Raw genomic sequence first — 50,285 nt, forward strand, 5'->3', positions numbered from 1 at the left:
ACGGAGCAGTCGACGACCTTCGTGGCCTGCAGCGCGTTCAGGAATTCGCCGACCTGGCCGGGATTGGCCCCGGTGCCGCCGCCGCAATCGGTGGGTCCCGGCCAGAATCCCCACTCCGCACCGGCGTGGTAGACTCCGATTCCGGCTCCATAGAGCAACCCGAGCGCCGCGAGGCCGAGGGCGATCCGCGCCAGCCGCTCGGGCACGAGGAGCGCCAGGATCCCCAGCGGCACCGCCGCGTAGTAGGGCAGCCGTTCGGTCAGGCAGAGCTTGCACGGCGCGTAGCCGTATCCGTACTGCAGGACGAGGGCGGTTCCGACGGTGAGGGCGGAGGCGATCGCCAGCCAGAGGCCAGCGGTCTTGAGGCGCAGGGCAGCCGCCGTGTTCATGGCTACAGGATCACCTTGAAGAGCAGGAAGCCGAGGACGATGACGGCGACGGAAATCGCCGCCACCGCGTTGAGGTGACGGTCGAGCACGCCGCGGATCTGGACCCCGTAGCGCCCGAGCAGTCCCGCCAGGATGAAGAAGCGGGCGCCGCGGGTCACGATCGACAGGACCGTGAACCAGAACAGGCTGTAATGGGCGAAGCCCGACGTGATCGTGACGAGCTTGTAGGGGATCGGCGTCAGCCCCTTCAGCAGGATGATCCAATGGCCGTAACGGGCATAGGAGTCCTGAAACGTCGCGGCGGAATTCTGCAGGCCGTAGAGGCGGATCACCCATTCGCCGACGGAGTCGAACAGCAGCGCGCCGATGGCGTAGCCGACCAGGCCGCCGATGACCGAGGCGACGGTGGCGATCGCGGCGTAGAGCCAGACGCGGTCCGGGCGGCTGACCGCCATGGGCACCAGCATCACGTCCGGCGGGACTGGGAAGAACGAGCTTTCGGCGAAGGCCACGGCGCCGAGCGCGTAGGGCGCGGACGGCCTGCCGCTGAGGGCCAGGATCCACGCGTAGAGCCGGCGGAGCATTCAAGGTCCCGGATTGAGCGATCGGCTGCCCTTTGAGCATAGGCGCCCGGGCTTGGCCAGATCGGCGCCGTACGCAAAAACACTCTTGGCCCGGGCTGCCGACCTATGCGAAGAGCCCATGGCGCGCGGGTATGGCGGAACTGGTAGACGCGGGCGACTCAAAATCGCCAGCCGAAAGGCGTGGGGGTTCGATTCCCTCTACCCGCACCATCGTTATATTTCAGGCACTTATCCTGGGGAAAAGTCGGATTAACGACAGTCCTCAACGACAGTTTCAAGGGCGGTCCAGGGCAGGGGCAGCCGCCAAACGGGGCGAATCGGTCAAACTGATTCGCGAATCACCCACAGGGTTTAGAGCCGGCGCATCTTCATCTGGAACGCCTGCTCTGGCGTCGGCGACATGAAACCGCCCGGCCGCAGGTCGATGTCGTTTTCGTCGCACCAATTCGCGAACTCATCCTCGGCCACGTTCCCGATATCGAGCCGGCCGCCCGTTTGGATGCTGAGCAGCGCGAGTTTCTCGAGGCCGAAATTGCAGATGCTGGCGATCAGCCGCCGGTCCTCGTCGTCGTCCATTACACCCACCGAAGCTTGAAGTCCGTCTGAGGACGAGACGAAGATCGTGGGTTAAGGAGTCCTAGTGGTCTGAGTTAGAAGAGGCTTGACGGTTTTGTCGGGTGGGTAGAGCGTTGGGTGCTTCCTGATGGAGGTGTGCCATGTCGCGTGGCCCGAAGGCCGTCCCTCTCGATCTCAGCGAGCGGGAGCAGAGCGAGATCCAGCGCCTGCTGTGCCGGCACGGGGCCGGGCAGGCGCTGGTTTCGCGCCGGCGTATCATCCTGGCCTGTGCCGAACCGGGCGCGACCAACCTGAGGGTGGCGACGGCGCTGGGGGTCAGCCGCCAGACGGTGGCGCTGTGGCGGGGCCGCTTCGCCGCGCATCGGCTGCAGGGGCTGGTCGACGCGCCGCGCTCCGGAGCGCCCCGCAGCATCGATGACGAGGCCGTCGAGCGCCTGGTCGCTCTCACTCTGGAAGAGCCACCTGCCAACGCCACGCACTGGAGTACCCGCTCGATGGCGCGCCGTACGGGCATAAGCCAGAGTGCGGTGTCACGCATCTGGCGTGCCTTCGGTCTGCGGCCGCACCAAGCCGACACCTTCAAGCTCTCCGCCGATCCAGCGTTCGTGGAGAAGGTGCGCGACGGGTCCCCATCGAACCCGTTCGATGGGAGCCCTGGTCGTCGGCCTCTACCTCGCTCCACCCGATCGCGCGCTGGTGCTGTGCGTCGATGAGAAGCCGCAGATCCAGGCGGTGCAGGGTACGGCTGCAGCCTTTCCCCTCCGGCCCGGCCAAGCCGAGCGCGTGACGCACGACTATCGCCGGCATGGCACGCTCGACCTGTTTGCCGCCCTCGACGTGAAAGCCGGAACGGTGATCGGGAGCTGCAAGCCGCGTCATCGCAGCGTCGAGTTCCGCGCCTTCCTGGAGCAGGTCGAGAGCAGCGTCACACGCCATCTGGAAGTGCACCTGGTTCTCGACAACCTGAAGACGCACAAGACCAAGCTGATCCACGACTGGCTGCTGTAGCATCCCCGGTTCCACTTCCACGTCACGCCGACGAGCGCGTCGTGGCTCAACCTCGTGGAGTGCTGGTTTTCCGTTCTGAGCCGGCGTCGGCTGGAGCGCGGGGCGTTCACCAGCACAGAGGACTTGGAGGCTGCGATCCGAGACTACATCGCTGAGACCAACGCTCATCCCAAGCCATTCGTCTGGACCAAGTCAGCCGACGCAATCCTGGCCAGTGTCGGCCGCTTCTGCACACAAACTTCTAACTCGCAGCACTAAGTACAACCGCGGAAGTTATGTGTCATGCGCTCCGATGATGGAGCGGACGCCGCCTGGCTTGCGGTTGTAACGATCGAAGAAAGCCCGGGCGGCTTCGACCAGGGCGTCGATGCTGGCGAACAGCTCACAGTGGGTGACCTCGCGCCGGAACTGGCGCCAGAGCATCTCGATCGGGTTCAGCCAAGGGCTGTAGGTCGGCAGATACAGCAGAACGAGGCGCCCGGCCGCGCCGCGCAGCACCGCCTCGACCTCGTCGTCCTCGTGCGTGCTGGCATTGTCCCAGGCAACGTAGACGGTCTCGGTCGGATGTTTAGCCAGGATCGCTTCAAGCAGTTCGGCCACTTCGCGTCGCCGCTTATGAGGGCGGGTGAGGACCACCGTCTCGCCGCTATGCCAACTGACGGCACCAAGCCCGTAGCGCCGCGTCGGCTGCATGGGGGTTGGGATCATCACCTGCTGTCCCTTCGGCCCCCACATCGGCCGCAAAGTCGGGTGCCAACTGATGTTGAATTCGTCGGCGTAGTAGAAGACCGAGCCGGGCCTCAGGTCGTCGCGAGCGAGTTCGACCGCCTTTTTTTGACAGCATAATCCGGATCTGGGCTGCTGATCGTATGCTGGGGACGACCGAACCCCAGACCAGCCGCACGCAGTAGTCGATGGATGCTGGCCACGCTCATGCGCAGACCTGTCTCCTCCGCCAGGCGGTCGGCCAGCCGGGCGGCGGTCCACAGCGAGAACGGCAGATCGAGGGCGCGTGGGCGCCGCCGCACCAGTTCGACCAAACGCTCGCGATAGGCGGCCCCGGCTTTGGCCGGCTTGCCCGAGCGCGGCGCGTCAGCGAGGCCGTCGATGCCCTCGGCCTCGTAGCGATGGGCCCAGCGTCGGACCGTCTCGCCACTCTCGCGCACGATCGCGGCAACTTCGGAGACGGCGAGGGCCTGCTCGGCCAACAGCAGGATCATCTGCGCACGCGTGCGAACCCGGACATCGCGCGTCGTTCGGTAGAGTTCGTCAAGCTCGCGCAGCTGATCGACGTTCAGGCTGTCCAGATGAAGGGCGCGCATCGCCGCCTCCCGGCTTAGCGCTCTTGCATACCACAAAACTTATGAGGACGTACTTAGATCGGGGCCGGCGGACTTTATGGGGCCGCCTATAAGGCAGCGCCGTCGCCTTGGCCAATCCAGACCTGAGTTCCCCAGCCTAGTCTTGGCTGACCCTCACGGTCAATCGTTATTCCCAAACGATAGCGCCGCCCAGCCCTTCCGTCCATTCTACTGAATAGTATTCAGAAAGAATATAGTCCGAATTATTGCCAAGCATGCTTCCTTTCCATCCTTACGGATCGGTGTATCTTAAGTCGATTCCCCGGACAGCATTGATCAGCGCTCGGCCAGGACTTGGCCAGCGGTGGGCTTCCGGGTATGTCTCGGGATCGCCCGCAATCCCGCGGGCTGGAGACGCGATGCCGCCGTAGCGCACAAAGCAGACGCGAGAAGATCCCCCTCATCACCACAATGAGGGAAGGTCACTCGGTAGATTCAGGTGGTCGTCGCAACACCACCTTGCACGGCGGACAGCACAGCGTCGAGCGCCTCTGCCGGCGTCTTCCAGTTCAGCGTCTTGCGCGGTCGGCTGTTGAGGGCCGCGGCCACAGCAGCAAGATCGTTTGCGCTGTGGGCGCTCAGATCCGTTCCTTTCAAGAATTACTGCCGCAGTAATCCGTTCGTGTTCTCGTGCGTCCCCCGCTGCCAGGGTGAGCGCGGATCGCAGAAGTAGACCTGCAGACCCGCGTCAATCCTTAAGCGCACATGCTCGGCCATCTCCGCTCCCTGGTCCCAGGTCAACGAGCGCCGCAGTTGCACTGGCAAGCCCGCGATCGTGCCGGTGATCGCCTCGCGGACCGCCTCGGCGCCGTGCCCCGCCAGCGCCGGGCTGTTCTTGGCACGCGGTGTCACCACATGGCCGTCCATCGGCGGAAGATGCAACAGCATCGTGAACCGTGTCGTGCGCTCGACCAGGGTCCCGATTGCCGAACTCTTCAGTCCCAGGATCAGATCTCCTTCCCAGTGGCCCGGCACCGCGGGGTCCTCGACCTCGGGCGGACGCTCGCTGATGTGCACGTCGGGGGTGACGAACGACTTGCCTCGGCCCAGGCTGCGGGCCCGCGGCACCCGCAACACCCGTCCTGTGCGAAGACACGCGGTCAACTCACGCTTCAGCGCGCCCCGGCCCTGGACGTAGAGGGCCTGATAGATCGCCTCGTGACTGATGCGCATCGTCGTATCGCCCGGGAAGTCGAGCCTCAGGCGCTCGGCGATCTGTTGCGGGCTCCAGGATCGACCCCATCGCCGGCTCTGGCGTCGCCCGTGTCGCCGTCCCTTCCAGGCAACGCTCGGTCCAGGCAAGGCGCTCCCGCCCGGTGTTGCGACAGCATCGGCGAGCCGGTCCTGCACGTACGTCCGCAGCACCACGTTCCCCGCCAGCTTTGCTGGCTTGGGCCGGCGTGCCGCGCGTTCAGCGTGCCACTGCGCGGTCGTGGCGCAATAGTCCAGGCCGCCACTGCGGGTCGCCGCATCGCGCCGCAACTCTCGCGAGATGGTCGACGCCGCACGTCCCAGACGTCGAGCGACTTCCCGGACCCCGTGACCTTGCGCCTGGAGTATCGCGATCTCCTCCCGCTCCGCGAACGACAGGTAGCGCGCAGAAGGCGACTTAGATGATGGTGACAGGTGGGACGGTGCCATCCCGCCTGCCATCCGGAACCGCCGCGAGCCGACCGGTGGCGAGATCCCGACCTTCATCGCTGCGTCCTCCCTGGAGAGACCCAGGGCGATGAACGCCCAGAACCCCCGCCGCGTCTCGCGCAGACCGACCCCGGGACGACCCGGTGACCGAATCTTCTCGCGAAGAGACCCATCCGAACGTCGCCGACCCGCCATCACAACCGCCCTGCACCATGCCGTTTCGCCGATCGATTGAATCTACCATGTGCTGCCCGAACTGCACGGGCAGGTTGGCGTTCTGCGGCCCTGCGCCGTCGGCCTGCGCCATTGTGGGGCGGCACCAGCACAAAGCCGAGTCCACAAGTCGGATGCGATCTACACTGCAGCTATCTCTAGTTGCTCGAGCCTGTCTTCTGATCCAGGGCGTGGCCCGCTTTGCCGACATGATCCAGGCAGGATTTTTCGTTGTTCTTCATGTCTTCTTCCCGCGCAAGACGCAGTTCGGCGGACGCCATCTCGGCAGGGCCGGCGTTAACTTGAGACGGCATTCTCGTTTGCACCTTGTCGATCTCCGGTCCGCAACGGGAGGTACCGGCCCAAGCAGCCGTCTGGTCAAGCGGCGCACCCAGAAGAGCAATCACCACCGCAGAGGGCAGGAAGAGAGATTTCAGCACGCGATGCATGGAGCCTCCGACAATTTGCATGAGTGCTGAAAAAACGACTTCGCCACGGCGCTGTTCCCCCTTATGGGACAAATCATGATGTAATCGGTACGGACGCGTACCGGTTCTTGCAGGGATTGACCGTCTGGATCAGATTGAGAAGCGAAGATCTAAAAACAGGTCAGCGCCTCGCCGCCTCGCTCACAGTCAAGCCCGGCGCGACAAACGTCTCCTTGGCTCCGCTCTCCTCGTTCGCGCAACCACTGCGGATGATGCCTTCAAGGGCTCTCCACCACGGCGGCGAAGGGTTGCCGCACCAGCCTCACCCCGGCGCCCCGCAGGAGCTTAATGCAGGTCTCCGCGCCGTCGCGGAACACGCGTAGATCAACCGTCTGCTGCCCGACGCTGAAATCGACCAGGGTGAGTTCCGGCAGCCAGTCCGGCAAGTGCGGGTCGGCCAGGATCTCGCGGGATCTGGCGTCTACCCGAATACCGAGCAGGGCATGCAGCAGGCTGAACACTGAGCCCGCGGCCCAAGCCTGCGGGACGTTGGCCCCGAGATACTGCACCGGGAAAGGCGCGTCGGATCGGCTCGTCCCGGCGAACACCTCCGGCAGACGATGCAGCATGAAGCGGTCGGCCGCCGCGATCAGGCCGGCCGCGATGCGGGCCGCCTCAGCGCGGAAGCCGTACTGGGCCAGCCCGACCGCGACCAGGCCGTTGTCGTGGGGCCAGACCGCCCCGAGCTGGTAGTCGTGCGGGTTGTAGGCCGGATGATCTGCCGACAATGTGCGCACGCCCCAGCCGCTGAACATGTCCTCGGCCATCAGCCGCAGCGCGACGGCCCCGGCCCGCTCGGGCGGCACGATCCCCGACCACAGCAGGTGGCCGGGGTTCGAGCTGACGCTCATCACACGCCGCTTCTCCGGATCCAGGCACAGCGCATAGAACTGCGTGTCCTCGTCCCAGAACGCGGCGTTGAAGCGTCGGTAGAGATCGCGCGCCTTCTCCCTGAGCGCCTGCGCCCGATCCGGCCGGTCGAGTGCGTCGTAGACCTGGGCCATCCGGCGCCACGCATCGTAGACGTAGCCCTGCAACTCGCACAGGGCCTTCGGCGCGGGCACGTCGTCACCGCTCTCGTCCAGGACGGCGTTGCCCGCATCTTTCCAGCCCTGGTTCTCAGCCCCGTCCGGCGCGCGGCGCTGGTACTCTTGGAAGCCGTCTCCATCCAGGTCACCGTAATCATCAATCCAGGCGAGGCAGCGCTCTGCGGTGATGAGGTGGCGCTCGATCAGGCCGCGGTCGCCCGTGAACTGCCACGCGTGGTGCAGCAAGATGAGGTAGAGCGGGGTGGCATCGGCGGTGCCGTAGTAAGGCCAGTACGGGTTCAGGTGCAGGGTGGCCATCTCGCCGCGGCGCAGCTCGTGCGGGATCTTGCCCGGCTGCATGTCGCGCGCATCGTCGGTCTCGTCGGCCTGATAGCGGGCCAGCATCTCCAGCGCACCGCGGGCGAAGTCGGGGTAGATCGGCACGGTCTGGATCGCGGTGATCAGGCTGTCGCGCCCGAATAAGGCGGCGAACCACGGGATGCCGGCGGCCGGTACAAAGGTTTTGCTGTCCGTGCCCTCAAACGGCAGGCGCAGGGCGGCGAGGTCGTCGAAGGATTGATGGTAGAGCTGCTGCAAGCCCGTGTGCGGCGTGCGCAGGCGCGTGGCGCCATCGCGCCAGTCGCGCAGGCCGACAGCCGGCCTGGACCGCTCACGCTCGGCGAAGGCAACGTTCGGGGCGTCGAGCGTGTCGTCACCGTCGATCCAGCGGTAGTCGAGGTCAGTGCTCCAGGACTGCTGGAGACCGAGTTCGATGAGAAAACATAACGCGCCGTCCCGCAGGACCGGCCTGGGCGCGCCCTCCGCTGGACCGACCGAGATCCCGCGACGGAAGCTGCCATTGGTGTGGATTGTCGCGAGGCGGCCCACTTCGGGGGACCAGCGGGTGCAGGTTTCGCCGCGCACGACGATCCTGTGGGCTTTCACGTCGAAGATATCAGCGAAATCGCAGGACAAGCGCACGGCGAGGGAGAGACGCACGCGGGTGCGGTTGTGATTGCGCAGCTTGAGCGTCTCGCGCATGCCGCCCTGGTCGAGCAGGCGCGACACAGCGAGGCTGATCGTGCCGGCGGGCACTTCGCCATCGTCTTTGAACAGGGCAGGGTTCACCATCACGGCCTGGGCGGCGAAATGGTCGGTGGCGGCGGAGTTCAGCACCTGCCACGGCCGGTCATCGACGGTGACTGCCCACGCGCTGACGAGGCGGGTATCACGAAAGAATAAGCCGCGTTCGCTCGGCTGATGAATCTGGCCATCGATCTCGGTGATGAGCACGCTTTCGCCGGCGTTGATGGTGATCTGAGCCGGGCCAACACCGATCTCGTAGGCCATGCACACGCTTCTCCGCACAATGCTGGGGGATAACGTAAGGCGAGCGCGCACCCCGGCGCGATCCGAACGCACGATACATTCTGAAGATCGTCTACTCAGCGGGAGTTCCGGCAGTCATTGTCAATTCGAGGCGAGTTCTCGCGGCGACTCGCACGTCGCCTGCCGAGCTACGCAAAGGCGCGGCGTCCCTGCCGCATCGCGGTCCCCGGCCGGTCCCGCAGGGACGCCGGCGAGCGCGTCGAGGAGGCAGAGGAACACGGGGCGGGGGAGGACATCGGGTAAGCGGGTGAAGACGCGGATGTCGGCGCATGGGGTCCCCTGTCCGGCGTGCAGGGGCCGTCCCACCTCGTTGGGCCTCCCAGGAGCTCGTCTCGCGTGAGCGTGCCGCTGTTGGTGCGAGCCGGCGGGCGGCCATCACATTTCCTCGCCCGTCCAATCCCAGTAGATCTCCCGCAGTTCTGTCGGGCCGAGTACCCGCCCGGCTACCCTGGTCCACGGCACACGCTCATCATGCCAGTCGATGTTCATCGCGTAGGAGAGCGCGACCCAGAATTGGTCGCAGAATTCAATGCTGTGGCAACCGGCATTCGTCGGATCATCAAACAGACCCGGATGGGGTCCAGCCCTGCCTGCAGCCAGATCAGGGTCGCTGGCGCCCTCAAGTCAAAGGGCTGGCGCACAAATGCCCCCCCCGCAATAAGGGGTCTGAACCGCACCGGGTTTCCCGGAGGCTTCAACTCTTGAGAGACTGGAGCCATGACGAAGCATACCTCACCCTTCTCCTCCGAGGTCCGCGAGCGCGCGGTGCGGATGGTGCTGGAGCACCAGGGCGAGCACGATTCGCAGTACGGCGCGATCCGCTCGATCGCGGCCAAGATCGGTTGCTCGGGCGAGACGCTGCGCAACTGGGTGCGCCAGGCCGAATGCGATCGGGGCGGGCGAGCCGGGCCAACGAGCGACGAGCGCGAGCGGATCAAGGCGCTTGAGCGGGAGGTGCGCGAGCTCCGGCAAGCCAACGAGATCCTGAGGAAGGCGTCGGCGTATTTTGCTCAGGCGGAGCTCGACCGCCGGTTCCGATCATGATCGCCTTCATCGACGATCACCGGGAGACCTACGGGGTCGAGCCGATCTGCAGGGTGCTGCCGATCGCCCTGTCGACGTACCATGCCCATGCCGCACGGCGGGCTGATCCCGGCATGCTGCCGGCTCGGGCCAAGCGCGATGCGATTCTGATGGCCGAGATCCGGCGCGTGCACGCGGCCAACTTCGGCGTCTACGGGGTCCGTAAGGTCTGGCAGCAACTCGCCCGCGAGGCGATCGCGGTGGCGCGCTGCACGGTCGCCTGGCTGATGCGAGCGATGGGCCTGGCCGGTGTGGTCCGAGGGCGCAGGGTCCGTACCACCGTTCCCGATCCGGCGGCGGTCTGCCCCCTCGACCGGGTCAACTGGCAGTTCAAGGCCGAATGCCCGAACCGGCTGTGGGTGGCGGATTTTACCTACGTCGCGACCTGGAGCGGCTTCGTCTACGCAGCCTTCGTCATCGACGTCTTCGCGCGCCGAATCGTCGGCTGGCGGGTGTCGTCCTCGGCCCGGGCAGACTTCGTGCTCGATGCCTTGGAGCAGGCACTGCACGAGCGCCGCCCCTTCGGTAGCGGCCTCGTCTGCCACTCCGACCGGGGATCGCAATACGTGAGCATTCGCTACACCGAGCGCCTCGCCGAGGCGGGCATCGAGCCCTCCGTCGGCAGCGTCGGGGTTTCCTACAATCGGCAAGCCAACGCCGCGCTATACCGAGTCGTGATCTGCGCCTGCGCAGCCATCTGCCGACGCTGGCCTACATGCAGAGGCGTCTGGCCGAAGGCCTGACGAAGCGCGAAATCATCCGCTGCCTGAAGCGGTTCGTCGCCCGCGAGATCTACGCCCATCTTTGCGGCCGCCTGCGAGCTTCCGAACCGCTCGCGAAGACCGCTTGACGATTATAGGAGCATCAACGCTCTCGCCGAGACGATCATCGGCCTGTTCAAGGCCGAAGTGATCCATCGGCGTGGGCCGTGGCGCTCGTTCGAGGCCGTCGAGTTCGCCACGCTCGAATGGGTGGATTGGTTTAACACCCGCCGCTTGCTCGAACCAATCGGCAACGTGCCTCCCGCCGAAGCGGAAGCGCGCTACTATGCTCAGGCCAAGGTCCAAGCCTTGGCCGCCTGATCCAAACCAAACGGCCTCCGGGAAACCCGGTGCGGTTCACGACGAAGCAGGCGTGAGGAGTAGGCTGGTGGCGTCCCGGCCAAGAGACACCGCCATGCTGCCCCTGCCTGCCCGCTTCGCCGGGATCATCCTGGCGTTCGCACCGCTGTTCGTCCACCGCTCGCGGCGCCTTGCTCAGCCGTTGCTGATCGGCGCGATCCTGACGCCGGGCCGCCGCACGGTGACGAGCGTCCTACGCATCCTGGGTCGTGCGCAGGAGCGACGGTTCGTGAACGTCCACCGCATCCTCAGCCGCGCGGCCTGGTGCCCACGCTCCGGCAGCCGCATTCTGCTCGGGATGCTGATCTCAGCCTTCGCGCCGCGCGGTCCAGTCATCCTGGCGCTCGACGACACGATCGAGCGCCGCCGCGGCAAGCGGATTGCGGCCAAGGGTATCTACCGTGATCCGGTCCGCTCCTCCGACAGCCATTTCGTCAAGGCGAGCGGGCTGCGCTGGATGAGCCTGATGGTGCTCGCCCCGATCCCCTGGGCGGGGCGCGTCTGGGCGTTGCCGTTCCTGACCGCGCTGGTGCCGTCCGAGCGCCTGTCGCGAACGGGGCCGTCGGCACAAGCCTCTGCTCGACGTCGGACGCCAACTCACCTTTCAGGTCCGCCGCTGGCTGCGCGGACGCGACCTTGTCCTGGTCGGCGACAGCGGTTTGTCCGCACTGCTGTTCCTCGACGCCATGCGCCGCGGTGGCATCGCGGCGATCACCCGCCTACGGCTGGATGCTGCGCTCTACGAGCCGGCCCCGCCACGGCCGCCGGGCACGATCGGGCGCCCGCGGACCAAGGGCGCTCCGCTGCCGACGCTTGCCGCGACCCTCGCGACCAAGGACACGCGCTGGCACGCGGTCGTGGTGCCCGGCTGGTATGGGGCGGGCGAGCGCACCCTTGAGATCGCCTCCGGGACCGCCGTGTGGCGGCACGGCGGTCTGCCGGTCGTGCCGATCCGCTGGGTGCTCGTGCGCGATCCCGAGGGCCGCTTCGCACCGCAGGCTCTGCTCTGCACAGATCTCGACCGCGAGCCGGTGCAAATCGTGTCCTGGTTCGTGCAGCGCTGGAGTGTCGAGGTCACCTTCCAAGAGGCGCGCGCTCACCTCGGGACGGAGACGCAGCGGCAGTGGTCTGACACGGCCATCGTCCGCACCACGCCCTGCCTGCTCGCCCTGTTCTCGATCGTCACGCTGATGGCTGCACGGCTTCCAGCCTGCCAACGGCAACGGATCGCGGCCGCCGCGTGGTACCCCAAACCGCGCCCGACCTTCGCCGATGCTCTGGCCGCCGTGCGCTATGCGATCTGGGACGAGCAGACTTTGGCAACATCACCGCGCCGATCCGCCCGAACAAAACCCCGCTTCCGCTTGCCAGCGCCCAGGGCCTATGCCCTCTGCCACGCCGCATGAATGGCCAAAGTCAAGCTTAGGGCCGTAGATCTCGCCCGGTGCGTCCGTCCAGCGCCCTCCAGACTTGAGCACGTGAATGATGCCGCTGATGACGCGCCGGTCGTCCACCCGCGCCTTGCCCCGCGTATCTGTGGGTAGATGCGGTGCGATCTTCGCGAACTGCTCGTCCGTCAGCCAAAAATGATCCATCGGCTCCTCCAGCAGGAGCCGTGAAGCACATCCCGCCGAGCCGCGCCACCGTTATGGGTCCGAACGCTAGGAGGAGGCGCGCAGCACGATCACGCACAACACGCGCCTTGTATCGATCCCTCGGGCTCATCGTCTGATTGATTATGTGATCTGTACGCCAGCGGACTGGATTTTTGCACTGGGCCAGAGAGTAATATTGAGGAACTTCAATGCCAGCTTAGGTGCTGGTTGAGGCACTCAGACGCACAGGGCACCGAGACGAACAGGTCGGACAATCCCAGGTGCGTTTTACGCGATCAGCTCTTAAAGCATTATCTCGCGTGACGAATATCATGCGAGACTAGTACTTTCACGTTGAGCTAACATGAAAAAGGAGTACCAATGCCAACAGATGATGGCATAGCCCACTACGATGGCCCGTCCGGCGGTTGGGGTTCGCTGCGCGGCATCTCACGGATCTTCGGCAAAGAGTGGGCCACCCCGCTCGCGTCCGAAACACTGTTCCGCCAGAACAAAACGGGCGGCTTCATGTGTGTGTCCTGCTCCTGGGCCAAGCCTGCGAGCTACCATCCGTTCGAGTTTTGCGAGAACGGGGCGAAAGCAACGCTTTGGGAGTTGACGACTCGGCGCTGCACGCCGGAGTTCTTCGCTAGGCATACCGTCACGGAACTGCGTGAGTGGAAGGACTACGACCTGGAACAGCAGGGCCGGCTCACACAGCCCATGCGGTATGATCCGGCCACTGACAAGTACGTGCCATGTGAGTGGGATGAGGCATTCCGCGAGATCGGATCAGAGCTGAGACTGCTCGATCCCGAGTCGGTCATCTTCTATTCGTCGGGACGCGCCAGCCTGGAAACGTCGTACCTCTACGCGCTGTTCGCGCGCCTGTACGGCTGCAACAACCTGCCCGATAGCTCAAACATGTGTCACGAGACAACGTCAGTGGCCCTCAAGAAAGTCATCGGGGAAGGCGTGGGTACGGTGGTGTTCGACGATCTTCAGAACTGCGACGCGATGTTCTTCTTCGGGYAGAACACGGGTTCGAACAGCCCGCGCTTCCTGCATCCACTCCAAGAGGCCGCCAAACGCGGCGTCCAGATCATCACCTTCAACCCCGTGCGTGAGAAAGGGCTGGAGTTCTTCACGAACCCGCAGAGCCCGGTGGAGATGCTGACCGGCAAAGAGACGCGCATCAGCACGCAATACTACCAAGTTCGGCCGGGCGGCGACGTCGCCGTGCTCATGGGCATCTGCAAGCACGTCTTCGCAGCGGACGACGAGGCACAAAAGCAGGGCAAGCGCGTTCTCGACGTCGACTTCATCGAGCAGCACACGAGCGGGCTCGAAGAGTTTGAGGCGAAGGTCCGCGCGACCTCCTGGGAGGAGATCGAGCACGAGTCAGGTCTCGGCCGGCAAGACATAGAGGCAGCGGCACAGGTCTACGTCGAGGCCGACCGGGTGATCGGGATCTACGGCATGGGGCTGACGCAGCACATGCACGGCTTTGAGAACATCGCGCTGTTCGTCAACATGCTGCTGCTCAAAGGCAACATCGGCCGCGATGGGACGGGCATCTCTCCGGTGCGCGGCCACTCCAACGTGCAAGGCCAACGCACGGTCGGCATTTCTGAAAAGCCGGAACTAGTTCCGCTCGACAAGTACGCTGAGCAATTCGGCTTCGAGCCGCCGCACAAGAAGGGCATGAACACCGTCGAGGCTTGCGAGGGTATCCTCTCGGGCAAGGTGAAGAGCTTCTTCGGTCTGGGTGGCAACTTCGTGCGGGCGATCCCTGAACGTGACCGCATGGAGCACGCGTGGACGAAGATGCGCCTGACCGTGCAGATCGCGACCAAGCTCAATCGTTCGCATCTCGTGAACGGGGAGATCGCCTTTCTCCTCCCTTGCCTGGGTCGCACCGAGGAGGACGTGCAGGCGAGCGGTCCGCAGGCGGTGAGCATGGAGGACACTTTCAGCTGCATCCACGGCTCGATAGCGCGGCGCAAACCGGCCAGCGAGCATCTTAGATCCGAGCTCGCAATCGTCGCGGGCATCGCCAAAGCGACGCTCAAACCAAACCCGAAGGTGAAGTGGAACGAGTGGGTCGGTGACTATGCGCTGGTCCGCGACCTCATCGCGGAGACCTACCCGGAGCAGTTCTATGACTTCAATAAGCGCATGTGGACTCCTGGCGGGTTTTACCGCGGCAACTCGGCGCGCGAGCGCATTTGGAAGACGAAGACCGGAAAAGCGCAGTTTACGAAACCGAAGATCATGACGGCTGTCGGCTTCGGCGAAGCGCCGGGCCGGTACCGCCTGATCACGATGCGCTCGAACGATCAGTTCAACACCACGATCTACGGCTACAGCGATCGCCTGCGCGGGATTGAGGGCACACGCGACGTGCTGCTCATCAATCCGGACGAAATGCAACGGGCGAACCTGCACGAGGGCCAAATCGTGTCGCTGGTCAGCGATGCGCAGGATGGGGTTGAGCGGGAGGTGTTCGGCCTGAAGGTTGTGCCCTTCTCGCTGCCGGACGGGTGCTTGGGAGCATACTACCCGGAGATGAACCCGTTGATGCCGCTGTCGCACCACGACGAGCAGTCGAAAACACCGGCCGCAAAATCTGTTCCTGTGCGAATCAGGGCATCTGACGAGACGGGATCGGCGGCAGAGAGGCAAGAACCCCCGGGGCACGCAACGAACCCGGCCTAATCGGACCCATGTAGACGGCGGTCCAATTCCAGGCCAGCAAACCACCGTTGAAGCGTCGGGCGCGGACGCTGCCGCTTGATTGGCGCACGGGCGTAACTGATTGCCCAACAAATCGTTTCGCCAATGGGCTCTGCGGGCTGGGCGAAGCTCAAGTGGCCTAGATTTACTCCGCCCCGTGGCCTGATTTTCCTCCGCCCTACACACCTCCTTCAGGAAAAGAGCTCTCTACTTTTGCGAAGCAAGTCCAAACGACCACTGCATCGACATGTACGCCGCCACCGCACTGATGATCTCTAAGACCGGCGGGTCTCCGAGTTCATCAACGCCTCACGCCGAACCATAGCCGCGACAGTGTCCCTGACGACCCCTCTCCGGCGATCTAAGGTTCACCCGGCGCGGCGCTCGTCTCCGGCTCGAACTCCTCCTGGATGTAGGCGATGACGACCACGACCAGGAGACGATCGAGGTGATGTTGTCGTTCACCGTGATGAGATCGTGGGGCTGATCGTCCAGGCGAACGTCGAGATGCTCGACGTGGGCGAACACCTCTTCGGCATGGAGTAGGGCGTCACTCACAAGAGGAGCGGCACGGTGTAGATGCAGATGATGTCGTGACCGTCGCAACGGCCGCGCATCTTGGCCATGAAGTCGAGAGACGCCTTCGGCGCACGGCCTAGGTAGGGGACTCATTCAGGTCCATGCGATGACACAGGAAACGAGCGCGATGGCAGCGAGATAGTTGCAGGCCAAGCGATCGTAGCGGGTCGCGACGCGCCGCCAGTTTTTGAGATGGCCGAACAGGCGTTCGATGCGATTGCGCCGCCGGTAGGCGATCCGGCTGTGCCTGTAGGGCACCGTCCGGGTGGCCGTGGACGGGATGGTGACGATCACCCGGCGGCTCTTGAGCCAATCCCTCAAGCTCTGCGCATCGTAGGCTTTGTCGGCGATCAGGCGTTTGGGCGGCACGACAGCCTGCAGCAGCGGCAGCGCCATGGTGATGTCGGCCACGTTGCCGGGTGTCAGGGTGAACGCAACCGGTCGGCCACGACCATCGGCCAAGCAATGGATTTTGCTCGTGAAGCCGCCGCGCGAGCGGCCAATGGCCTGGCTCCAGGCCCCCCTTTTCCGCCTGATGCCGAGCGGTGTGCCTTCACGTGAGAGGCATCGAGCATCAGCTCGTCGGGGACAGGGCCTGTGGCTGCGATCTTGGCAAACAGGCGCTGCCAGACACCGCGCTGAGACCACCTGTTGTAGCGGTTGTAGATCGTGGTGTGCGGGCCGTACGCGGAGGGCGTATCTTGCCAGCGGCAGCCGACCTTCAGCACATGCAGGATGCCGCTGATCACCCGCCTATCGTCGACCCGTGGTTTACCCGGTTGGCCGTGAGGCAGATGTGGCTCGATCCGCGCCCAGGCTTCATCCGAAAGCCAGAACAGCCGTGCCATCGCGATCCTCCTGCGCTGGAAACCTCAAACTCAGGAAGAAAACGCAAGCGACAGCAATTGGTTGTATGAGTTCCCTACCTAGGGTTTGGACTCGATCAGCACCAGAAGGCGATGATTGCAGCCAGGGCGACGGCTGAGGCGCAGTTGCGGGGGAGCTTGTCGTACCGGGTGGCGATGCGGCGGAAGTCCTTAAGGCGGTTGAACGTCGCCTCGATGCGCCAGCGCTCCCGGTAGTGCCGCTTGTCGTGCCGGATCTTTCTCTTGCGGCTGCGCTTGCCCGGGATGATCGGCATGATGCCGCTTCTGCGTAGGTCAGCGCGCAGCCAATCGGCGTCGTAGCCCTTGTCGGCGCTCAGGCGGCGGATCCGGCCCGGCGCTTCGGCTAGGACGGCCGGAGCGGCGGTGACATCGCTGGCGTTGCCGGGCGTCAGCAGGAGCACGCCGGGCCGGCCGAGGACATCGGTGAGGGCATGGACCTTGGTCGTCTGGCCGCCGCGCGACGGGCCGATGGCCTGGGCCCTCGCCCCCCTTTCCCGCCATGGGCAGACCGGTGAGCCCGGACATAGCTGCTGTCGAGAGCCGCCGCATCGCCGGCCCACCCGACCTTGGCCAGGGCCGCCAACATCGCCTTCCAGAAGCCGCGCCGCGACCAGCGATTGAAGCGGTTGTAGACCGTGGTGCGCGGGCCATACGCGGCCGGGCAGTCGCGCCAGCGACATCCCGACGTGAGAACGTGCAGGATGCCTGAGATGATGTGCCGGTCGTCCTTCCGCTCGGGTCCGGGCTGGTCCTTGGGCATGAACGGCTCAATCATCGCCCACTGCTCGTCCGAGAGCCAGAACAGGTTCGCCATCGTCACCTCCAGGCCGCAAACGGCCGCCTGGAATCACAAAACCACAAACCCTGCAACGGCTTGGTTCGGTTCACACCCTAGAAATCAAGATTTCGCCAGGGTCGGGCACCGAGGACAAGAAGCTTCTTGCTGAGGGGCGAGTAAGCGTTGCGAACTCATTCACCTGCTCTCGACGGCGGTGCTCGACCAATCCGTCGCGAGTAGTTCGACGGGAGCGCCTTCAGGGAGGAGGTGGACGACAAGGGTGAGGATGCGTTCTCCAGCAAGCCGATGATCAGGCGGCCCGTCCGGCACCGAAGGCGGTACGCTGACGAACAGTTTCCAAGCTTACTCGGCTTTATTTATCTGCGAAGAACGTGAGTAGATGCCCTGAGCGTTGAATTACGCCAGGGACCTGACATCTTCTCATAAAGGGTGCCCCATGATCCACGAAATGCTGCTTCCGGCTGAATTCTGGACTGAAGTTGAGAGCGCCGTCTCTGCAAATGTAGACGAGGCCCTTAACACAGGCAAACACCAGAGAGATGTAATCATCTCGTACTTACGTGATTTGGAAATCATGGCGCGCACCGCATGTGATCGGCGCCAGACCATCCAGATCATCGCCTCGGCCCGAAGCATTCTGGGAGACCGGACGCCTCTAGGGCCGGATGACGGCCCGTTCGCGTATGCGCCCGCGTGAATAGACCGGATATATTAGAGCGGCCGGATGCGCCATGGACGAGCATGCTTTCGAGATCCTGCTGGCTGAGTCTCGTTCGGATTTTCCGTCCGCTGCCGGACCGCTCCTGGGGAAGATCTTTGCCGTGTTGCCTCGTTCGTCTCCCTGAGCGCGTTTCGTCTGGAGAGTGTGAGTGAGCGGCAGACCAGCCGACAAGGCTCATCTGACACGGCAAGCTCTGAAGGAGTCGAGCGTGGGCATGGGGACGAACCGTGCACAGCCTGCCGCCGAAAGGACCGCGGAGCGATGGCCTATCCTCCCCGAGGCCATTGGTCAGCATCTTGGTCGCCTGCTGGCCTCCACCTACGAAGGTGCGTGCACTGGACCAAGTGCAAACGAGCGCTTCGCCGATCTCCTGGAGAGACTTGGGGCCACGCTGGACAAGGCGAACCGATGCGACACGGCAGAGTTTCAGGCCCGGTTGCTCGGCGTAGCCCCGGCTCTGCGTCAGTTCGCGCTCTCGTTGAGCCGTGACCCCACCGCCGCCGATGACCTCGTGCAAGAAACGCTGATGCGGGCGTGGCGAAGCCGAGGGCGCTTCGAGATCGGCACCAACTTTGAGGCGTGGACCTTCACGATCCTGCGCAACCACTTCTACACCAGCCAGCGCAAATCCCGTGAGCTTCCGGACGGGGACGGCGCACAAGCCGCTCGTCTGGCCGTCGCTCCCGAGCAGGGCGGCCACCTTGACTTGCTCGATCTCCAGGCCGCTCTCGCGCAACTGGCAGCACCGACGCGCGAGGCACTCGTGCTCGTGACGATTGAGGCTCTCTCCTATGAGCAAGCCGCCGCGATCATGGGCTGCGAACTCGGCACGGTGAAGAGCCGCGTCTCCCGCGCTCGCGACCAGCTTGCGCGGATGCTCGGCTATAAAGGCTTCGAGATCGGCGGAGACGGTGTCCTGCTCTCGGCGATGGCAGGACCGGGCTGATCAGATCGGCTGTTCGCTCGACCCGAAGCGTTACTCCGGAACGCCTTCCTCATATCCGGGCGCTCGCCCAAAGGCCGACCATGCCTGTCGAGTCCGACCCGCTCAGGAACGAGATCCAAGGAACGGGTCTGCCAGGCTCGGGCTGACGAACTGAAGATGAGCAAAGAGATGCGGGACACCTATGTGTGCGAGTGCCTCGCTGGTGAGCGACTGGAGCGGAGCAAGGCGCAAACAGAGTAGCTCTCGCTCGTCAGACCAACCCCACCGAGGGAGATGACGGGACCTGCAACCTTCGGTACTCGGCCCAGATCAGCCGGTGGCAGTCGCACGCGCCCTGCTCCAGCCCCGCGCGATCCCGCACCGTGATGCACGCGAACGACTGGCTCACGAGACCCGCTTTCTCTATCTTCTTGACGTGCTCGCTGACGCTGGGCCGACGCATCCCGAGATGGCCAGCGATGAGGCCGTGGCTGACGCAAATCTCGTCCTCGTCCAGCAGGTCCTGGGCCAGCAGCAGCCAGCGTCGCACGCGGTGTTCGACCGGGTGGCGCGCGTTGCAGAGCGCCGCCTGGGCGGCGTGGATCATGCGAACCTGGACGTAGGCCAGTGCCACGCGCCGGAGCCCGGTGTCCTTGCTGAAGAGTGCCTCGGCATCGGCGGCCTTCAGCCGGTAAGCCTCGCCCGCGGTCTGGACGATGATGCGCAGCGGTGAGCGCATGGTCCCGAGCACGAGCGGCAGTCCGGTCATGCCGAAGCGGCCGACCAGCCCCACACCGTGAGCACCATCGGCCTGCGTCCGCGCCTGAAGGGCAGCGAGCCCACGCTCGATGAAATAGATGTACGGGATGTCGGCTCGGGGCTCCTTTAGCACCTGCCGCCGACGCAGGGGCACAAGCTCCAGCAGCGGCTCAAGCTCGGCCCACTCAGCAGGGGGAAGCGCCGCCAGGATCAGATTGCGAGGATAAGGCAAGGTTAACTTTCAAGTCGAACCGCATGGTCTAGCAATATTACTGTCTTGGAAAAACGCAAATTACACTGTGGTAATGTGTTCGTAACTCAGGATGCCTGATTTAGATCACGCGTTTATAGTCAAGCATCTGCATGCTGGCGCCGCTCGGCTTGAGCGTCTAGAAACCCTGAACCCGCACGCCAATGGGCGACCCATAACCCTTGCGCATCGGCAAGCCTATCGTCCTAGCTGATAGGAAAATCAACTAAATTCTGCATTAGAAGCCGATGTAACCCATGCGCCTCGACCTGTTCTGCACAGGTCAACGGGGGAGGGAGCGTGCGTTCCAGCGCATGTCAAGAGAGTTCACGTTGGTCAAGCTTCAAGTGGATAGTGTGGATCAGCCGACCATATGCTCCTGAAAGTGAAGAAGCTCTCAGCAGTGCTGCCGGGATGAAGAACGGACGCTTTGCTGCCCGAGACCGTGATCCGACACGGTGTAGTTTAGACGTAGGAATCGTCGAGCAGGTACTCCTTCCCGGGAGCGCTTGGGAAGGCGGATGCGGGGTTCGGATCAGCGTTCGGGGACGTTGTTCTCCTGTGTGGACCTGGAAGCACGGGTCCGGTCCGACCATCAGTTGGTCGGGGCCAATGGTGCTTCGGGGTGGTGCTTGGGTCGTTCCGAGAGGGCGCTTGCGACCGTCTCGGACCGAGTGACGAAGCTGGATGGCAGCATGCTCCGTGCATCAGCGTGGGAACAGCGGCCTGATCTGTGCGAATAACGAGCAGACCAAGACGTTCATGGCGCCGAACGAGTGCGGGATGATGCAGATCCGCAGCGCTTGAACCGGGCGGCGGGATCTCGTCGGGCTCCGCCATGTCGATGTGTTCGACAGGGGACGGATGCGACGCCCTGAACGACGGCGGCGCAGCTACCCAGGATCGCCCGTGACTCGTTCGAGATCTCGGGGAGTAAATTATCCTGCGCGACGCTCCGCGCCAGCGGCTTCGACTCGCCCTCCGGCTATCGCGGTAGCCTCGACACCAGCCGCGATGCTCGCCGCGCCCCGAGAGGCCGCGATGGGAGTCGAGGCTCTACTTCAGCTTCTCGGACAGGCCCTTTAAGCCAGCCTCGTAGATGCCGCCGATCACCTCCGCGGCCTTAGCATCAGGTGCGCCCTTCGCGGTGAACGTGCCCGTCCACGGCACCTTCGAGCCCGCACCGTTCGGCGTGACCATGATGGTGGACCTGTAGTCCGACACCGGAAGCGGGCTCTCCAGGATCGTGTAGGTGTAGTCCATCTTGTTCTCGTCGCGCGCCTGCTGCTGCTCGACAATGATGCCGCCGCCTTTCAGGCTGGGGGTGCGCACGGGCTTACCATTTTGGGCCGAGGGTACGCACTTCTCGATCGCCGAATGCCAGTCGCCGATCCCGCAGAACTGGCCGATCGTCTTCCATACGGCGAAAGCCGGTGCCCCAATGTTGGTTGACTTGGAAACCTCCAGGACCACGGCTGGGAGTGTTGAAGTCAGAGCGAAGGTGCAAGTTCTGTAGATTGCGTAGAGGCGCAAAGAGCGAATTCTTATTCCGGCGGAGCGGATTTCTCTCCCTCAAGCTGGAGCCGGCGTGCGGGAGCGCCTGCCTTTTCTATTACAGGAGCGTGGTGCTCGACCCAAAATGGTGTGTCTTGACGGCATCAATGTGTGCGCGCATCAGACCCCCGGATCCCCACTCCCGGCCGGAACCCCAGCGGCTGCCTCGCGCGAAAACCGGTACGCGGCCGTACTGCTGCCGGAAGATTCGGTTTTTTGCGATGAAACAGTATCGCTCTTGAAACGTTATGTTATTGTTTACTAACTCTAGTGGACAGCTCATGCATAACTCGTCTAAATCTTCGCACGCTGCTGTTTTGTTTGTGGCTCTCGAAGTAGCCGCGTTTGTCAGCCCAGCTTCAGCTTTGACGAGGGGCTCCTCAACGAGCCTAGGTGCACCAGCTGATCTCGTGACCGACGTACAGAGGGTTCCCCGAGGGCACTGGATGATGCATCGAGACAGACATCATTACAGATCTCGGCGTCAGCGCCATCATCGGCGCATGTGGGGGAATTGAGTTAAACGGGGCTAGCTTCGGTCGCTTCTTGGCGCTGCTCGAACTCCCGATCAGTTGGCACGATTAAGCCAACGTTGCGCGAGGAGACTGGCGACGTTTTGGCGGACTGGGACGCGGAGCCGACCGTGAACCCCGCTATCGCCGAGCTTGCATTGCGCGGCTCCGAACGCTCGGAGGTCAATGATGCCGGATGTCGTTCGCCGGGCGGGATCACCGCATCCCGTCACCCACGTCGACCCCCCGCGTGCGCACGACACGCGCTTTGCCGAGGTAGTTCCGCACGGCGCGCGGCTGCTCTCCCTCTACGACCACGCAACCTTCAGCGAGGGGCCAGTCTGGTGGCCCGCCCGCCGGATGTTGGTCTGGTCCGATGTCGAGGGCCGACGTGTGCTCGGCTGGCGCGAGGACGGGTGCGTCGAGGTTGTTGTCGATGCCACGCCTTTTATCAACGGCCACACAGTCGATCGTGCGGGTAACCTCGTGCACTGTGAGCACGGGAACCGGCGCCTGTCGCGAACGACACCGGAGGGATGCTACGAGCCGCTGGTTGGGACCTACCAAGGACGGCGCTTCAATTCCCCCGATGATGTCGTCTGTGCTGCAGACGGTGCGCTCTGGTTCACCGATCCAAGCTATGGCCTGGTGCTGCCCAAGCAGGGCGCACTCGCCGAGCCCGAGCTCGACCATCGTAGCGTCTACCGCGTCGATCCGGCGACGGGCGAGGCGGCGCGAATGGCGGATCTGGAACAGCCCAACGGCCTCGCCTTCACCCCCGATGGCCGGACACTGTACGTCACCGATACCTCCCGCTCTCTCGGCGGGGACCGACACACGATCTTCACCTTCGACGTGACCGGGACGCAGAGGCTGGAGAATCAGCGTGTGTTCGCCGAGATTGAACCCGGTTTCCCGGATGGCGTGCGTGTCGATAGTCGCGGCTGGGTTTGGACGAGCTCGGAGGCCGGCGTGCAGGTCTTCGCGGGCGACGGGCACCGGCTCGGCCTGATCCCGACGCCCCAGACTTGCTCCAACCTATGCTTCGCCCCTGCTGAAACGCGCTTGTTTATCACCTCAAAGGCCCATCTCTACGCCCTCAATTTGGTCGGCGGCATAGGGTGAGGGAGCCGGCGATGCTCACGATATCATAAACGGGAAGCAGGAGGCGCTGGGAACCCCAGTTTCCAAAACCAGTCGCTCATCCGAACGACGAAGCGGGCTTTGTCACCGACGTTCATTTATTCACTCCTCCTCACCGACGGATTTCAATGCTCTATACGGCACATGTCGTAATGAGCGCTCGCAGGAGCAAAGATCTATGGCCGAGACTGTAGGCGATTTCTTCTGGAAGCGTCTCGCTGAGTGGGGCGTGAAGACGATCTTCGGCTACCCGGGCGACGGTATCAACGGTCTGCTCGGGTCGATGCAGCGCCTTGATCTGCCGTTCGAGTTCATCCAGGTCCGGCACGAGGAGATGGCGGCCTTCATGGCCTCGGCCTACGCCAAGTTCACCGGCGAGGTCGGCGTGTGCCTGGCCACCTCTGGACCAGGTGCAACGCATCTGCTCACTGGCATGTACGACGCTCGTCTCGACCACGTTCCGCTGCTCGCCATCGCCGGGCAGCAGGCGCGGAACGTCAACGGCGCGCATTACCAGCAGGAGTTTGACCTCACGAGCGTCTACAAGGACGTCGCTGCCTATGTGCAGCAGGCCTCCTCGCCGGCGCAGATCCGTCACATCGTCGATCGCGCCATGCGCATCGCCAAGGCGGAGCGGAAGGTCTCGGCCATCATCCTGCCGAACGACCTGCAGGACACACCCTACGAAGGGCCGGTGCGCAAGCACGGCAACACGTTCTCGGGGGTCGGCTACACCGCCCCGAAGGTCGTGCCGTTCGATGCTGACCTCAATCGCGCAGCCGACGTGCTCAATGCCGGCGAGAAGGTCGCGATCCTCGTGGGCGCTGGGGCGCTCCACGCCACCGACGAGGTGATCGCGGTGGCGAACAAGCTCCAGGCCGGCGTCGCCAAGGCGCTGCTCGGCAAGGCAGCGCTACCCGACGACTTGCCCTTCGTCACCGGCACAATCGGCCTGCTCGGCTCCAAGCCCTCCTCCGACATGATGGAGGAGTGCGACACCCTGCTGATGATCGGCTCCGGTTTCCCCTGGGCCGAGTTCCTACCCAAGGAGGGCCAAGCTCGAGGCGTGCAGATCGACATCGCACCGGAGATGCTGTCGCTGCGCTACCCCATGGAGGTGCCGCTCTGCGGCGAGTCCGGCGAGACGCTGCGCGCCCTGCTGCCGCTCTTGGAGCAGAAGAAGGCGGGCGGCTCTTGGCGCACCGGCATCGAGAAGGGGATGGTCTCCTGGTGGAAGGAGGCCGAGGATCGGGCGATGGCCAAGGCCAATCCCGTCAATCCGCAGCGCGTGACCTGGGAACTCTCGCCGCGCATGCCCGAGCGGGTGATCGTCACCTCGGATTCCGGTTCCTGCGCCAACTGGTACGCCCGCGATCTCAAGATGCGCCGCGGCCAAATGTGTTCGCTCTCAGGCGGGCTCGCCTCGATGGGCGCGGCTGTGCCCTACGCCATCGCGGCGAAGGTCGCCCATCCCGACCGGCCCGTGATCGCGCTCGTCGGCGACGGCGCCATGCAGATGAACAACATGGCCGAGCTGATCACCGTCTCGAAGTACATGCATCGCTGGCCGAACAAGACCTGGATCTGCTGCGTGTTCAACAACGAGGACCTGAACCAGGTTACCTGGGAACAGCGGGTGATGGAGGGCAATCCGAAGTTCGAGGCGAGCCAGGATATCCCGAATGTGCCCTACCACAAGTTCGCGGAGCTAATCGGCCTGAAGGGCATCTATGTCGACGATCCGGCCAAGGTCGGCTCCGCCTGGGACGAGGCCCTGGCGAGCCCGGTTCCGGTGGTGCTCGAGGTGAAGACCGATCCCGAGGTCCCGCCGTTGCCGCCGTTCTTCACCCTCCAGCAGGTGCAAAACTTCATGACGATGCTCGGCAAGGGAGACCCGAGGGAGGGCCATTTGCTGGCTGACACAGCGCGGCAGGTCCTGAGTTCCGTCCTTCCCGGCGGCAAGTAGAACGGGCATTGATCCGATGCGAGACGATCCGACGATCGCGTCGGTGCGGGCGCAGGCCTACACCGTGCCGACCGACGCGCCCGAAGCCGACGGCACCCTGGCCTGGGACCGGACGACGATCGTTGTCGTACACGTCGAGGCCGGGGGCGAGACCGGCATGGGCTTCAGCTACACGGACGCCAGCGTCGCGGGGCTGATCGGCAACACTCTCCGAGCCAAGATCGATGGATTGTCCGCCCTCGATCTACCGCGGGCGAACGCGGTACTCCGCGGTGCGGTGCGCAACCTCGGCCGCTCCGGGCTCGCGGCGAACGCCGTCTCGGCTCTCGACACGGCTCTCTGGGACCTCAAAGCCCGCCTCCTCGGGCTGCCGCTCGCACGGCTGTTTGGGCAAGCGCGCGCGAGCGCGGCAATCTACGGCAGCGGCGGCTTCACCAGCTACGACGACCGGCAGTTGCACGAGCAACTCGCTCGCTGGGTGGAGGTCGACGGCTGCGGTGCGGTGAAGATGAAGGTCGGCAGCGAGCCGGCCCGCGATCCCGCCCGGATGGCAGCGGCCAAGCAGGCCATCGGCGATGCGACTCTGTTCATCGATGCCAACGGCGCCTTCACATCCAAGGCCGCCATCACCTTCGCTGAGGCGGCAGAGGAATTTGGCGTCGCGTGGTTCGAGGAACCAGTGACGAGCGACGACCCGGCTGGGCTCGCGGTCGTGCGCGCCGCCGCGCCACCCGGAATGGAGATCGCGGCGGGCGAGTACGTCTACACGCTGGAGGACATGCGTGGGCTCCTCGCAGCAGGTGCCGTCGATGTGGCGCAGGCGGATGTCACCCGTTGCGGCGGCTACACGGGCTTTATCCACGCCGCGGTTCTCTGCGAGGCGGCGCATCTCGACCTCTCCGGCCATTGCGCGCCGGCCCTGCACCTGCCCGTCGCAGTGGCCGTGCCCCGCTTCCGGCACCTGGAATGGTTCCACGACCACGTGCGGATAGAGCGAATACTGTTCGACGGTGCCCCGGAGCCGCGGGACGGGTCGATCAGACCGGACCTGTCGCGGCCAGGCCACGGCCTCGTCCTCAAGTCGCAGGATGCCGATGTCTATGCCGTCTGACCGCTCGCCACGCCCTCCAGAGCGTCACCGGGCTGCGCCGCACGCCGCTGATCGGCACAGCCCTCGCACACCGCTCATCCGCCGCCGTGTCGCGCCGCTGCGCCCGAAGGCGGCCTTGCATCCTGTCTTGGTGCTCGCTGCCTCGGCCGCGGCCGCCGGCCTGCTTACCTGGTTCGCCGCCGGACGCTCGAAGCGGCTCGGCCCGGCCTCGCATGCCGGACGGCAAGCCTCACCCGACCGCGGGCGCAGTTATGGACGGCGCGGTGCGGAGGTCACTGCCAGCGCTGCGCAGCGCCTGAACCACGCCTCGTCCATGCTCGCCGCCTCGGTGCTTTTCGACTCCGGGCTGGAGCATTACCGCGGCCAGTTCTTCAACCGGGCGATGTACACGCCGATCGTCGTGTCGAGCGTCACGCTGGCCTCCTCGCTGCACGGCGCCGGCGACACCGATCCGGGCAGCTCACACGTGCGCCACGCCGTGCAGGCGCTCGCCGGCATCACGGGCCTCGTCGGCTTCGGCTTCCACGCCTACAATGTCGGCAAGCGCGAGGGCGGCTACTCCTTCCAGAACCTGTTCTACGCTGCTCCGATCGGCGCGCCGATGGCGCTGACGCTCGCCGGGGTGCTCGGTGTCGTCGCCGAGCGGGTGCGCGATGCCGATCTGGACGCACCGCATCTCGCCGACCTACCCGCCGGCAAGGCGCTGGCCTTGGCCACCGCCGGGATGCTGCTCGGCACCACCGCGGAGGCCGGGTTGCTGCATTTCCGCGGCGCCTTCCAGAATCCGGCCATGCTGGTGCCGGTGTCGCTGCCGCCGCTCGGCGCTGCGGCGCTGGTGCTCGCCGCAACCCGCGCGCCCGGTACGCCCCAGACCGACGCTAAGGTGGCGATGTGGGCCGTCTCGGCCATGGGGATCGCGGGCGTAGCCTTCCACGCCTACGGCGTCGCTCGGATGATGGGTGGCTGGAGCAACTGGCGCCAAAACCTCATCGACGGTCCGCCGCTGCCGGCTCCGCCCTCTTTCTCCGGCGTTGCGCTCGGAGGCTTAGCCGCCATCGAACTCATCGAACGTCATCGTTCCCGATTCTAGTCCCGCGAGGTCCCATGCACTCCCGTAAAGACCTCTTCCCCGGCTACGACGTGCTGGCCAAACGCGACACCCCGTCGTGGAATGCCAAGACTCGGGCGGTCATCGACGAGCGGCTGGCGATCACGCCCGAGACGCACCGCTTCCTCGAATCGGCGGAATTCGCCACCCTGCAGGCGATTGCCGACCGCATCGTACCCCAGCCTTCGGACCGTACCGAGCCGGTGCCGATGGCGGCAATGGTCGATCGCAAGCTCGCGAGTGGCGAGCACGACGGCTACCGCTACGCAGGTCTTCCCGAGCAGGGCGAGGCGTGGCGACGCGGCCTCAAGGCCCTGGAGGCCGAAGCGCAACAGGCCTTCAGCGCTCCTTTCCACGGTCTCGGTGCCTGGGCGCGGGACGAGTTGCTGAAGGCCTGTGAAAAGGGTGAGCTTAAGAGTTTTGCTTGGGACGGCATGCCGAGCGATCTGTTCTTCAAGAGGCGGCTCATCCCCGATCTCGTGAAGGCCTACTACGCCCACCCCACCGCCTGGAACGAGATCGGCTGGGGCGGCCCGGCGAGCCCGCGCGGCTACGTGCGCATGGACTTCGACCGGCGCGACCCGTGGGAAGCGGCCGAGAGCTACCCCGGCCGTGAGAGCGAGGCCCGCGCCGAAAACCTGCGCGTCGGCCGCTGAGGATCGTTGAGCGACATGCGTCTTTCAGGAATTGGCAACGCCGCGGACAACCCGCGTTTCGGCACGCCGGCCGATGACCCGATGCACCGGCCCCGTGCCGCCCAGGGCCGCGCGCCCAACGTGATGCGCATGGGCGAGTGGGTGCCGATGCGCCAGTTTCGTGACGAGGAGGAGGTCGACTTCGTCATCGTAGGCACCGGCGCGGGCGGTGGCACGCTGGCCTGCCGCCTGGCCGAGCACGGCTTTACTGTGGCGGCGCTCGATGCCGGCGCGTACTGGCGACCCCTCGAAGACTTCGCCTCCGACGAGATGCACCAATCGAAACTCTACTGGACGGACGAGCGCATCGTCGACGGCGAGAACCCGCTGCAGATGGGCTCGAACAATTCCGGAAAGGCGGTCGGCGGCTCCACCGTGCACTACGCCATGGTAGCCCTGCGCTTCCGCCCCGAGTGGTTCAAGGCGCGCACCCTGCTGGGCTACGGCGCCGACTGGCCTGTCGATTGGCGGGAGATGTGGCACTACTACGATCAGGTTGAGGACGACCTGAAGATCTCCGGTCCGGTCACCTATCCGTGGGGACCGAAGCGCCCGCGCTACCGCTACCGCGCTCACGAGCTGAACGCCGCCGCCAAGGTGCTTGCCCGCGGGGCTGAGGCGATGGGCATCGGCTGGACGCCGACGCCGCTGGCGACGGTTTCGGCGCCACGCGGCGACAGCCCTCCTTGTGTCTACCGCGGCTTCTGTACGCTCGGCTGCTCGACCAATGCCAAGCAGAGCGTGCTCGTGACCTACCTGCCGCGCGCACTCGCGGCCGGCGCAGAGATCCGCGATCTCGCCATGGTCGGGCGGATCGAGACTAAGGACGGGCGCGCCATCGGTGTGCATTACTATCGCGATGGCCGCTGGCGCTTCCAGCGGGCCAAGAACGTGGTGGTGGCCGGCTACGCGATCGAGACGCCACGCCTGCTCCTGATGTCGGCTAACCGCGAGTTCCCGGACGGGCTGGCCAACTCATCGGGCCTGGTGGGAAAGAACCTCACAGTTCAGGGCAATCAGGCCGTCTGGGGGGACTTCGAGGAGGAGATCCGATCCTACAAGGGGCCGCCATCCCTCGCCGTCTCGGAGCACTGGAACTACGAGGATCGCGGCAAGGACTGCTTCGGCGGCTACTGCTACATGAGCCAGGGCCCGCTCCCGACGCTTTGGGGCAGCACACAGTCCGGCGCGCACGGCCTCTGGGGCGAGGCGCTGGTCTCCGAGATGCAGCGCTACAACCATGTCGCCGGCCTGAAGGTCGTCTCCGAGTACATGCCGCAGGAGCGCAACCGGGTCACGCTCTCGGACGTGAAGGATCAGTACGGACTGCCGGTCGCGCACATCACCTATTCCTGGTGCGACAACGACAAGGCCATGAACCGGCACGCGCTCCGCTTCATGGGGCAGGCGCTGGCCGCTGCTGGCGGGCGCAACATCTGGGAACAGGGTGACGACACCTGCCACCTCTACGGCACCGCCCGCATGGGTGACGACCCGAAGACTTCCGTGGTGAACGGCGATTGCCGCTCCTGGGACATCCCCAACCTGTGGGTCTGCGACGGCTCGGTCTTCCCCACGGTGGGCGGCGTAAACCCCTCACTCACCATCCAGGCCATCGCCCTGCGTACCGCCGACCGCGTCAAGGCAAGCGCCAGGGCCGGAGGGGACCGCCGTGGCTGATCCAATCTGGATGCACAGAGACGGCGGAGCGTACCGGTCACTCCGCAGGGCAAGTGCTATTCTAGCTCGGCTGGCGGCCGTGGTTGCGGTGGGCGAACTCGGCGGCTGCGGCATACTCAATCACGGCTTCTTGGGCGCGGCCGGGCCGGTCGCCGACCAGACCCGTGGCTTGTTCCTGCTCGCCTGCTTCATCCTGCTCTTCGTCGTCGGACCCGTGCTGCTGCTGACACCGATCGTGGCGTGGCATTATCGAATCTCGAACACGAACAGCGCTTACCGCCCGAAATGGGCCTTCAACTGGCCGCTCGAAGGCCTGATCTGGATCCCGCCCCTCATCATCGTAGCAGTACTCGCGGTGTTCCTGTGGCGTGATACCCACGCGCTCGATCCATACAAGCCGCTGGCCTCGCTTAATCCACCGGTCGAGGTCCAAGTGGTGGCGCTCGATTGGAAGTGGCTGTTCATCTACCCCGAAGAAGGAGTGGCAACGGTCAACCAGTTCGTCCTTCCCGTCGGCCGCCCAGTTCACCTCAGCCTGACCAGCGCCACGGTCATGCAGTCGTTCTTCGTGCCCAAGCTCGGTGGGCAGATCTACGCAATGGCCGGCATGACGACGCAGCTCCATCTCGAAGCGACCGAAGCAGGACGCTTCCGCGGCGAGAACACGCAGTTCAACGGGAAGGGCTTCCCGAAAGAGAAATTCCCCGTGCTCGCAAATTCGGCCGACCAGTACGCGGACTGGCTGGCGCAGGTGCGGTCAAGCGGCAGGACTTTGGACATGAAAGCCTTCGAGTCGCTGTCCGAGCCCTCCATTCCGGAGAGTCCAATCCGGTTTGGGTCGGTCGCGCCGGACCTGTTCAAGCACATCCTCCAGCAGTTCCATCCCGGCGTTCGCGCCGCCCAAGGACGATACCACCAATGAGCGACGGCAGCCTCTGGTACGTCCTGTTCGGCCGCCTCGACGCGAAGGCGTTTCCCTTCGTGCGCGCCTGGGAAAATCCTAACATTAGCGAGATCATCGGCGCCTTCGCTGGTGCCTTGGTCGTAATCGGTGCAGTCGCCCTCGTGGCGCTGCTGACCTGGAAGCGCTGGTGGCGGCCGTTGTTCTTTGAGTGGCTGACCAGCCTCGATCACAAGAAGATCGGCATCATGTACATCGTGCTCGCCGGTGTGATGTTCTCGCGTGCGCTGATCGAGGCGGTGCTGATGCGCACCCAACAGGCTCTCGCGATTAATGACCCCGGCATCGTCGGACCAGAGCATTTTGCGCAATTGTTCAGCACGCACGGCAGCATCATGATCTTCTTCATGGCCATGCCGTTCCTCACGGGCCTGATCAACTACGTCGTCCCGCTCCAGATCGGCGCTCGCGACGTCGCCTTCCCGCTGCTCAACTCGATCAGCCTGATGCTGACGGGGGGCGGGGCCGGGCTGGTGATGATCTCGCTCGTACTTGGTAAGTTCTCTACCGGCGGCTGGTCCGGCTACCCGCCCTACACCGAGATTGCGTATCAGCCCGGCGTCGGCCCCGACTACTGGATCTGGGCGATCACCCTGTCGTCGATCGGCACGACCCTGTCGGGCCTCAACTTCGCGGCGACGATTTACAAGAAGCGCTGCCCCGGCATGCAGCTCATGCGCATGCCGCTCTTTTGCTGGACCACACTGTGCACCGCGATCCTGATGATTTTCGCGATGCCGCCGCTGACCGTGGCGACCGCCCTGCTCGCCCTCGATCGCTACCTCGACTACCATTTCTTCACCAACGATCTCGGCGGCAACGTGATGAACTACGTGAATCTCTTCTGGCTGTTCGGCCACCCGGAGGTTTACATCGTCATTCTGCCATCCTTCGGCATCTATTCAGAAGTAGTATCAGCCTTCTCGTCGAAGGAACTCTACGGCTACACGTCGCTCGTCATCGCGACTATGGCGATTGCCCTTTTGTCGTTCACGGTATGGCTGCACCACTTCTTCACGATGGGTCAGAGCCCTGACATCAATTCCTATTTCGGGATCGCGACGATGCTGATCGGCGTGCCCACCGGCGTGAAAGTCTACGACTGGATCTGGACGATGTTCCGGGGCGAGGTGCGCTTCACCCCGCCGATGCTGTTCTCGATCGCCTTCATCGTTACCTTCGTGCTCGGCGGTTTCTCCGGCATCCTGCTCGCGATCCCGCCGATCGACTTCATGGTCCACAACACCGTCTTCCTGGTCGCGCATTTCCACAACGTGCTCATTCCCGGCACGCTCTACGGCCTGATCGCCGGCTACCAGTACTGGTTCCCAAAGGCGTTCGGGTTCCGTCTATCGGAAGGCTGGGGCAAGATCTCCTTCATCTGCTGGGTTGCCGGCTTCTACCTCGCCTTCATGCCGCTCTACGTGCTCGGTCTCGGAGGCATGCCGCGACGCTCCCAGGCCCTGTTCGAGCCCGACTACTGGCCCTGGCTCCTCGTTGCGGAGATCGGGGCCTTCATCCTGCTCGCCGGCCTCCTAAGCCTGTTCGTGCAGCTCTGGGTCAGCGTGCGCGATCGCGAGAGCAACCGCGTGCCGGTCGGCGATCCCTGGGATGCGCGCAGCCTGGAGTGGTCGGTCTCCGCGCCACCGCCGGAGTACAACTTCGCGACAATCCCGCATGTCAGCGGGCGTGACACGTTTTACCTGCGCAAAGTCCATGGAGGTGCCTACAAGCCCGCTGACCATTACCGCGGCATCGAGATGCCGAAGAACAGCTGGGTCGGGCCACTGGTCGGCTTCGGCGGTGCGGTCTGCACCTTCGGCCTGGTCTGGCATATCTGGTGGATGGCGCTACTCGGCTTTGCGGCGATCTGGCTGCCTGTGATCGCGCGCAGCTTCGTGCGCGACACGCACCGCTGGATTCCCGCAGCCGAGGTGGAGGCCGAGGATCGCCACTGGCTAGACCTCGCGCACGCCACACGCCCCGTGCCGCGCCAGCACGAAGAGAGCCAAGCCAATCGCGGGCTCGCGAAGATCATCCCGGCTGAGGTGGCAGCATGACCGGCCCGCAACTCCGGCACGTCGGCCTCAACCTCCAGGGTTCTAACCATCTTGAACTCCACGAGGCCGAGACCAGTCTTTACGGGTTCTGGATCTTCCTCATGAGTGACGCGATGGTGTTCGCGCTGCTCTTCGCGGTCTACGGCACCCAAGTCGCCGCCACGGCGGGTGCGCCGGGACCGGAGGCCGAGTTCAAGCTCGGCAGCGCCTTCATCGAGACAGTGTTCCTGCTCACGAGCAGCCTGACCTTCGGGCTCGCCTCGATCGCGATGAAGTACGATCGTTCTCACACGAAGCTCGTCGCGCTGCTCTGCTTGACCCTTGTTCTCGGGATGGCGTTCCTGGGCTTCGAGTTGCACGATTTCGCGACGATGTTCTCCGACAACGCCACGCCTGACCGTAGCGGCTTCCTCTCCGTCTTCTTCGCCCTGGTGCCGACGCATGGCCTCCACGTCACGGCGGGCTGCATCTGGATCGTCGTGACGCTCGTGCAGATCGCGATTTTCGGGACCGATGCACGTGTCAAGCTGAACGTCTTGAAGCTCGGCCTGTTCTGGCACTTCCTCGACATCATCTGGATCGCGATCTTCTCGGTCGTCTACCTGCAGGGAAAACTCGGATGAGTGCGCAGGGCCAAACAAGAGCGAGGGTCTTGCTGAAAGCCGCGGGCGCCGCCGCCGTGCTCAGCACCTCCAGGCTGCTGTTTGGTGGTGCTGGAAGACTGGGAGGGCAGCCTCAGCGCGATGAGCCCCGCAACCAGAAGCCCGCCGACGATGGGTCGCATTCCAAGCGCACCGACCTGATCACCTACGGGACTGGTTACGTCCTGGCCCTGGTGCTGACCTGTTCCGCCTTCGCGCTCGTACACTGGCACTGGGCGAGTGGCGCGACCGCGCTCGGCGTCATCTTCGCCCTCGCGTTGATCCAGGCGATCGTGCATTTCCGCTGCTTCCTGCACGTCAGCCTGGGTCGCTCGGCCCGCGACGACCTCGAGCTGATCCTATTCTCCACCCTGACCATCGCCTTGATGACGGGCGGCACGCTCGTCGTGCTGTTCAACCTCCGCATGCGCATGATGTAGCCGGCCACGCGGCACTCGCCGCTTCAGCCGGCGACATCCGCTCAGCGATGCCGCAGCCGCCGCGGCTCGTTGACGGACCGCGCAGCAGCCACAGCGCCGACGACGGAGGCGCCGAGCGCCGTCGCGATGCCGAGCTTGAGCCAGCGCGGATCGGCCGCCGGAACGGTGGAGACCGCGCGATCGTCGAAGCGGCCATGTGCGCCTGGATCCGTGTCGACCGGCTCGTAGAGGTTGTCCGGGCGGTTCTCCATCGCGGCCTGATCGGTCATCTCGCCGCGATAGCCGTGCCGAGCGAGGTAGCCGTCGATACAGCCGGGCACGACCATGTTTCCGAGGATCGCCTTCCAGGTTGGGAAACCGATCCACAGCTCCCGCGGGGTGTCGTGCGCGGCGCAGTAGACGTGGCGGGCGATCGCCTCAGGCTGGTAGATCGGCGGCACCGGCTCGAGCTTGCGCGGCATGCGCGAGCGCGCCCAGTCGAACTGGGGCGTGTTGACGGCGGGGAGCTGCACCATCGTCAGCCGCACCCGGCTGCCGTCGTGCAGGAGTTCGCTGCGCAGCGAGTCGAGGAAGCCGCGCACCGCGGCCTTCGCGGCGCAGTAGCTCGACTGCAGCGGGATTGAACGGTAGGCGAGCGCCGAGCCGATGCAGATGATGCTGCCTGCATCGCGCTTAGTCATGTGCTTGAGCGCCGCGAGCGTGCCGTAGACCTGGCCGAGGTACGTGACTTCGGTAGCCTGCTTGTACTCGTCGGGCCTCGTCTGCTGAACGGGCGCGTAGATCGTGACCATCGCGACATTGATCCAGACGTCGATGGCACCGAATTCTTTGACGGTCTCATCAGCCGCTCGCATGACAGCATCGGCGTCGGCCACGTCAACTTGATGAGCCATGGCGCGGCCGCCGGCCTGCTCGATGTCCCGCACAGTCCCCTTCAGCCCGGTCTCGCCGCGGGCGAGAACCGAGACGTTCCAGCGATGGCGGGCAAACTCGTGCGCGATGGCCCGTCCGACACCGGCGCTGGCACCCGTTACAACCACGGTCGGACGCCGGTCATTGGCTTCTTTGCTGTCCATAAATCATCCTTTTCTTCAATGCACCGCGATCCATAGGAGGACCGATCAATTGGGCGGAACGTCAGCCTGACGCCAACCATACTGCCAGCACTCCGTTCCGAAGGGCCCATGCAAGACATGTAACCTATGGTACAACTTTGAGAGCCTGCAGTTCATGATTGGCCCCCACGAGGTGGCTCTCCGTCGGGTTTGGTGGAAAGTTAGCGTGACGGTTAGCCCGTAGCGAAGGTCTTCGTCACGACGCAGATCAGGGCATGACCCTGCTCTGCCCACTGCCCGGCTGTCGCTTCGTTCGTGTCGTACGGGACGGCCCGGGCGCCCTCCCCGTCCTCGCCCAAGCTCGGCACGATCATGCCCGCTGCCCGACATGTCGGACCCTCAGCACGTCGGTCCATAGCCGCCACCATCGATGGCCCACCGACCTGCGGGTCAGCGGCAATGCGGTCCGTCTGCAACTGACGGTCCGGCGCTTCTACTGCCGCGACCCGGCCTGCCCCCGCCACACCTTCGCCGAGCGCTTCCCGTATCTGCTCGTCCGCCACRCCCAGCGCACCCGGCGGCTCGTCCAGGCCCAGGCTCGGACCGGTCTCGCGCTCGGCCGCCAGCCTGCGGCCCGGCTGCTCGCGTACTTGGCCATGCCAACCTGACCTGACCGGCTGGCTTTGGACCGGGCTGATTGAGAGGATCAGTCAGGATCGAAGGAGTCGGCCATGCGGCGAGGTCAGAAGACGAGCGCGGAGCAGGTCGTGCTGAAGCTGCGCCAGATCGAGGTGCAGACGGCACAAGGCAAGAGTTTGGCGCTGGCGTGCAAGGAGGCGGAGATCTCCGAGCAGAGCTACTACCGCTGGCGCAAGGAGTACGGTGGCCTCCAAGTCGACCAGGCCAGGAAGATGAAGGACCTGGAGCGCGAGAACGCGCGGCTGCGGCGGCTTGTGGCCGATCTGTCTTTAGAGAAGCAGGTTCTGGCGGACGTCGCCTCGGGAAACTTATAGCCCCCGAGCGACGCCGGCAGGCGGTCGATGGCATCCGTGAGAAGTACGGTCTCTCGGAACGCCACGCCTGTCGGATCGTCGGCCAGGACCGGGGCACGCAGCGCTACGTGCCCACCGTGCTGGCCGACGAGGATGCGCTGACCCAGGCCATCATCGCCCTGGCGTCCGAGTACGGACGCTACGGCTACCGCCGCGTCACCGCGCTGCTTCAGGCAGCCGGCTGGCAAGTTGGCAAGGACCGGGTCCAGCGCATCTGGCGTCGCGAGGGGCTGAAGGTTCCCGGCCGACATAGACCCCGCAGCCGCCTGTGGCAGAACGACGGCTCGTGCGTGCGACTACGGCCGCTCCACCGCAATCACGTCTGGAGCTTCGACTTCGTGCAGGCGCAGACGCACGATGGGCGGAGCCTGCGCATCCTGACGCTGATCGACGAGCACAGCCGGGCTTGCCTCGCCTTGAAGGTGGCGCGGCGTATCAACAGCGTCGGCGTGATCGAGGCCCTGGCGGAGGCGATGTGCCTGCACGGCATCCCGGAGCACATCCGCTGCGACAATGGCCCTGAGATGATCTCGAAGGCACTGCGCAAGTGGGTCGCCGAAGCTGGCTCGCAGATCCAGTACATCGCACCCGGCTCGCCATGGGAGATGGCGTAATCGGTCTTGAGTCGCGCAAGCTCGCCAGACCGATCCAACGATCCGGAAGGGCTGCTACCATGCTCCACTATGTTGGCCTCGATGTCTCCCTCGACCAAACCAGCCTGTGCATGCTCGACGCGGCCGGCCGGATCGTGCGCGAGACCAAGATCGACACCGATCCCGACGTGATCGCCGCCTACCTCGGCCAAACCGCTCTGACCGTCGAGCGGGTTGGCCTGGAGGCGGGACCGCTCTCGCAGTGGCTGCACGCCGGCCTCGTCGCGCACGGGCTGCCGACGATCTGCGTCGAGACCCGCCACACCAAGGCGGCGCTGGGCGCCATGCCGGTCAACACCGACCGCGGGGACGCACGCGGCATCGCGCAGCTGATGCGTACCGGCTGGTTCAAGGCGGTACACGTCAAGACGCAGCAGGCGCAGGAGTGGCGCCTGCTCCTCACCCAGCGTCGCCTGCTCGTCAACAAGCTGATCGACGTCGAGGCCGAGATCCGCGGCACGCTACGCGGCTTCGGGCTGAAGATCGGGCGCGTAGGGCGCGCCGGGTTTGCGGTGCGCGTGCGCGAGTTGCTCGCTGACCGGCCAAGCCTCCTGCGGGTCGTCGAACCCGTTCTGCTCGTGCAGGCCGCGCTGCTGGCGCAGCGTGAGGCCCTGCATCGGATGGTCTTACAGACGGTCCGCGAGGAGGAGGTCTGCCGGCGGATGATGACGGTGCCTGGCGTAGGCCCGATCACGGCGCTGGCCTTCCGCGCAACGGTCGATCAGGCCGAGCGCTTCACCCGCTCGCGCGACGTGGGCGCCCACTTCGGTTTGACGCCACGCCGCTACCAGTCCGGCGAGACGGATCGTTCGGGCACGATCACCAAAACCGGCGACGCGCTCACGCGTCACGCACTGTACGAGGCTGCCACCAGCATGCTGGTACACGCCACAAAACCCTCGTCCTTGCGCCGCTGGGCTCTGGCAATCGCCAAGCGCCGCGGGCTGCAGAAGGCGCGCGTCGCCCTCGCGCGCCGCTTGGCGGTCGTGCTCCACCGGATGTGGCGCGACGGCAGCGTGTTCCACCCGCAGGGACGACCTGCCATGGCCTGATCCGGCTGCCGACGAGATCCGCGCGCGTCGCGGAATGGTGTCCCCGTGGGGACGAGGGTTAGGCGAGGACGGACCCGTTCCTGTGCCCGGCATCTGCGGATGCCAAGGCCGCGTAAGGGAGATTGGTCCCGCCGCCCTTCAGCACCCCATCCTGAGGCGGTCGCATACCGACCTCGAAGAGAAGCATGAGATCCACGGGGGATCACCGCGTCCATTGACATGCGCGATATCGATTAGAGAAGAACGGGTACTGTGAGAGCTTCAACGGCAAGCTGCGCGACGAGTGCCTGAGGCAGGAGATCTTCTACTCACTCAAGGAGGCACAGATCGTGATCGGCCTCTGGCAGAACACGTACAACCGCGTCCGGCCGCATTCGTCGCTGGGCTACAGACCACCCGCGCCCGTCAGCTACCCGGATCTGGCCTTCCAGCTACCCATGGCAGCGGCCATGCAGTAGCCTCGCAACTAGCCCGGTCCAAAATACCGGTCGGGTCAGGTGGCCGAACTTGGTGTGCCGCTGATCGTGGTGCTCGGCCACGAGAAGTGCGGGGCGGTGCAGGCGGCCGTCAGCGTGGTGAGGGAGAACACCACCTTCCCCGGCAGCATCGGCCAGATGGTCGAGCCGATCGTGCCGGCGATGCTGAAGGTACAGGGCCAATCGGGTGATTTGCTCGACAACGCGGTGCGCGAGAACGTGCGCCGCACCGCCAATCGGCTTCGCACCTCAGAGGCGCTGCTTACGGAGCCGCTCAACGCCGGCAAGCTGAAGATCGTCGGTGCTCGCTATGACCTCGGCGATGGCAGCGTCGACTTCTTCGACGAGGGTTGAGACACGGGAGCTGCGAGGCCCGCTCCCCTAACTGCTCGGGGAGCCACTCACCTAAACACCTGTGGTACATAGATATTATCAGACAGGTCGCGAGTGCGAGGGCACTCTGCGAGGGCAGCCTATCGATCATACCCCCGGGCCGCGCAGTTCATCTGGAACTCGAATCCGTTCTGGGGCTTGGGAACCCGACCCAGAGCACGCGCTGGCGGTAGGGGCCGGGCTTGCCCAGATCGCACAGGCCATGGCCAATCCCGGACGCCCCGTTGCGGCCCCGGAGCCATTGCACGATCTCGGGGCAGATCTCCGTCCCCCGGTCATTGTAGATTCGCGGCCACCGCGAGGGTTCGAGGTGCAGGAACGAGCAGTACTGGGCGATGAACGCCCGTTGGTAGCTTGACATCCACGGCTGCACGTCCGGGCGCTCCAAATCGTCCTTTCGGTGTCCACCACGGGTCGCCCGACACTGGCCGCGGCGACCTTCTTCTCTAAGCTGTCCATCAGACGGTCGAAGGCCGTCCGGCGCTCGGACTCGGGGGCCGCCTCTGGCGGCATCGGGACCATCGTGGAGTTGGCCGCTGCGAGCTTCCGGACGCTGGCCGAGCAGGTCCGCTCGGGCGTCGGCTCCGAGGCCGTCCTCGGGACCAGCTCCGGCTCCTCCGGACCGCCGTCGATTGTCTCGGTTGGTGGGCCAAACATGCATTTTTCTGCACCCTGGGAAGGATGCTTTTCTAAGATTCAGGAAGGCGGGCTTTCGAGGGGCTGAGAGGCGGCCTCGACAACGACCTCTGCGGCGAGCGCTTGGCTCTTCCGCCACCGGTCGCGTACCGCGTCGAGCTTGACTATGATGATCGAGGAGTCGCGGAATCGCCGCTTGATCTCGATCAACCAGGAGCCGATCTTCTTGAGGGCGTTCTGCACGACCCGGAGGCAGACCTTGGCGCGGACGGCGATGGCCTTCACGGCGGGATCGCAGAATCCGGCTGTCCGGCAGCGTTAGAGGACCACCGAGAGGGCAGCCCGCTCGCCCAGGGTGTGCTCACGGTCGCGTCGCCGAGCGCCGCGTGATCGAGGTGCTGGCGAACCACGAGGAATGCCTGAACAATCACCACTGACGAGATAAATTGTCAGATCTATCGTTGTCGTGCCTCCGCTCCCGAGCGACGGTCCGAATAGGTAGCGGCACGTGCATCGGGCAAACTCCAGGTTTATTCTCGCGTCGGTCGCGCTCGAATCGGATCGGAATAGGGATGCGAAAAGAGGCTCGGGTCCTGCATTGTAAGGCGGTGGACTCCCTCATTCTCGCGGTCGACCACTTCAACCGCTCCTATGATCGAGGTCGCTGCGAGGCCGTACTCATCCTGATGGATCGCGCTTTCGAACTGCTGCTTAAAGCGATCATCGTCCACAAGGGCGGGGAAATCCGGGAGCGCAAAAAGGAGGGTGTTACGATTGGCTTCGATCTATGCCTTCGGAAATGCCTATCCGACGCAGCGCTGAAATGCATTTCGGACGACGATGCCGTGGCGTTGCAGAGCCTCAATTCGCTCCGGGACGCGGCCCAGCACTACGTCGTTGAGCTGTCGGAAGAACAGCTCTACGTCTATGCCCAGATGGGCGTGACGCTGTTCGCCCGCCTCACCCGCGAGGCCCTCGGCCTTCCGATCGGGAACGAGGTTCCTGCACGCGTTCTTCCGATCAGCCCCAAGCCGCCCCAGGATCTGGGAGCCTTGTTCGATCTCGAATTCGCAGACATCAAACGGCTGGTCGCGCCCGGATCGCGCAAGCGCCTCGACGCTCGCGCGAAATTGCGCTCCCTCGCAATTCTTCAGGCCAGCCTCGATGGGCGTAAGAGCCTACCAAGCGACGCCGAACTCGATCAGATCGTCCGCCGTATCAATGCAGGCGAGCCCTGGCGGGCCATCTTCCCCGGCGTTGCGACGCTTGCCATCGAGCTCGATCCGACCGGTCCTGGCTTGTCGATCCGCATCACCCGAAACCGCGGTGAAGCGGTTCAGACAACCGCGGAGGGCGACCCCAACAGCACCGTCGTGGCGGTCAAGACCGTCAACGCGCACGACCATTTTAATCTTGGCCTGCGCGACCTCGCAAAGAAACTGAAGGTCACACAGCCCAAGCTTCTGTGTTTGATTCTGCACGACAAGGTGCAAGGCAACTCTGATTATTATCGCGAGTTCAAGCTGACGACGCAGCCCGTTAAACGCTATAGTCCAAAAGCGCTCGACTACCTCCACCGCCGATTGCGCGACGTTAATCTTGAAGAGCTATGGATCGCATCGAGAGCAGCATGATCAGAAGCATTGCGGTTATCTGCTCCTTGTGTCGAGACATGCCAGGAAAAAGGTTCTAAAATTTAGTCACACCATTAAACTGTTGCGCGACATAAAGGACCGTTATGAAGAAACTATAAGTTCTTATTTTTCAGTGCTCTAGGTCATCTGTTCATCTGATTGGCCACGGTCTAATTATCCTTCTGCTACGATTTATTTTTTTTGAATGCGACAACGACAATATTTTCAATAAAAGGCCTGTTTTTGAAGCGGTTGCGTCCAGCCCGTTCATATTTTCACACTTCAGCGGTTCGGGTCTTGTATGCCTCAACATCCCGATCGATAGGCCGTCCTTAGGAGTCCACAAGCATCTATTCGGTCGTGCTGCGTGTCGTGCTCGCCCTGGTGCTCCAGCACCATCCGCACCGCACGCTCGAGGACCTCAGGAGAGAAGGGTGGGGTATGCTTCGTCATGGCTCCATCCTCGCAAGAGTTGGAGCCTCCTGTCTGCCGCGGTTGGCCTACTCTGCGGGCGCGGACGGCATCCCGCGAGCCTCCTGGGTGCCCAACCCCGCTTCTCGGATTGGGAGCCGTCCGCGTCATGGACCTTCAGCCTGAACAGTTGACCGGTACAGCCGCGGCCGATCCCGCAGGACAGGAGCAGAGATCGTCATGCAGGACCTCTTCATCGGCGTCGATGTCGCCAAGGAGTGGCTCGACGTTCATCATCCCCTTCGCGGAGCCCGTCGGATCGCCAACACGCCGGCCGTGGCGCGAAGCTTCGCCGGCTCATGCGCGAAGCAAGGCGCCTGGGTCGTCTTCGAGGCGAGCGGCGGCTACGACCGGGTCCTGCGCGAGGCCCTCGAACGATCCGGAGTTCACTTCAGCCGCGTGAACCCACGCCAGGCGCGCGACTTCGCCCGTGCCATGGGCGTGATCGGCAAGACCGATCGCGTCGACGCGCGCATGCTGGCTGAGCTGGGTGCCCGCCTGCGGCCGGCACAGACGCAGCCCCTTGCGGCAGCGCGGCGCGCTCTCCAGGCCCAGGCGACGCGCCGCCGCCAGCTCGTTGAGATCCGTAAGCAGGAAGCCACGCGTCTCCATCAGACCGCCGACCGGCAGGCGCGTGCCGACATCATCAGCCTGATGGCCCTGCTCGATCGCCGCATCGCCAAGGTCGAGGCGCTGATGGCCGCCCTGGTCAAAGCGGATCCTGAGACGCAGGCTGTCGAAAGGCGTCTGCGAACCGCACCGGGCGTGGGCCCGATCGTGGCCGCGACGCTGATCGCAGAGATGCCCGAGCTCGGGCAACTGGACCGCCGCCGCATCGCGGCCTTGGCCGGCTTGGCGCCGGTCGCCCGCGAGAGCGGCAAGCGCGTCGGCCCACGCAGCATCGGCGGCGGTCGGCCGGTCGTGCGAACGATCCTCTACCTCGCGGCCCTCCAGGCGTCGCGCCGATGCCGCATCTTCCGCGAGTTCCGGCAACGCCTGCAAGTCGCCGGGAAGCCGACCAAGGCTGCACTGACCGCGACCGCTCGGAAGCTCCTGGTCACCCTCAACGCCATGCTCGCCACAGGTACCGACTACACCGCCACGGTCGCCGGCTGATTACAGTTGCCGAAAATCCCGGGGCGCTTCACAATGGCCGCCACAACAGCGGCTACGGCCGCCACCAGCGCACCGACAGCGGCAGCCTCGGTCCACCAGGCCATGGAAGGGCGTCGCGGGGAAATCGACCCTGGCCCACGTGCTCGGCACGACGCTGGCGGCCCACGGCGCCAACGTGACGCTGCTCGACTGCGACCCGAACCGACCCATCGCTACCTGGGCGAAGGGCGGCAGCTCCAAGGCGACGAAAGTGATCGGCGACGTCGGGGAGAGCGGCATCGTATCGGCGATCGACGCTGAACGGGCTGCCCGGCAGCTCGTCTTGGTCGATCTGGAGGACACGGCGAGCCGCATGGTCTCGCGGGCCATCATGCGTTCCGACCTGGTGCTGATCCCGATGCAGGCCTCTGCCATCGACGCGGCGCAGGCGGCCCGAGCAGTCAGCCTGGTGCAGGAGGAAGAGCCGGTGGTTGGCCGGGCGAACCCATTCCGCGTCCTGTTCACCCGCACATCGCCGGCGATCTCCACCCGGAACGAGAAGATGATCATCGACGAGCTGCGCGGGGCAGGGATCCCGGTCCTGACCACACACCTCAACGAGCGTGCCTTCTACAAGAGCATGTTCACCTAAGGTCAGACACTCGCCGAGCTCGACACGTCCYTTGTGAACGGCGTGCCGACCGCACTGGAGAACGCCAAGCGCCTCTCGGGCGAAATCATTGAGCTCGTCAACAGCCCTGTGCGTCGCCTGCTGTGGGAAAGCAGGTGAGGGCGGCCAGAGCGGCGAGGAGTGCGGGGTTCCGTTAAGGACCCCGCTTACGACAGGGTGCGTCGACCTGCATCTCGAGGGGAGCGGAGAATAGGCAGAAATTTCTACGGCATAGATGCCAGGCTGTATTAACCATTACTCACGATGATACATGCGTTCCTGATGTCGTTGTGAGACTATCTCTGACTCTGCTGCGTGATGGAGTCGCTGATGAAGGTCACACATCCGCGTCATCCGAAGCCGCGACCGTTCAGCGGCTCCTACCTTGAGGTAGCCTGCACGCTCGACGCAGCCTGCCCAGGCTTTCTAAATCGCCTATTCTATGCTTCCGACCTGCGGCGCGCCACTATCTTCGCGGCGCTGGCCGAGATCAAGTTCGACGGTGCCGATCAGGTGGTCCTCCGCTTGCGCCGTCTCGCGCCCGCTCTCTGCCATCCTGATCTCGACATCTGGGCTCAGGTGGCTCGCGCGCTGATGGTCCTGCGTGCTCGTAACATCGTTCAGGCCATCTTCGGAGATGTGCCGGACGGTCTCGTTGGTCTGCTCGCGCGCCTCGGACCCGATCCGCTGCCCAATCGTGGTCAGTACCGACTCGCCCACCGGCTCTTCGCCGATCCGCGCGCCCGCGCCCGTGCCAAATTGTTGCGCCAGACCCCCGGCCGCATCACCCCGGACCACATTGAGACCGCCGTGCGCCTCGACCCCGTGCTGCTCCACCAGAAGGTGTTCGAACAGGTCCGCGGTGCAGAGCAAGTCGAGACCCTGCACGCGGCGCTCGCGCTCATTCGCGCCCTAGTGCCACAGGTGAACGACGTGGCGCTGCATCGCTCTCTCGATGGTCTTCGCTCGTCTGGCACGGACCTGGGCGAATGGATCGAGCGCTGGCTGCGGAAGGCCACCCGCGTGCCGTTTGCTCCGCCGATCCCGGCGAACGATCCTGATCTGCGCGTGTTGGATGGGCCTGGTATGGTCGAGCTTGGCCGCCGCTTCCGCAACTGCGCTCGCGACCGCGTCGGGCATGTTGCGGCCGGTCTGCGTTGCTACATCGAATGGCGTGATCGCAACGCTCCCGCGGTGATCGAACTCCGCCGTCTGACGGGCGGCCTTTTCTTGGTCGAGGACCTGCGCGGGCCGAACAACCGCGATCTCGATCCGAAGTTGGCCGAGCTCATCCGCGGCAGGCTCGCCACCTTCGGGGTGCTCAGCCTTATCGGCGTCCCACCTACCGTCGCTGGCGGTGCGCTCATGAGCCTTCTCGGCGCGTGGGTGGCTGACGAGGGCGAGGCTGATCCGTACTTGATCGATCTGTTGGCGAAGGCGGCGTGATGGAGGCCATCCGCCAGCTGAAAAGATCATCTCCCCGGCGATCTCGACGACACAGCGCTCTCGAGCGCCATCGCGGCTCGAACCGCCATGGGAACGTGGTGGCGAACCGAGCCCGCACGCCGACGCGGGGCGCACGCCTCTCCGGAGCCGGCGCTGAACGCGATGATCGAGGTAGGCCGATCGGTGATCTTCGGATCGCCGAGGTACCCTACCGCTTCCTGCCGGACCTCCGCAGCCTCCGAGCGTCCGTCCGACGACCGACGGAGTGGCTGATTGCCCAAGACCGTACCCGTGGACCGGAGTGCGATCTTCACGGAACTCTGCCGCCGCAATGCATTGCGGCGGGAGGTGCATCTTCCGCGGCTCAACATCCCCGCGGAATACGAGCGCCTTGTCGCGGTCGAGACGTGGCGTCTTATCTGCGAGGCGCACTACACACGCACCCGTGCTGAGGTGCTGGCGGAGCAGCGCGCTCGGCACGGACCCGACTGGGGTTTATCAGCGAGCGGGCGCTGGGCCGTGGAAATCTTCACGGCCCAGCGGCTGCGCGAGCGGTATTGAATGTGATCCGGCGCGGGGAGCGCGTGCATCGCAAAGCGATGCCGATGATCGAGCCAGGTTTTCTGTCACGACTCGCTGGACATCGGGTTCACCTAACGAGTGCATTCTCGTCGAATTCCCTGTCGATATTTGTCGTCAGGTGTTGATCTGCTCGCAGAGGCTGTCGATCGCGGCGAGCGTGAGGCCGCTGCGACTGCCGCCATTGGTCGCGAGCTCCCGGATCTCATCGGGCATGGCAGTGAGTCCGCTGTGAGACTGGTAGAGGCGCAATGCCGCGAGGATGGTGTCAAGCTGTGCATCATTGATAGTAATAGTCATGGTGTGATTTCCTTCTTAAATGAGACGGAACGCTTACTGAATGCTGAACTCAGGGCAATACGGAAGATCTATAGCGTTCGAGGGCAGATCGTTCGTGTGCTTGCCATTGCCGGCAAAAGCACGCGAGCCCTGAGACGATGGGGCAGCTCCGTCGGACCCTCCCATCAAATTACCCGCGCTCGGCGATGTAGCGATCGGCCCAGTGGGCCGCCTGAGAGACAGTCAACTCGTAGTCGACGCCCGCAAGCACAGTATTATCCCAAGTCTCATTGAGCTGAATACCACAGCGCTGGTTGAGGTGTTGTTGCCCGCGCACTTTCTCTATACGCGTGCCGTGCTTTTTGGCGCGAATGCGCAGGTGATACAGGGCAGATTTCTCCGCCGACACTATGGTGACATACTCACACATGCCGCGATCCCTTCTGCTCAGTCCTCGAGCGTGAGCTCACGAACGCCGACGCTGTGGCCATTCTCATCTCCGAGCCAGTCGCTCAGCGCTTCGAGATCGAGATAGGCGATCAGCTCACCATCGTCCGTCTCGGCACCGGGCCCGATATCCATGTCCACCATGAGCATGCCACGCGCCGCTGTCTCTGCAGCCGCCAGAGTGCGGTGAAGGGAATACTCGTTTTCCTCGGAGTGGTTCTCGTACACCGCGAGATACACTTTCATGGCAACTCTCCTTGACAAGCTCCCCGCCGCAACCCGGCCGGGAAAAATGTCACCGTTTTTGAAAACTAGCCGTGACGAGCCACGGCCGTGATCAAATGTTTAGCTACAATGAATATGCCAATTCCTGGATGTATTTATAACGTCCTTCACTGTCTTACGGTAAGATTTTGGTATGACGGTCGCCTTATGTACCTGCCGTATCGTCATTCCACTATGGACTGGAGCACCAGCATCTTCAACCTCACCATCTCGGATCGAAGTTCTTCGACTTCGGCCTTTAACGATTCGTATTTCGCCTTCGTCGGCTGAGTGACCCGATTTTGCCGAGCCTTTAGGCGACGCTCTAACTCGTCGAGACCGAGGGTGCCCTGTTCTGTCGTGTCAGCGGTCTTGTGGCCGCCAACCAGCTTGATCTGGGACGCTGGATCGGGTTGGTATTCGCTTCCATCGCTGGCACGATCGCGGCGCCGGAGCAGGCCGAATTGCCAGCCGTTGGCGAACCACTCCTCACAGTCATCGGGCTTCACTTTTCGGAGTACGCCATTCCGATGCATCCATCGGAAGCGAGCATTGCGATCAATCACCATTGCCTCAGACGTCGCAGTGGCAGACGCGAGTCGTGCAGGAGCTGGCCGGTTGACTGGCTGAAGAGTGCGCTGAGGCGACCCCGATAGCGCTGGATGTGAGCTATTATCGGGGCGTGTATCGAGGACTGGCGGCTGCTCGCCCGTTGACTGCGGGGTCGCGACGGCTGGTTCTGGTGTCAGCACACCCCCTACAGCCGCCGGCTGAAGTTGTTCTCGCAATTCCGGAGTCGGCGCCCTAGTCAGCCGGCTCGCCCGCAATGCGTTCTGATAAGCGTTCCGCGGCGGTTGGAGCGCGACCTCCTTCCGCTTCTGCTCGATCACCACATCGCGCTGCTCCTTCGTCAGGTTGCGCAACTCTTTGAGAATCGCGTTTCGAATAGCCACTTTGTCCGGACCACCGAAGGTGCTGTGGCTGTCGGTATGGCTCTCATGGAAAACAATACGCGCCAATCCCCGCCGACGCAGATGGTCGTTCAATGTAATGAGATCATCATCACGGAGCATTGTGCCTTTTTCCAAATAGAAATCCTCGATCTTGCTCCAGCGTGGATCGCTAATAGACGCATACGGCTGGACTTTGTCTATCGCGTCAAGTACTAAATAGTCTTCAGCCCTGGTCAGCGCCCAAACTTTCCGACCGCTCTGCGTAATTATTAGATTTGGCATATGTTAGCACCGTTGATTGCCGGCCAGTCATAGGTTTGTACTGATAAGATATGTTGAACTCAAAACAGTTTTCTCAAGAATTCTGATATTCGTAGTCAATTTTGGCTCGATTAAAACAAGTTTTCAGCTGAATTCAATATGCGTTTTAGCTAACAGTGATCACTCTTGGTCAATATATCTTGTTTGTGGCTTTGTTTCCCTGAGACAACTGCGCTGCCTCATCATCAATCGGTCCGTGAGCCATAACCGCCATCCTTCGACGGTCTCCCACGCGGACGATAGGTCCCTTCTCTCTGCCGCTCGATCTTCCGCCGCTCACGCTCGCGCCGCTTGCGCGCCGCATCCGCATCTAGGCATTCCTGTCGGCGCTCTTCGAAGGTTTGCCCGGCGAACGTCGGCTCCGCCCTTAGTCGCCGGGCGGACGCGGCTCGTACGACATCTATGATGCCTGCTTCCTCGACACTTTCGAGACGGACGCTCGCGGTGATGTTAGTCTCGATGAGGTAACGCCGCAGAGCGATCGCCTGCTCGTAGTCGTACAGATAGATCCGGTACTGCCCGTCGAAGGCCGGGTCGCGGAGCGCGCCCCGTAGGACGAATTGGATAACATCCTCGATCTCGCGGGCACGCTCGATCTCGTCCACGGTCAAACCCAGTGCCGATCGGATCGCGGCGTCTGATGGCACCGCTTTGCTGGAGTAGATGAACGCGCAGCTCTCGTGCTGGATGAGCCTGTTCGTACCGGCCTGTTTCGGTGACACCGCCATCGCGGCATCGAGCCAGCCGTCAAAATAGTCGAGGACGACCTGGTTTCCGGAATAGAAGCCGAGATCCGGCACCGTCCGGAGATGGCGGACGACGGCATTCAGGCAGCTTTTGCCCTCGGTCGTCGCCCACCACGTTGTCGAGCCGACATGACCCCGGGTGAAGTAGCGGATCACCACGCTGGGGTAGGCGCTTCGATCGCCCTCTAGGCGGTGATACTCGTATCCGACGCGGTCGCCATCGAGGCGGAGACTCGCCAATCCGCACAAGCTCGTCTCGAAATTGGCGCCCGCGATCTCGACGGAGGCGAAGCCGTCGAGAGCGGCCGGCGTCCAGGCGGCGTACCAACGCACCTCCCGCCCCGCCAAGGTCGCATCCCGCCAGTCGCCAATATCGACGAGTGCACGGCCGTGCAGCGCCCGCGCGGATTTATCGAAGCCGACGAGCTCGCGCAGGTGCGTGTCGCGCAACAGCGCACCAAGTGCTGGCGCGTCCGGTTTGAGACTCGTGCGCCACCAGCCCTCGACCTCGGACGGCGCGAGATCGTACGACATGGCGAGGTACGACGCCGCGGCCGGAGCGGCGAAGGAACCTGCAGCGAGGGCATCGGGTACCTCGTCCAGTCGGGCATGCCACGGCTGGGCCTGTTCGGTGAACGGGCCGAGATCGGCGCTGCGCAGCGCCTCGTGGGTGATCAACAGAGCAGCGTGACACACCCCCGACAGCGCGTGGCACGCGTCGACGACGCGTCGGGCTGTATCTGGGCGCTTCTGCGCACTGTGCACGGCCTCGACGACGAGGGCGATGCCGCGCGCCGAAGCTTCGGCTCGGAGCCAATCGGCGTGCTCATCGATCAGGGCGGTCCGAGGGGCAGCCAGCAAGTAGCGCTCGGGAGTGTCGAGGATGCCCCGCAGCATCGTGCGCGTCTTCCGGCAACCAGGTGGCCCAGAATATATACTGATTTTCATTTTACTTCGACGTACCCTCGGAAGATAGGAGAATAAATCCGTCCGACGCGTATCTATAGCTAGAATACAGGACGCATTTATTAAGATGAAAATGCGTTGCGCGCATCTTTGTCCTTCGACGGAATGCGAGCGAAGCGCCGTCGGGGCGTGTCGCAGGCGCGAAGGCGCGAGCGGCAGCGAGGCGCGTTCGACCCGAGACGCGTCCCGACAGGATGGGGCGGCGCAGCGCCGCCCCTCCCTCGGTATGATCGGCATGATCGCGATCGATCTCGACTACCGAATGACGGGAGACGCCGCTCGGGCGCCACCGCGTTGCCGCGGCGTGCCCCGATCCGCGTGCCGCTTCGCTTCCTCGGTCGAGAGCCGGGGGCCTCGCCCGACTGACGCGGCGCGGCGCGGCGCGAGCCAGGAGACGGGTTCGATCTCGAGGTCATTCCGAGATCGGATTTGGTTTCCTCGAAATCAGGAAGACCAAGAGACCGCCGCCCGCGGCGGCCGAGTACGCACCGGACGCAAACCCAGTAAGAGGCGCCCGCCCTGATCCGATGCCATACGGCCGACGGTGATGTCGGTGGCGTTTGAATCCAACGCGGACGGCACGACCACCTTCACTTCCAGGTGGATTCCCTTGGAACGCCAAGAGAGTATTGAGCTTTATGCCTAGCTTCTTCGCATCGTAGGTGTCACGCGGCTTCCTCGCGTTCATGAGCGTCACTCTTGTCGAAGGCTGTGCTCCAGTATCGCGACAGAATTTCATAGTACTCTTCCAGAGTTGTCGCACTCATCGACACGGCGGGTTTCATAACGCAGAGGGGCCCGCCTTCCGCGCCGTACAGATTGTAAAGAGCTTCGTCGTCCATCATCTCCAGCGCGCCGCGCCGATTATTGTCTAGGTCGCCGTGCAGTATCGTCATGATCAGAAGCGCTTTTAAGAATGTGTGCGCGGCCTCTTTCGTGTCGAAGAAGGTCGTGTGGCCGAACAAGTTGTGGTTTGAGACGTGGACAAAGTAGTTCATCGGCTTTCCTTTTGGATTCCATAGTCGGGTGGGTTGGAGAACAAGCCGCACGCCACCGCTTCGACGACCGAGGGTCGCCGATCCGAGCTCATGGCG

The 50,285-nt window shown here is 64.2% G+C and carries 40 protein-coding genes, 1 tRNA gene, 10 pseudogenes and 1 other annotated feature (1 of these 52 only partly in view); of the genes and pseudogenes, 28 read left to right on the plus strand and 23 right to left on the minus strand.

Features of this window, described 5'->3' with window-relative positions; translation table 11 throughout:
* On the minus strand, nucleotides 1-389 hold the 5' portion of the coding sequence (locus ACXJKQ_RS10205) for a disulfide bond formation protein B (protein ID WP_457105646.1). 100 nt of this gene lie to the left of the window's left edge; 389 of the gene's 489 nt are visible here — the first part of the coding sequence; it begins with the start codon at nucleotides 387-389; its stop codon lies off the left edge, out of view.
* Nucleotides 390-391: 2 nt separating this feature from the next.
* Nucleotides 392-973 (minus strand): YqaA family protein, encoded by a 582-nt coding sequence (locus ACXJKQ_RS10210; RefSeq protein WP_457105647.1) that lies wholly within the window; start codon nucleotides 971-973, stop codon nucleotides 392-394.
* A gap of 125 nt (nucleotides 974-1,098) precedes the next feature.
* Here ACXJKQ_RS10210 and ACXJKQ_RS10215 point away from each other — a divergent pair.
* Nucleotides 1,099-1,183: transfer RNA gene (locus ACXJKQ_RS10215), tRNA-Leu, on the plus strand.
* Between the two features lie 141 nt (nucleotides 1,184-1,324).
* Here the strand turns inward: ACXJKQ_RS10215 and ACXJKQ_RS10220 are convergent.
* Complete coding sequence (locus ACXJKQ_RS10220) at nucleotides 1,325-1,549, minus strand: hypothetical protein (protein ID WP_457105648.1); 225 nt, start codon at nucleotides 1,547-1,549, stop codon at nucleotides 1,325-1,327.
* 140 nt (nucleotides 1,550-1,689) lie between these two features.
* Between ACXJKQ_RS10220 and ACXJKQ_RS10225 the strand changes: the two are divergent.
* A pseudogene (locus ACXJKQ_RS10225) lies at nucleotides 1,690-2,815 on the plus strand (IS630 family transposase).
* Between the two features lie 15 nt (nucleotides 2,816-2,830).
* On the opposite strand, the gene ACXJKQ_RS10230 reads toward ACXJKQ_RS10225, so the two are convergent.
* The 5 genes and pseudogenes from ACXJKQ_RS10230 to ACXJKQ_RS10250 all read right to left on the minus strand — a co-directional run bounded on the left by ACXJKQ_RS10230 (nucleotide 2,831) and on the right by ACXJKQ_RS10250 (nucleotide 8,638).
* Nucleotides 2,831-3,361 (minus strand): IS630 family transposase, encoded by a 531-nt coding sequence (locus tag ACXJKQ_RS10230; RefSeq protein ID WP_457105683.1) that lies wholly within the window; start codon nucleotides 3,359-3,361, stop codon nucleotides 2,831-2,833.
* The gene (locus tag ACXJKQ_RS10235; RefSeq protein ID WP_457105649.1) at nucleotides 3,358-3,879 is read right to left on the minus strand and encodes a helix-turn-helix domain-containing protein; all 522 of its coding nucleotides are present in this window, start codon (nucleotides 3,877-3,879) and stop codon (nucleotides 3,358-3,360) included. Before ACXJKQ_RS10235 ends, ACXJKQ_RS10230 begins: the two co-directional genes overlap by 4 nt.
* Before the next feature lie 474 nt (nucleotides 3,880-4,353).
* A pseudogene (locus ACXJKQ_RS10240) lies at nucleotides 4,354-5,754 on the minus strand (IS30 family transposase).
* Nucleotides 5,755-5,930: 176 nt separating this feature from the next.
* Nucleotides 5,931-6,221 (minus strand): hypothetical protein, encoded by a 291-nt coding sequence (locus ACXJKQ_RS10245; protein ID WP_457105650.1) that lies wholly within the window; start codon nucleotides 6,219-6,221, stop codon nucleotides 5,931-5,933.
* Between the two features lie 257 nt (nucleotides 6,222-6,478).
* Nucleotides 6,479-8,638 carry an amylo-alpha-1,6-glucosidase gene (locus ACXJKQ_RS10250; RefSeq protein WP_457105651.1) on the minus strand — a complete coding sequence of 720 codons (2,160 nt, stop codon included), beginning with the start codon at nucleotides 8,636-8,638 and terminating at the stop codon, nucleotides 6,479-6,481.
* A gap of 756 nt (nucleotides 8,639-9,394) precedes the next feature.
* Between ACXJKQ_RS10250 and ACXJKQ_RS10255 the strand changes: the two are divergent.
* The 4 genes and pseudogenes from ACXJKQ_RS10255 to ACXJKQ_RS10270 form a co-directional block, all read left to right on the plus strand.
* Nucleotides 9,395-10,404 (plus strand): annotated as a pseudogene (locus tag ACXJKQ_RS10255) (IS3 family transposase); the annotation flags it as partial.
* Nucleotides 9,676-9,792 (plus strand) — a sequence feature (AL1L pseudoknot). It overlaps the preceding pseudogene by 117 nt.
* Nucleotides 10,405-10,626: 222 nt before the next feature.
* Nucleotides 10,627-10,842: pseudogene (locus ACXJKQ_RS10260) on the plus strand (integrase core domain-containing protein); the annotation flags it as partial.
* A gap of 94 nt (nucleotides 10,843-10,936) precedes the next feature.
* Nucleotides 10,937-11,362: pseudogene (locus ACXJKQ_RS10265) on the plus strand (transposase); the annotation flags it as partial.
* A 94-nt stretch (nucleotides 11,363-11,456) separates the two neighbouring features.
* Entirely contained in the window at nucleotides 11,457-12,287 is an 831-nt protein-coding gene (locus ACXJKQ_RS10270; protein ID WP_457105684.1) for an IS701 family transposase, read from the plus strand.
* Between the two features lie 15 nt (nucleotides 12,288-12,302).
* On the opposite strand, the pseudogene ACXJKQ_RS10275 reads toward ACXJKQ_RS10270, so the two are convergent.
* A pseudogene (locus ACXJKQ_RS10275) lies at nucleotides 12,303-12,476 on the minus strand (transposase); the annotation flags it as partial.
* Between the two features lie 381 nt (nucleotides 12,477-12,857).
* Here ACXJKQ_RS10275 and ACXJKQ_RS10280 point away from each other — a divergent pair.
* The gene (locus ACXJKQ_RS10280; RefSeq protein WP_457105652.1) at nucleotides 12,858-15,194 is read left to right on the plus strand and encodes an FdhF/YdeP family oxidoreductase; all 2,337 of its coding nucleotides are present in this window, start codon (nucleotides 12,858-12,860) and stop codon (nucleotides 15,192-15,194) included.
* A gap of 690 nt (nucleotides 15,195-15,884) precedes the next feature.
* On the opposite strand, the gene ACXJKQ_RS10285 is transcribed toward ACXJKQ_RS10280, so the two are convergent.
* Nucleotides 15,885-16,639, minus strand: a protein-coding gene (locus ACXJKQ_RS10285; protein WP_457105653.1) for an IS5 family transposase whose coding sequence is annotated in 2 segments (ribosomal slippage) — nucleotides 15,885-16,309 and nucleotides 16,309-16,639 — 756 coding nt in all. Because the reading frame shifts where the segments join, the coding sequence is not laid out codon by codon here.
* Between the two features lie 95 nt (nucleotides 16,640-16,734).
* Nucleotides 16,735-17,492 (minus strand): IS5 family transposase gene (locus tag ACXJKQ_RS10290; RefSeq protein WP_457105654.1). Its coding sequence is split into 2 segments (ribosomal slippage): nucleotides 16,735-17,162 and nucleotides 17,162-17,492, totalling 759 coding nucleotides; the frame shifts between segments, so codons are not numbered across the junction.
* Nucleotides 17,493-18,412: 920 nt separating this feature from the next.
* Between ACXJKQ_RS10290 and ACXJKQ_RS10295 the strand changes: the two genes are divergently transcribed.
* The gene (locus ACXJKQ_RS10295; RefSeq protein WP_457105685.1) at nucleotides 18,413-19,144 is read left to right on the plus strand and encodes a sigma-70 family RNA polymerase sigma factor; all 732 of its coding nucleotides are present in this window, start codon (nucleotides 18,413-18,415) and stop codon (nucleotides 19,142-19,144) included.
* A gap of 250 nt (nucleotides 19,145-19,394) precedes the next feature.
* On the opposite strand, the gene ACXJKQ_RS10300 is transcribed toward ACXJKQ_RS10295, so the two are convergent.
* Nucleotides 19,395-20,114 (minus strand): Crp/Fnr family transcriptional regulator, encoded by a 720-nt coding sequence (locus tag ACXJKQ_RS10300; RefSeq protein ID WP_457105655.1) that lies wholly within the window; start codon nucleotides 20,112-20,114, stop codon nucleotides 19,395-19,397.
* A gap of 1,074 nt (nucleotides 20,115-21,188) precedes the next feature.
* Nucleotides 21,189-21,650 (minus strand): SRPBCC family protein, encoded by a 462-nt coding sequence (locus ACXJKQ_RS10305; RefSeq protein ID WP_457105686.1) that lies wholly within the window; start codon nucleotides 21,648-21,650, stop codon nucleotides 21,189-21,191.
* A 734-nt stretch (nucleotides 21,651-22,384) separates the two neighbouring features.
* Between ACXJKQ_RS10305 and ACXJKQ_RS10310 the strand changes: the two genes are divergently transcribed.
* The 10 genes from ACXJKQ_RS10310 (at nucleotide 22,385) to ACXJKQ_RS10355 (ending at nucleotide 34,003) form a co-directional block, all read left to right on the plus strand.
* Nucleotides 22,385-23,323 (plus strand): SMP-30/gluconolactonase/LRE family protein, encoded by a 939-nt coding sequence (locus ACXJKQ_RS10310; RefSeq protein ID WP_457105656.1) that lies wholly within the window; start codon nucleotides 22,385-22,387, stop codon nucleotides 23,321-23,323.
* 196 nt (nucleotides 23,324-23,519) lie between these two features.
* Nucleotides 23,520-25,307, plus strand: a complete 1,788-nt coding sequence (locus ACXJKQ_RS10315) for a thiamine pyrophosphate-requiring protein (protein ID WP_457105657.1) — start codon at nucleotides 23,520-23,522, stop codon at nucleotides 25,305-25,307.
* A 16-nt stretch (nucleotides 25,308-25,323) separates the two neighbouring features.
* A complete protein-coding gene (locus tag ACXJKQ_RS10320) occupies nucleotides 25,324-26,418 on the plus strand; it encodes an enolase C-terminal domain-like protein (RefSeq protein WP_457105658.1) in 1,095 nt (364 codons plus the stop codon).
* A 313-nt stretch (nucleotides 26,419-26,731) separates the two neighbouring features.
* Nucleotides 26,732-27,508, plus strand: coding sequence for a hypothetical protein (locus ACXJKQ_RS10325; RefSeq protein ID WP_457105659.1), 777 nt, complete (start codon nucleotides 26,732-26,734; stop codon nucleotides 27,506-27,508).
* 14 nt (nucleotides 27,509-27,522) lie between these two features.
* Nucleotides 27,523-28,182, plus strand: coding sequence for a gluconate 2-dehydrogenase subunit 3 family protein (locus tag ACXJKQ_RS10330; RefSeq protein ID WP_457105660.1), 660 nt, complete (start codon nucleotides 27,523-27,525; stop codon nucleotides 28,180-28,182).
* A gap of 15 nt (nucleotides 28,183-28,197) precedes the next feature.
* Nucleotides 28,198-29,901 carry a GMC family oxidoreductase gene (locus ACXJKQ_RS10335; protein WP_457105661.1) on the plus strand — a complete coding sequence of 568 codons (1,704 nt, stop codon included), beginning with the start codon at nucleotides 28,198-28,200 and terminating at the stop codon, nucleotides 29,899-29,901.
* Between the two features lie 88 nt (nucleotides 29,902-29,989).
* Nucleotides 29,990-30,823 carry a COX aromatic rich motif-containing protein gene (locus ACXJKQ_RS10340; RefSeq protein ID WP_457105662.1) on the plus strand — a complete coding sequence of 278 codons (834 nt, stop codon included), beginning with the start codon at nucleotides 29,990-29,992 and terminating at the stop codon, nucleotides 30,821-30,823.
* Complete coding sequence (locus ACXJKQ_RS10345; RefSeq protein WP_457105663.1) at nucleotides 30,820-32,922, plus strand: cbb3-type cytochrome c oxidase subunit I; 2,103 nt, start codon at nucleotides 30,820-30,822, stop codon at nucleotides 32,920-32,922. The genes ACXJKQ_RS10340 and ACXJKQ_RS10345 overlap by 4 nt, the downstream gene beginning before the upstream one ends.
* Nucleotides 32,919-33,545, plus strand: coding sequence for a cytochrome c oxidase subunit 3 (locus tag ACXJKQ_RS10350; RefSeq protein ID WP_457105664.1), 627 nt, complete (start codon nucleotides 32,919-32,921; stop codon nucleotides 33,543-33,545). The genes ACXJKQ_RS10345 and ACXJKQ_RS10350 overlap by 4 nt, the downstream gene beginning before the upstream one ends.
* A 29-nt stretch (nucleotides 33,546-33,574) precedes the next feature.
* A complete protein-coding gene (locus tag ACXJKQ_RS10355) occupies nucleotides 33,575-34,003 on the plus strand; it encodes a cytochrome o ubiquinol oxidase subunit IV (protein WP_457105665.1) in 429 nt (142 codons plus the stop codon).
* Nucleotides 34,004-34,044: 41 nt separating this feature from the next.
* Here ACXJKQ_RS10355 and ACXJKQ_RS10360 read toward each other — a convergent pair whose 3' ends face one another.
* The gene (locus tag ACXJKQ_RS10360) at nucleotides 34,045-35,079 is read right to left on the minus strand and encodes an SDR family oxidoreductase (RefSeq protein WP_457105666.1); all 1,035 of its coding nucleotides are present in this window, start codon (nucleotides 35,077-35,079) and stop codon (nucleotides 34,045-34,047) included.
* 254 nt (nucleotides 35,080-35,333) lie between these two features.
* On the opposite strand from ACXJKQ_RS10360, the pseudogene ACXJKQ_RS10365 reads away from it, so the two are divergent.
* The 5 genes and pseudogenes from ACXJKQ_RS10365 to ACXJKQ_RS10385 all read left to right on the plus strand — a co-directional run.
* Nucleotides 35,334-35,723, plus strand: a pseudogene (locus ACXJKQ_RS10365) (transposase family protein); the annotation flags it as partial.
* 66 nt (nucleotides 35,724-35,789) lie between these two features.
* A pseudogene (locus ACXJKQ_RS10370) lies at nucleotides 35,790-36,715 on the plus strand (IS3 family transposase); the annotation flags it as partial.
* 68 nt (nucleotides 36,716-36,783) lie between these two features.
* Nucleotides 36,784-37,815, plus strand: coding sequence for an IS110 family RNA-guided transposase (locus tag ACXJKQ_RS10375; RefSeq protein ID WP_457105667.1), 1,032 nt, complete (start codon nucleotides 36,784-36,786; stop codon nucleotides 37,813-37,815).
* Between the two features lie 239 nt (nucleotides 37,816-38,054).
* Nucleotides 38,055-38,273, plus strand: a pseudogene (locus ACXJKQ_RS10380) (integrase core domain-containing protein); the annotation flags it as partial.
* Between the two features lie 39 nt (nucleotides 38,274-38,312).
* Entirely contained in the window at nucleotides 38,313-38,645 is a 333-nt protein-coding gene (locus ACXJKQ_RS10385) for a carbonic anhydrase (protein ID WP_457105668.1), read from the plus strand.
* Nucleotides 38,646-38,793: 148 nt separating this feature from the next.
* Here ACXJKQ_RS10385 and ACXJKQ_RS10390 read toward each other — a convergent pair whose 3' ends face one another.
* Nucleotides 38,794-39,045 carry a hypothetical protein gene (locus ACXJKQ_RS10390; protein WP_457105669.1) on the minus strand — a complete coding sequence of 84 codons (252 nt, stop codon included), beginning with the start codon at nucleotides 39,043-39,045 and terminating at the stop codon, nucleotides 38,794-38,796.
* A gap of 335 nt (nucleotides 39,046-39,380) precedes the next feature.
* Complete coding sequence (locus tag ACXJKQ_RS10395) at nucleotides 39,381-39,605, minus strand: hypothetical protein (protein ID WP_457105670.1); 225 nt, start codon at nucleotides 39,603-39,605, stop codon at nucleotides 39,381-39,383.
* Between the two features lie 323 nt (nucleotides 39,606-39,928).
* On the opposite strand from ACXJKQ_RS10395, the gene ACXJKQ_RS10400 reads away from it, so the two are divergent.
* The 5 genes and pseudogenes from ACXJKQ_RS10400 (at nucleotide 39,929) to ACXJKQ_RS10420 (ending at nucleotide 45,197) form a co-directional block, all read left to right on the plus strand.
* Nucleotides 39,929-40,954: a DUF3644 domain-containing protein gene (locus ACXJKQ_RS10400; protein WP_457105671.1), complete on the plus strand. Its 1,026-nt coding sequence runs from the start codon at nucleotides 39,929-39,931 to the stop codon at nucleotides 40,952-40,954.
* Between the two features lie 651 nt (nucleotides 40,955-41,605).
* The gene (locus tag ACXJKQ_RS10405; RefSeq protein ID WP_457105672.1) at nucleotides 41,606-42,541 is read left to right on the plus strand and encodes an IS110 family RNA-guided transposase; all 936 of its coding nucleotides are present in this window, start codon (nucleotides 41,606-41,608) and stop codon (nucleotides 42,539-42,541) included.
* 115 nt (nucleotides 42,542-42,656) lie between these two features.
* Nucleotides 42,657-43,172: pseudogene (locus tag ACXJKQ_RS10410) on the plus strand (ParA family protein); the annotation flags it as partial.
* A gap of 348 nt (nucleotides 43,173-43,520) precedes the next feature.
* Nucleotides 43,521-44,636 carry a hypothetical protein gene (locus ACXJKQ_RS10415; protein ID WP_457105673.1) on the plus strand — a complete coding sequence of 372 codons (1,116 nt, stop codon included), beginning with the start codon at nucleotides 43,521-43,523 and terminating at the stop codon, nucleotides 44,634-44,636.
* A gap of 273 nt (nucleotides 44,637-44,909) precedes the next feature.
* Complete coding sequence (locus ACXJKQ_RS10420) at nucleotides 44,910-45,197, plus strand: hypothetical protein (RefSeq protein WP_457105674.1); 288 nt, start codon at nucleotides 44,910-44,912, stop codon at nucleotides 45,195-45,197.
* A 135-nt stretch (nucleotides 45,198-45,332) separates the two neighbouring features.
* On the opposite strand, the gene ACXJKQ_RS10425 is transcribed toward ACXJKQ_RS10420, so the two are convergent.
* From ACXJKQ_RS10425 to ACXJKQ_RS10455, 7 genes are all read right to left on the minus strand, one after another.
* Entirely contained in the window at nucleotides 45,333-45,515 is a 183-nt protein-coding gene (locus ACXJKQ_RS10425) for a hypothetical protein (RefSeq protein WP_457105675.1), read from the minus strand.
* 169 nt (nucleotides 45,516-45,684) lie between these two features.
* Nucleotides 45,685-45,924, minus strand: a complete 240-nt coding sequence (locus ACXJKQ_RS10430; protein WP_457105676.1) for a hypothetical protein — start codon at nucleotides 45,922-45,924, stop codon at nucleotides 45,685-45,687.
* Between the two features lie 17 nt (nucleotides 45,925-45,941).
* Complete coding sequence (locus ACXJKQ_RS10435) at nucleotides 45,942-46,187, minus strand: hypothetical protein (protein ID WP_457105677.1); 246 nt, start codon at nucleotides 46,185-46,187, stop codon at nucleotides 45,942-45,944.
* A 99-nt stretch (nucleotides 46,188-46,286) separates the two neighbouring features.
* Nucleotides 46,287-46,478 carry a hypothetical protein gene (locus ACXJKQ_RS10440; RefSeq protein ID WP_457105687.1) on the minus strand — a complete coding sequence of 64 codons (192 nt, stop codon included), beginning with the start codon at nucleotides 46,476-46,478 and terminating at the stop codon, nucleotides 46,287-46,289.
* On the minus strand, nucleotides 46,391-47,440 hold the full coding sequence (locus ACXJKQ_RS10445; protein WP_457105678.1) for a hypothetical protein: 1,050 nt from the start codon (nucleotides 47,438-47,440) through the stop codon (nucleotides 46,391-46,393). Before ACXJKQ_RS10445 ends, ACXJKQ_RS10440 begins: the two co-directional genes overlap by 88 nt.
* Before the next feature lie 224 nt (nucleotides 47,441-47,664).
* Nucleotides 47,665-49,122, minus strand: a complete 1,458-nt coding sequence (locus tag ACXJKQ_RS10450; protein WP_457105679.1) for a hypothetical protein — start codon at nucleotides 49,120-49,122, stop codon at nucleotides 47,665-47,667.
* 734 nt (nucleotides 49,123-49,856) lie between these two features.
* The coding region (locus ACXJKQ_RS10455) for a hypothetical protein (RefSeq protein WP_457105680.1) at nucleotides 49,857-50,285 on the minus strand (429 nt) is incomplete at its 5' end.

It is taken from the genome of Methylobacterium sp. P5_C11, from assembly GCF_054049775.1.

What these genes read in the sequence shown, in the direction of transcription:
- ACXJKQ_RS10210 (WP_457105647.1), bottom strand. Translation starts at nt 973, where the DNA reads ATGCTCCGCCGGCTCTACGCGTGGATCCTGGCCCTCAGCGGCAGGCCG.
- ACXJKQ_RS10220 (WP_457105648.1), bottom strand. Translation starts at nt 1,549, where the DNA reads ATGGACGACGACGAGGACCGGCGGCTGATCGCCAGCATCTGCAATTTC.
- ACXJKQ_RS10235 (WP_457105649.1), bottom strand. Translation starts at nt 3,879, where the DNA reads ATGCGCGCCCTTCATCTGGACAGCCTGAACGTCGATCAGCTGCGCGAG.
- ACXJKQ_RS10245 (WP_457105650.1), bottom strand. Translation starts at nt 6,221, where the DNA reads ATGCATCGCGTGCTGAAATCTCTCTTCCTGCCCTCTGCGGTGGTGATT.
- ACXJKQ_RS10250 (WP_457105651.1), bottom strand. Translation starts at nt 8,638, where the DNA reads ATGGCCTACGAGATCGGTGTTGGCCCGGCTCAGATCACCATCAACGCC.
- ACXJKQ_RS10295 (WP_457105685.1), top strand. Translation starts at nt 18,413, where the DNA reads ATGGGGACGAACCGTGCACAGCCTGCCGCCGAAAGGACCGCGGAGCGA.
- ACXJKQ_RS10310 (WP_457105656.1), top strand. Translation starts at nt 22,385, where the DNA reads ATGATGCCGGATGTCGTTCGCCGGGCGGGATCACCGCATCCCGTCACC.
- ACXJKQ_RS10315 (WP_457105657.1), top strand. Translation starts at nt 23,520, where the DNA reads ATGGCCGAGACTGTAGGCGATTTCTTCTGGAAGCGTCTCGCTGAGTGG.
- ACXJKQ_RS10320 (WP_457105658.1), top strand. Translation starts at nt 25,324, where the DNA reads ATGCGAGACGATCCGACGATCGCGTCGGTGCGGGCGCAGGCCTACACC.
- ACXJKQ_RS10325 (WP_457105659.1), top strand. Translation starts at nt 26,732, where the DNA reads ATGCTCGCCGCCTCGGTGCTTTTCGACTCCGGGCTGGAGCATTACCGC.
- ACXJKQ_RS10330 (WP_457105660.1), top strand. Translation starts at nt 27,523, where the DNA reads ATGCACTCCCGTAAAGACCTCTTCCCCGGCTACGACGTGCTGGCCAAA.
- ACXJKQ_RS10335 (WP_457105661.1), top strand. Translation starts at nt 28,198, where the DNA reads ATGCGTCTTTCAGGAATTGGCAACGCCGCGGACAACCCGCGTTTCGGC.
- ACXJKQ_RS10345 (WP_457105663.1), top strand. Translation starts at nt 30,820, where the DNA reads ATGAGCGACGGCAGCCTCTGGTACGTCCTGTTCGGCCGCCTCGACGCG.
- ACXJKQ_RS10350 (WP_457105664.1), top strand. Translation starts at nt 32,919, where the DNA reads ATGACCGGCCCGCAACTCCGGCACGTCGGCCTCAACCTCCAGGGTTCT.
- ACXJKQ_RS10360 (WP_457105666.1), bottom strand. Translation starts at nt 35,079, where the DNA reads ATGGACAGCAAAGAAGCCAATGACCGGCGTCCGACCGTGGTTGTAACG.
- ACXJKQ_RS10375 (WP_457105667.1), top strand. Translation starts at nt 36,784, where the DNA reads ATGCTCCACTATGTTGGCCTCGATGTCTCCCTCGACCAAACCAGCCTG.
- ACXJKQ_RS10390 (WP_457105669.1), bottom strand. Translation starts at nt 39,045, where the DNA reads ATGTCAAGCTACCAACGGGCGTTCATCGCCCAGTACTGCTCGTTCCTG.
- ACXJKQ_RS10405 (WP_457105672.1), top strand. Translation starts at nt 41,606, where the DNA reads ATGCAGGACCTCTTCATCGGCGTCGATGTCGCCAAGGAGTGGCTCGAC.
- ACXJKQ_RS10415 (WP_457105673.1), top strand. Translation starts at nt 43,521, where the DNA reads ATGAAGGTCACACATCCGCGTCATCCGAAGCCGCGACCGTTCAGCGGC.
- ACXJKQ_RS10425 (WP_457105675.1), bottom strand. Translation starts at nt 45,515, where the DNA reads ATGACTATTACTATCAATGATGCACAGCTTGACACCATCCTCGCGGCA.
- ACXJKQ_RS10430 (WP_457105676.1), bottom strand. Translation starts at nt 45,924, where the DNA reads ATGTGTGAGTATGTCACCATAGTGTCGGCGGAGAAATCTGCCCTGTAT.
- ACXJKQ_RS10435 (WP_457105677.1), bottom strand. Translation starts at nt 46,187, where the DNA reads ATGAAAGTGTATCTCGCGGTGTACGAGAACCACTCCGAGGAAAACGAG.
- ACXJKQ_RS10445 (WP_457105678.1), bottom strand. Translation starts at nt 47,440, where the DNA reads ATGCCAAATCTAATAATTACGCAGAGCGGTCGGAAAGTTTGGGCGCTG.
- ACXJKQ_RS10450 (WP_457105679.1), bottom strand. Translation starts at nt 49,122, where the DNA reads ATGCTGCGGGGCATCCTCGACACTCCCGAGCGCTACTTGCTGGCTGCC.